Consider the following 48731-nt stretch of genomic DNA (forward strand, 5'->3'; position numbering starts at 1 on the left):
GGGTGGTGGCCGACTCCCGGCTGCTGCCGATCGGCGCCGTCAAGATCGCCGGCAGTGAGTACGACTTCGCCGAGCCCCGCCGGATCGGCGACATGGTCCTGGACACCACGTTCGGCGACATCGACTTCGGCCCGGACGGGATCACCGAGGTCGTCCTCGCCGACCCGGACTCGGACGCGAAGATCACCGTCTGGGCCGACGACAAGTTCAAGTACTGGCAGGTCTTCACGGGCGACACGCTGCACGGCGAGCGGCACCGCCGGTCGGTCGCGGTCGAGCCGATGACCTGCCCGCCGGACTCGTTCCGGTCCGGCCGGGATCTGATCACGCTGGCTCCGGGCGAGACCTGGACCACCGCGTGGGGGATCCGCGCCTGATGGAGTTCGACGAGGTGGTCCGCCGGCGCCGGATGGTCCGCGGGTACGACCCGGATCGCCCGGTCCCGCCGGAGCTGATCGACAAGATCGTCCGGCACGGGCTGCGCGCCCCGTCGGCGGGCTTCTCGCAGGGCTGGAGCTTCCTGGTCCTGACCGAGCTCGCCGACCGTGACCTGTTCTGGTCCAGCACCGCGTACGGCGCCGGCGACCCCGGCGGCTGGCTGGACCGGATGCGTACGGCCCCGCTGATCGTCGTGGCGCTGTCCAACAAGTCGGTCTACCTGGACCGGTACGCCGAGACGGACAAGGGCTGGACGGACAAGGCCGAGGCGCACTGGCCGGTGCCGTACTGGGACATCGACACCGGCTTCGCCGCGCTGCTGATGCACCTGACCGCGGTGAACGAGGAACTCGGCTCGTGCTTCTTCGGCGTACCCGCCGACCGGGTGGAGGAGTTCAAGACGGCTTTCGGGGTACCTGACGAGTTCAACCCGGTCGGCGCGCTCACCATCGGCTATCGGGGAGACGACAAGAGGTCTCCGTCACTCAAGCGCGGTCACCGCCCGGTGGACGACGTGGTGCATCATGGCCGGTGGGCTTCGGCCGCCGAGGCCTGACCGGCATCGCGGCTAGGCTGACAGACAAGACGTTTCGCAGGGGAGGGGCAGCCGCCGTGATCTTCAAAGCGGTCCGGGACGGAGCCCCGTACCCCGATCACCAGACCACGCTCAAAGAGTGGGCCGAGATTCCGCCACGGCCGATCCGGCTCGCCGAGCTGATCACCACGAAGCGCGAGCTGGCGCTGGACAAACTGCTCGCCGAGGACTCGACGTTCTACGGCGACCTGTTCCCGCACGTGGTCGAGTTCCGGGGTGCGCTCTATCTGGAGGACGGCCTGCACCGTGCGCTGCGGGCCGCGCTCCAGCAGCGCAATCAGATCCACGCCAGGGTGTTGGTGCTCTAGGCGAGCCCGGCCATCTCCTCCGGTCGCGGATTGTCGTACCCACTCCGTACCGTTAGGACATGGCCAACTCACCGGAAGTCGAAGAGCCGACGGCGGAGTACTCGGCCGTGCCCGATGTCGCCGAGCCGGAGTCCCCGGCCGTCCCGCCGGAGCACAAGCCGAGCTTCTTCGCCCGGCTGCTGATCTTCATCGGCTTCGTCTTCGCACTGATCGTCGCGTCCTGCTTCGGGCTGCGCGCGCTGAACGTGCTGCCCTCCTTCGACAACCCGTTCTCCAGCCAGACCGTCGACCGCAGTCAGCCGGTGCTGCTGCAGTCGATGCGCGATCTGCACCGTTATGTCGCGGCGGACGGCACCTTCCAGGTGATCGTCGACCTGCAGCAGAACAAGGAGAACATCCCCGACTTCCTGGTCAACCGGCGGATTCTGTTCGTCGGGTCGGGCACGGTCGAGACCTACGTCGACTTCAGCGCGCTCGCCGGTGACGCGCTCAAGGTCGACGAGGAGAAGAAGACCGTCACCCTGACCCTCCCGCCGCCGCAGCAGTCGATGGCCGCGCTGGACATGGCGAAGAGCTACGTGGTCGAAGAGGACCGCGGGCTGCTGACCAGCATCGGCGATGCGTTCCGCAGCGACACCGACAAGCAGCAGCGGGTCTATCAGGCCGCCCAGGAAAAGATCACCGAGGCGGCCAAGTCGAGCGGGCTCGACCAGCGCGCCCAGCAGAACACCCAGCTGATGCTGGAGAGCCTGTTCACCCGGCTGGGCTACACCTCGGTGACGGTCACGTTCACCACCCCGTGAGACGGGCGACGCCGCCGCCCCGGGGGTGGGGGCGGCGGCGTCAGGGGTCCCGGCCGGGTTTGCCAGCCCGGCTTGCACCCGGCCGGGAGTCAGCGGTCGCGCAGGCCGATCACTCGTTGGGCATCAGTGCCCAGAGGATCAGGTAGGCGATGAACTGCGGGCCGGGGAGCAGGCAGGACAGCAGGAACAGCAGGCGGACCGTCCCGGACGACAGCCCGGAGCGGCGAGCCAGCCCGGCACAGACGCCGGCGATCCAGCGGTCGTTGCGGGGACGGGTGAGGCTGCGAGTCTTGAAGGGGGTGGTCACTGTCATCCACTCCTTAGCGGTGGCCGGAGCACTCTGCCCCGACCACTTCGACGTTAGGTACGGACTCCCGGTCGTCCCTCATCCCGCAGGTGGAGACGGAGGACCCAGCTCCCGTAAGGGGTACCCGTACCCGAATGTCGCTCGCTGTTAACCTTTAGCCGTCTTGCGGGGTTCAGCTACGGAGGCAACTGTGACGCTGGCCCTTCTTCATGCCAGCGTTGGACCTGCCGGCACCGGGCTCACCGACGACCTCACCGCCGCGCTGCGCTCCGCCGGCGCCGCCGAGGTCGACCGGGTCGAGGCCGACGACGATCTGCCGGCCCGCCTGCGCGACGCCGCCCGCCGCGCCCGGGCCGCGAACCAGCCACTGCTGATCTGCGCCGACAACCTGGTCACCCACCACAGCCTGCTGTGGATGCTGGCCACCGACCCGGCCGGCCGCAGCACCGTGCTGCTCGCGCCGGACCCCGACGGCGGCCTGCGCGAGGACCGGGGCCGCGCGGTCCCGGCCGAGCCGGGCGCCGGCACGGTCCGCTTCCTGGGCGCGATGTGCCTGGCGCCGGCCGACCTCCCGCTGCTGGAGAAGGTCGCCGACCGCGCCGATCTGCTGCCCGCCCTGCTCGAGGCGGGCCTGGTGCCGGTCGCCATCCGGGTCCGGCTGCTGCACGCCGAGCAGGTGGGCACCGACGCCGACCTGGCCGCCGCCCGGCGGCGGCTCGCCGAGGTCGACGAGGACAAGGCCCGCCTGCGGCTCGCGGTCAAGGAGCAGGACGACTTCTTCACGACGTACGCGGTGAGCACCTGGTCCCCGCTGGTCACCCGGGCCTCGGCGCGACTGGGCCTGAGCCCGACCGGGGTGACCGCGCTGTCGGTGCTCTTCGCGGTCGCCGCGGCGCTGGCCTTCTGGCAGGCGTCCCGGCCCGCGATGATCGTCGGCGGGGTGCTGCTCTACCTGGGCTTCGTGCTGGACTGCGTGGACGGCCAGCTGGCCCGGTACACCCGGCGGTTCGACGCGTTCGGCGGCTGGCTGGACACCATGGCCGACCGGGCCAAGGAGTACGCGGTCTACGCCGGTCTGGCGGCCGGTGCGGACCGGATCGGGCTGCCGTACGCGTGGCCGTTGGCGGTGACCGCGATCGCCCTGCAGACCGCCCGGCACATGACCGACACCTGGTACGGCGCGCTGCACGACGAGGCGACCGCCCGGCCCCGCGCGCACCAGGCCACCGGTGGGGTCGGCGCCCGGCTCAGCGCGGCCTCCAACGCGGCGCAGAGCCAGCGCGGCTCGTTGATCTACTGGGCGAAGCGGATCGTGGTCTTCCCGATCGGCGAGCGCTGGGCGCTGATCGCGGTGCTCGCCGCGGCCACGAACGGCCGGATCGTGCTCGGCGCGGTGGTCGGGTTCGGGGTGCTGGCATTCCTCTACACGCTCTCGCTGCGGTCGCTGCGCGCGCTGTCGATGCGGGTGAGCGTGCTGGACACGGTCGACACCGGCCGGCACCGCGACGACGGGTGGCTGGCACGTACCGTGCTGGGGCGGGGTCGGCTGGATCATCCGCTGGTGGTGGGTGGGGTGCTCACCGCGTACGCGATCGTCGGTGTCTTCGCGGGCGAACCGCTGCGGACCGGCTTGCTGGCCGGCGGGATTCCGGCGGCCCTGGCCGCGGGGATGGCCGCCCGGGCCCGGCACGACCGCCCGCTGGACTGGCTGGTGCCGGCCGCGCTGCGAGCCGCCGAGTACGTATTCGTGGTGCTCGCCGGCCTGGTCGGCGGGGTGCCGTGGCCGCTGGTGTTCCTGCTGCTGTTCGTTCTGGCGCTGCGGCACTACGACCTGACCGCGCGGATGGAGAAGGGCGCGCCGGGCACCCTGGCCGGTGCGGCGGTGCTGGGCTGGGAGGGCCGGATGGTCCTGCTGGCCGCCGCGACCCTGGCCGGGTTCGGGATCGGCGGTTTTGTGGTGCTGGTGGCGGGTGTCGGCGGCGCCTTCTCGATCACCGCGGTGCGCGACTGGCGGGCGTCGCGCCCGAGCTGAGCCTGCGGCCCGTCAGGCGGCTCAGACCTTAGTGACCGTTTGGGATCACCCGGTTGACGGTCGGTCAGCACCGATGAACCAAATGTCGTTTCTTGCTGTGACCGTGCACACAAGTTGCTCCGGAGTTCTGATCTCCGTAATCGATTGATCACTATCAGCGAATGGCCGGTTCGGCCGATGGTAAAGCATCGACACCCCTCGCAAAGTCATTATCCGATCGCCGACCGTCGTGGGTTCGGGATCGAACAATCGATGGGGGAGGTTGGCGGTGTCCACCGTCGCGCTCAAGGACGTCACCAAGATTTGGCCAGATGGCACGCTTGCCGTGGACCGGGTGTCACTCGATGTTCGAGATGGCGAGTTCATGGTGCTTCTCGGCCCGTCGGGCTGTGGGAAGTCGACCGTGCTCCGGATGATCGCCGGCCTGGAGGACCCCACCGAGGGGGACATCCTGCTGAACGGCGAGCCGGTGCTCGACGTGCCCCCGCGCGACCGCAGCATCGCCATGGTGTTTCAGGACTTTGCGCTCTATCCGCACATGACCGTCGCTGACAACATCGGCTTCCCGCTGAAATTGTCCGGTGTCGAGCCGGGTTCGCGGCAGGATCGGGTCGGCACGGTGGCCGGGGCCCTGGGCATCGGCGAGGTGCTCGGCCGGCGACCCAGCCAGCTCTCCGGCGGCCAGCGGCAGCGGGTCGCGATGGGCCGGGCGATGGTCCGCCGACCCGGGATCTTCCTGATGGACGAGCCGCTCTCCAACCTGGACAGCGGCCTGCGCGCCGAGCTGCGCGCGGAGATCACCAGCATGACCCGCGAGCTCGGTGTCACCACCATGTACGTGACGCACGACCAGGCCGAGGCGCTGACCATGGCCGACCGCGTGGCGATCATGCGGCGCGGCGTGCTGCAGGACCTGGGCACGCCGACCGAGGTCTACCGCCGCCCGGCCACGCTCTACGTCGCCGCCTTCCTCGGCTCGCCGCGGATGAACCTGCTGGAGGCGCAGGTCTACGTCCACCTGGACCGGTACGTCGCGCTCAACTTCGGCGAGCAGACCCTCTACCTGGCCTGGTCCGACCCGCGCTCGCGGGCGGTGGCGCGCTACCACGGTGAGCGGATCGTGGTCGGGGTCCGCGCCGAGGCCCTCACGCCGGTCACCCCGGACACCCCGGGCGCGGTGCTGCACGGCCGGATCCGTTACCTGGAGCACCACGGCCACGAGTCGCTGGCCTACCTGGACATCGGCGCGACCGCGATCGTGGTGGACGAGGTCGGTGGCCCGGCCGCCGAGCAGCCCGCCGGTGGCACGCTGAAGCGGCTGGGCGGGGCGCTTCAGCGGCTCACCCGGTCGAACTCGGTGTCCGCGCAGGAGGAGCGGGGCGGCCCGGTCAGCCTGCTCAACGACCCGGGGCGGCACCACCGTAAGGCGGCCGAGCTGTCGGTGCGGCTGGCGCCGTACCCGGCGGTGACTTCCGGGCACCCGCTCACCGTGGCGGTTCAGATGGACGCACTGCACTTCTTCGACGAGCGGGGGGACCGGATCGATGTCGGCTGGCGCTGAACAGAACTCGGCAGGACGCCACTTCCGGGCGGGATCGTGGATGCCTCCTGCCACCAAGCGGCCACAGCGCGTAGGCTGCACGACGGTGGAGGACAGGATCGGCCAGACGATGCGTTCGGCTCCCGGTGTGGAGCCGAAGGTCGATGCCGCCCCCGCACCGTCCGGATCACCGGTTCTGTTGGACCGGAATTTCGGGGATGCCGACATCACCGTGCTGCGGCACGAGGTGTCCCGGCTGCTCTCCCCGATCAGCGTGCTCCGCGACCGGCTCTCCGGGTTCGTGCTCGCCGTGAACGAGGTGATCACGAATGTGGTGCTGCACGCCGGCGGGAACGGCCGGATCGTGCTGCGGATCGAGTCCGGTGCGGTGTGGTGTGTGGTCACCGACTCCGGCCCGGGCATCCCGGACGACCTGCCGGACAGTGACCTTCTCCCCGGTACGGAGGAGATCGGTGGCCGCGGCCTGTGGCTGGCGCACCAGCTGTGCGACGAGGTGACCACCGCGACCGGACCGATCGGCACCTCTATCGGACTCCGGATAGATCTGGTTCCGGTGTCCGGCCAGCGCTGAAACGGCAGCTGAAACGGCAGGTGGACCGGGCCGTGAAACGCGGGCGAAACGTGAAGCCGCCCTTCGCCTCTCGTCCTCCGCCGGGTGCGACTACATTGGGCGCGTGCTCGGACTTCCTTCCCAGGTAACCGCTTGCCTTTTCGATCTTGACGGCGTGCTGACGGACACCGCCCTTGTGCACAGTGCCGCGTGGAAACAAACGTTCGACTCGTTCCTGGAAACGCGGGCCGAGCGGCAAGATCAAGAGTTTGTGCCGTTCGACTCCAAGGTCGACTACCACCGATACGTCGACGGCCGGCAGCGTGCCGACGGGGTCCGGACCTTCCTCGCCTCCCGTGGCATCACCCTGCCCGAGGGCACCCCCGACGACGCTCCCGACGCGGAGACCGTCAACGGGGTCGGCAATCGCAAGAACCTCCTCGTGCTCCAGAAGATCAAGGAGGGCGCGGTTCAGGTCTACCCCGGATCGGTGGAGTACCTGAAGGCGGCCAAGGCCGCCGGACTGCGCCGCGCGGTCGTCTCGGCGAGCGCGAACTGCAAGGACGTCCTGGAGGCGGCCGGCATCGCCGACCTCCTGGAGGTTCGGGTGGACGGGGTCGTCGCCCGCGAGCTGGGTCTGCCCGGCAAGCCCGCGCCGGACACGTTCCTGTACGGGGCAAAACTGCTCGGTCTCGACCCGGCCGCCTGTGCCGTGTACGAGGACGCCCAGGCCGGTGTGGCCGCGGGCCGGGCCGGTGGCTTCGGCATCGTGATCGGTGTGGACCGGGTCGGTCAGGCCGACGCGCTGCGCGAGAACGGCGCCGACGTCGTGGTCACCGACCTCGCCGAGCTGCTCGACAACTAGCTTCAGACCCACCTAAGACATTCAGTCCCGAGAGGCACGACCGTGATCCGTGAACGGGCCTACCCCGTCGACCCCTGGCACATCCGGGAGACCCGGCTAGACCTGGACCTGATGGCCCAGTCAGAGTCGGTGTTCGCGCTCTCGAACGGCCATATCGGGATACGCGGGAACCTGGACGAGGGCGAGCCGCACGGCCTGCCCGGCACGTACCTGAACTCCTTCTACGAGCTGCGGCCGCTGCCGCACGCCGAGGGGGGATACGGGTTCCCCGAGTCCGGCCAGACCATGGTCAACGTCAGCAACGCCAAGCTGATGCGCCTGCTGGTCGACGACGAGCCGTTCGACGTGCGGTACGGCGAGCTCCGCTCGCACGAGCGCTGCCTCGACATGCGGGCCGGCACCCTGGAGCGGGTGGTGGAGTGGGTCTCCCCGTCCGGCCAGGGTGTACGGGTGCGCACCGTGCGCCTGGTCTCCTTCACCCAGCGCGCGATCGTCGCGTTCCTCTACGAGGTCGAGCCGCTGGACGGCGCGGCCCGGCTGATCCTGCAGTCCGAGCTGGTCGCCAACGAGCAGCTCCCGCCGACCAGCAAGGACCCGCGGGTCGCCGCGGTGCTCGACCACCCGCTGCAGGCCGAGGAGATGCTCGAGCAGCGCTCCGGCGGTCTGCTGGTGCACCGCACCAAGGCCAGTGACCTGCGGATGGCCGCGGCCATGGAACACCTGGTCGAGACGCCGGGCCGGCACGCGATCACCACCGAGGGGCACGCCGACTGGCTGCGCACCACGGTGGCCTGCCGGCTGGAGCCGGGGCAGAAGCTGCGAGTGGTCAAGCTCGCCGCGTACGGATGGTCGAGCATGCGCTCGCTGCCCGCCCTCCGCGACCAGGTCGGAGCGGCCCTGGCCAGTGCCCGCCTGGACGGCTGGGACGGTCTGGTCCAGCAGCAGCAGGAATACCTCGACGCGTTCTGGGACCACTCCGACGTGCGCGTCGAGGGTGACCCGGAGGTGCAGCAGGCGGTCCGCTTCGGGCTGTTCCACACGCTGCAGGCCGGCGCCCGGGCGGAGAAGCGCCCGATCGGCTCCAAGGGCCTGACCGGCCCGGGCTACGACGGTCACACGTTCTGGGACGCGGAGACGTTCGTGCTGCCCGCGCTCACCTACACCCAGCCCTCGGCGGCGGCGGACGTGCTGCGCTGGCGACACTCGACCCTGGACCTGGCCCGGGAGCGGGCGCAGACACTCGGCCTGCAGGGCGCCGCGTTCCCGTGGCGGACCATCCGTGGCCAGGAGTGCTCCGGGTACTGGCCGGCCGGCACCGCGGGCTTCCACATCGCCGCGGACATCGCCGACGCGGTCCGGCGCTACGTGCAGGCCACCGGTGACTACGACTTCGAGCGTGAGGTCGGCCTGGAACTGCTGGTGGAGACCGCGCGGCTGTGGCGCTCGCTGGGGCACCACGACCGGCACGGGCGGTTCCACATCGACGGCGTCACCGGTCCGGACGAGTACACCGCGATCGTGAACGACAACATCTACACCAACCTGATGGCGCAGCAGAACCTGATGACCGCGGTGGACGCCTGCAAGCGGCACCCGGACCTGGCGCGGCGCTTCGGGGTGGACGACGAGGAAGCGGCCTCCTGGCGGGACGCGGCGGCGTCCGTGCACCTCCCGTACGACAAGGAGCTCGGGGTGCACCAGCAGTGCGAGGGCTTCACCCGGCTGGAGGAGTGGGACTTCGAGAACACTCCGCCGGAGGGTTACCCGCTGCTGCTGAACTACCCGTACTTCGATCTGTACCGCAAGCAGGTGGTGAAGCAGGCCGACCTGGTGATGGCGATGTACATCCGGGGTGACGCGTTCACGCCGGAGGAGAAGGTGCGCAACTTCGCGTACTACGACGCGCGCACCGTCCGGGACTCCTCGCTGTCCGCCTGCATCCAGGCGGTGATGGCTGCCGAGACCGGCCACCTGGAGCTGGCGCACGACTATCTGGGCGAGGCCGCCCTGATGGACCTGCACGACCTGCACCAGAACGCCCGGGACGGCGTGCACGTGGCGTCCCTGGCCGGGTCGTGGATCGCGCTGGTCGCCGGGCTGGGCGGGATGCGGGACTTCAACGGTCAGCTGGCGTTCGCGCCGCGGCTGCCGAGCCGGATCAACAACCTGGACTTCTCGCTGCTCTGGCACGGGCTGCGGCTGCGGGTCAACGTCACCGCCGACGAGGTCACCTACTCGCTGCGCAACGGTGGCGGCTCGGCCCGGCTCACGCTGATGCACCACGGCAAGGAGATCGAGGTGACCCAGGTCCGTCCGGTGACCATGGCGATCCCGACGGCGGTTCCGGCCGGTCCGGCGCCGACCCAGCCGGCCGGTCGCGCTCCGGTGCGGCGCGCCACGACGCACTGATTTTTAGCGTACGAACAGAGAACGGCCCCCGACCCGGAGAGGGTGGGGGGCCGTTCTCGTTGCCCGCGTGGCTACAGCAGGGACACGTGCACGTGGTCGGTGTGATCACTCGGCCCGTGGTAGGCGTGCCAGTTGCCGGTCGCCGGGAACCAGATCTGCTTGTACCAGATCACGTAGTAGATGCCGAGCCGGTCGGCGTTGCGCACCAGGAACGCGGTGAGGTCGTTGCCGTACCGCATCATCTTGTCGTTGTGCGCCGCCGAGAACCCGGTCTTCTGCAGTGACCAGTCGCAGGCCCGGCCCTTGGGATGCTCGAACGGGCCGCCGTCGCGGTGGCAGCCGACGAACAGATTGAAGCCGGCCTTCTTCGTCTCTTTGTAGAGATGCAGAGTCCGCTTGGTGATGCACCCGTTGGTCGTCGGGTCGATCTGGTTGCAGGACTCCGCGGAGAAACCGCCGCTGGAGTTGCGCGGCGCCGGAGAGGCGATCGGGGATTTCGCGTCGACGAAACCCTCGGTGATGGTCTTGTTGATGCCGGTGCCGCCGCCGAGCAGCTCGAGCTGCCCCTCGGCCGAGTCGTGCAGTTTCGTCTGCACCGAGAGCTGCTGCTCTTCGGTCTTGACCTCGGCGTCCAGGCGGGTCTTGTCCGACGTGATCTGCTCGAGCAGGGAGTTCAGCTCGTGCAGCTTCGCGTCGTGCAGCTTGTTGATCTCCTCCAGGGTGACCGCCTTGTCCAGGAAGTCGGACGAGGAGTCGGCGCGGAGCAGGAAGCTCAGTGAGCTCAGATTGCCGATCTGGTACTGCTGGCGGGCGATCTGGTTGACCTCCGGGGTCAGCGCGTCGCGGCGCGCCTCGGCGGTCTTGATCTGGGCAGCCAGCGCCTTCTGATTCTTCTTCGAAGCCGCGACCGCGGCCTTGGCGTTCACGAACCGCCGGTTGGTGGTCTCGATCTGATCGGAGAGGTCGTCGCTCGCCTGGCCTTCGTCGGGGGTCGACGAACTGCCGCCGGGAGCGGCGTGTGCCGGCATGACCGGTGCGACGAACATCGCGGTGGCCACGAGCGGCGCCAGGGCAAGCATCAGCCACCGGCGGGGACGTGCGGTCATCAACAATCCTTCCTAGTCACCGCCGACCGAGTTAGCTGACGGGTTCGGGACGGAAGCTATCCCTACCGCATAGAGCGGATTCACCCCAACTACCTGGTTCCCCGGTTCGTCTGACGACGATTGGGCGGCGGCCTGCCGGCAACTCGGGGGCGGTGCCGTCCTGGCAGGACCGGCGGCCAGTTTACCTGAGATATCGCGTGGCATCAGGATCGGGAAAAGCAATAAAAGGGTTACCAATCAACGACTTTCTGTAATCGCATCACGAAAGGTGACCACGCCGTCGCATTCGGTACCGGAACTGTTGAATCGTCGATCGAGTGGGTATGGTCGGTCCCGGTTCCCGCGTGGGGACCGCCGCCTAATCGCACACGCAGCGAGCCGGGGATCCACGTTTCTTCCGGGGTGAATCCGCGCAATTGCGGTAGGGATTTCCTTCGTCCCGAACCCGTCAGCTAACCCGACCGGCGGCCGACGGAAGGAAATAGCCAGTGCAGCATGTGACTGCGCGGCGACGATGGGTGGCCGTGTTCGCGCTGCTGGTCGCCGCTTGCGGGATCACCGGCGCCGCCTCGCCGGCGGCCGCGGCCCCCCGCCCGCTCGCCGCGCCCGGTGAGTCCGGTGACGACGGGGAGGGTGGCTCGAAGTCCCTGCTCGACAAACTCGAAGACGCCTCCAAGGGTTACGTCACGGCGAAGGCCAAGCTGAAGACGTCCAAGGCGCAGCAGACCAAACTCTCCGCCGACCTGAAGAAGCTGGACGCGGCCCTCGGCCCGCAGCAGGCCGCGCTGAACCAGTACGCCCAGCAGGCGTACTCGATGGGCCGCCTGGGCCCGCTGAGCGCGCTGCTCACCGCGGACTCGTCGGCCGGCTTCCTGGACCGGGCGCAGCTGCTGAGCACGGTCGGCGCCCGGCAGAACCTGGCCATCGAAGACCTGCGGAACACCCGGGACGGCCAGCAGAAGGCCAAGACCTCGATCGACGCCGCGATCATCGATCAGCAGCGCCAGGTCAACGTGATGGCCAAGCGCAAGGTCCAGGCCGAGCAGGCGCTCAAGGAGGCCAACCAGGGCGCCGCCACCGACGACTCCGGTGGTGGCAGCAGCTCCGACGCGGACAAGCCCTCCGGCGATCTGGACGGCAGCTGCGTACCGGACCCGACCACCTCCGGCTGCATCTCGCCGCGGCTGCTGTTCGCGATGAAGCAGGCGCAGAAGGCGGGCTTCACCCGCTACGTGGCCTGCTTCCGGGAGCAGAACAGCGGGGAGCACCCGAAGGGCCGGGCCTGTGACTTCGCCGCCGACAAGAACGGTTTCGGCGGGGTGGCCACCGGTGCCAGCAAGACGTACGGCACGAACCTGGCGAACTACTTCATCCACAACTCCGACACACTCGGTGTGCTCTATGTCATCTGGTTCAAACGGATCTGGTTGCCGAGCAGTGGGTGGAAGTCGTACAGCGGGGCCGGCGGGACACCGTCGACGGACCACACGAACCACGTACACCTGTCAGTGACCTGACCTGAAACGCCGAGAAGCCCGGAGCCGACGGCTCCGGGCTTCTTCGTGTCCGCGGTCCTACTTGCGCATATACGCTTCGTATTCCTTCATCACGTCGTCGGTCGGGCCGTCCGCGCGGATCAGGCCGGACTCCAGCCAGATCGAGCGCTCGCAGGTGTCCCGGATCGACTGCTCGCTGTGGCTGACCAGGAAGACCGTGCCCGCGTTGGCGCGCAGCTCGCGGACCCGCTCCTCACTGCGGCGGCGGAACTTCGCGTCGCCGGTGGCCAGTGCCTCGTCGATCAGCAGCACGTCGTGCTGCTTCGCCGCGGAGATCGAGAAGCGCAGCCGGGCCGCCATGCCGGACGAGTAGGTCCGCATCGGCAGCGAGGAGAAGTCGCCGCGCTCGTTGATCCCGGAGAAGTCGATGATGCCCTGCTTCTTCGACTTCACCTCGGTCGGTGACATGCCCATGGCCAGGCAGCCCAGCTCGACGTTGCGCTCGCCGGGCAGGTCGTTCATCAGGGCCGCGTTCACGCCCAGCAGCGACGGCTGGCCGGCCGCGAAGATCGCACCACGGGCCACCGGCAACAGGCCGGCCACCGCACGGAGCAGTGTCGACTTGCCCGACCCGTTGCTGCCGATCAGGCCGATCGCCTCACCCTTGTACGCCACGAAGGTGACGCCCTTGACCGCGTGCACCTCGCGGACGTTCGCGGTCTTGGTGCGGGTGACGATCTTCTTGAAGCTGGAGAGCGGACTGCTCTGCTGGTTGCCGGCCGAGCCGTAGATCTTGTAGATCACGTGGGCGTCGTCGGCGATGACGGTGGGGACGCGCTCGGTGTCAGCCACGGCCGTAACCCTTCTCTCCGCGCCAGAAGTAGACGTAGCCGGAGACACCCACGACCAGCGACCAGACGACCGCCTCGATCCAGAGCAGCGTCGGGGAACCGGCCAGCGTGACGTTCTCCAGCAGCGAGTGCCGGAACAGCTCGATGAAGACCAGCAGCGGGTTGGACTCGACGATGGCGAGCTTCCAGCCGTCCAGCTTCTCGGTGAAGCGGGTGACCGGGTAGAGCACCGCCGAGCCGTACATCCAGAACCGCATGATGAACGGGATCAGCTGCTTGACGTCGCGCATCTTCGAGCCCAGCCGGGCGGCGGCCAGCGACAGCCCGGTATTGAAGATCATCTGAAGCAGCATCACCGGGATGATCAGCAGCCACTTCGGAGTGATCGGCTCGCCGGTGAACAGCACGATGACCAGCAGGACGCCGATCGCGGTGACGAAGTTGCGGATCTCCACGAGGGCCACCGAGAGTGGCAGGCTGGCCCGGGGGAAGTGCAGCGCCCGGATCATGCCCAGGTTGCTGGTGATCCCGTTGATGCCGTTCTGCACCACCGATTGGGTGAACTGGAAGACGAACACCCCGATGCAGAGGTACGCGATGAAGTTGGTGACGCTGCCCTTGGTGCCGATCACCACACCGAAGATCACGTAGTACACCAGCGCGTTGATGGCCGGTGTCAGCACCGTCCAGAGCGCACCCAGGTTCGTGTTGCCCAGCGAGGAGGAGGTCTTCGCCTTGGCATGCGCACCGATGAAGTGCCGGTATGCCCACAGCTTGCGCGTGTACTCCAGTAGGCCGAGCCGTCGCCCGGAAGAGCTCAGGCCGTGCCGTCGGGCGAGTTCCCGCAGGGGAACGCCGGTAGCGGCATCGGCAACCGCCGTCTCTGGCATGGAGTGGTGCTCCGATCTCGTCGGCCGGTACGAGGCGGCGGACTCCGGTGACTTGCCATCAGACACGGTGCCAGCATGCCAGGTGCCCGCCGACGTCGATGAAACGGGTTCGTATCGACGCTGCCGGGAACGGTAGCCGACCAAACGGCGGAACGCAACCGTTACGTCGTAGCGTTATAGTGACCAGGTGGCGACAGTCAAACGCGCACCTGCCGGAGCGGCGGTGCTCCGCAACGACATCACTGTGGCGATCCGTAACGCGGTCATGAGCGAGCTGGCAGAGGTCGGTTACGGCCGTCTGTCGATCGAGGCCGTGGCCCGGCGTGCCGGAGTCGGCAAGACCGCTATCTACCGGCGTTGGAGCAACAAGCTGGAGATGGTACTGGAGATCATCACGGAAGTCGCCGGGCGCAAGGTGCCACTTCCGGACACCGGCAGCTTCGCCGGCGACCTCGACCTACTCATGATGATCGTCAGCAAGGCCCTGCAGCATCGGGTCGCGTCGCAGATCATCCCGGACCTGATGGCCGAAGCGGCTCGCAACCCGCAGATCGCCGAGACCCTGCAGAAGGTGCTGCGCACCCACCAGCAGGCGGTCGGGGAGAAGCTGGTCGGCCAGGCGATCGCCCGTGGCGAGCTGCCCGAGAACACCGACCCGGACGTCGCGGTGGACCTGATCCTGGGCCCGCTGTACTGGCGGCTGGCCGTGGCCCGGCAGCCGATCGGCGACGACTACCTGGAGAAGCTCTCGGCCGCGGTCCTCGGCTCCTTGCGGGGTGACGCCAAGAAGTGAGGGGGTGCGGGAGTGACACCCGAAGCGGTGACGCGACCGGCACCCGAACACGCACCCGGTCGCACCCGATCGCAACTCAGACTTTCCTGCAGGGTGGCCGGGTCCGGGCCGAATCGAGGGACTGTCCCCGACACGACCCCCCGGAGCCGGCCCACATGCAGACCTCGAGCATCCCGCACGTCGACACCACCGTCCTGGACGCCACCGCGCTGCTGGCGATCGCGATGGGCCGGACGCCCGACACCGGACTGGGCCCGGTCCTGAAGCGGCCCCAGGTGGTGACCGGCGCGGCGGTGGTCGGCGCCTGGCGCAGCCCGGACGGCACCGTCCAGCTGCAGTTGCGCACCGACGGGACGTACGCCGGCGAGGTGGCCGGCCGGCGCAAGCGCCCCAGCGGCACCTACCGCCTGGACGGCGACTCGCTGCTGCTCCACGACGACATCTCCGGCCTGCGTACCCCGGTGGCCGTCCTGCACCAGGGCGAGCTGGAGATGGCCGGGCACCGCCTGCACCCGGCCTGACGTTCCCACCGCGCCCGCGGCCGGTAATGCTGTCACCGTGATCGATTGGTTGAACGGCATCGCGCTGACCGCCTTCGGCGTCGGCACCACCTGGGCCGAAGTACTCGGCTTCGTCACCGGACTGCTCACCGTCGGGCTGCTGGTCCGGCAGCACATCCTGAACTGGCCGCTCGGCATCCTCAACGTCCTGCTGCTGATGCTGGTGTTCGGCACCGCGGGCCTCTACGCCGACATGGGCCTGCAGGTGATCTACGTGCTCCTCGGCCTGTACGGCTGGTGGGCCTGGCTCTACGGCGGCGCCGACCGCACCCGGCTGGTGGTACGCACCACCACCCGCGCCGAGTGGCTCGCCCTGGCCGTGGCCGGCGTGGTGATCACCGGCGGACTGTGGCTGTTCCTGGACCGGCTCACCGGTTCCACCGTGCCGCTCGCCGACGCGCTCACCACCGCGCTCTCCCTGCTCGCGACGTACGGCCAGACCCGCAAACTGGTGGAGAACTGGTGGCTGTGGATCGCCGCCGATGTGATCTACATCCCGCTGTACGCCTACAAGGACCTCTGGCTGACCGCGATTCTCTACCTCGCCTTCCTCGTCCTCTGCGTGCTCGGCCTGCGGTCCTGGCAGGCGGCACGGCGGGCACAGTCCGTGGCAGTGGCGGTGGCCGGGTGAGGTACCGGCACGGCCTGGTCGTCGGCAAGTTCTACCCGCCGCACGCCGGGCACCACGCCCTGATCGAGACGGCCGCGGCCGCGTGCGAGCGGCTGACCGTGGTGGTCGCGCCGTCGTCGAAGGAGAGCCTGCCGCTGCCGCTGCGGCTGGAGTGGCTGCGCGAGGCGCACCCGGCCGTCCGGTTCGTCGGGGTGCACGACGACCACCCGATCGACTACGCCGACCCGGCGGTCTGGGAACTGCACATGGCCGTGTTCCGGGCCGCGGCCGGCCCGGAACCGGTCGACGCGGTGTTCTCCTCCGAGGCGTACGGCGCGGAGCTGGCCCGACGCTTCGGCGCCCAGCCGGTGCTCGTCGACCCGGGCCGGGAGCGGGTTTCGATCTCCGGCACCGCGATCCGGGCCGACCCGGTCGCGCACTGGCACCACCTCGGCCCCGGCGCGCGTGCCTGGCTGGCCCGCCGGGTGATCGTGGTCGGCGCCGAGTCGACCGGCACCACCACCATGGCCCGCGCCCTGGCCCGGCACTACCGGACCCGGGGCGGGGTGTGGGCGGCGACCGGGTGGGTGCCGGAGTTCGGCCGGGAACTGACCGAGCGCAAGCTCGCCGACCTGCGGCGCGGCCGGCCCGACGCCACGGTCTTCGAGGTGACCTGGGACCGGGACGACTTCGTCACGGTCGCGGTCGAGCAGTCGGCGGCCGAGGACGCGGCGGCCCGGGCCGGCTCGCCGGTGGTGTTCGGCGACACCGACGTGTTCGCCACCACGATCTGGGAGGAGCGCTACCTGGGCAGCGCCTCGGCCAAGGTGCGCGAGCTGGTCCGGGACCCCGACCTGTACCTGCTGACCGAGGACGCCGGGGTGCCGTTCGAGGACGACGGGCTGCGCGACGGGGAGCACCTGCGGCGGTGGATGACCGAGCGGTTCCGTACCGAGCTGGCCGCCCGTGCGGTGCCGTGGGTCGCGCTGTCCGGCGGGTACCGGGAGCGCCTGACGACCGCGATCGCCGCGGTGGACCGGCTGCTGACCGCCGGGTGGCGGCTGGCCGACCCGCTTGTGCCTCAGCCGCCGGGGAATCCGGCCGAACGGTAGGGGTGGACCGATCGGGGGGAAACGGGATGCGGCGCGTCGGGACCGTGCTGACGGCGGTGGCGTGCGCGCTGGTGTCCGGTGGGTGCTCGGGCGGCGGGCAGACCACGGCCGCCGCCTCGCCCAGCCCCGGTAGCACCTGGTCGCTGCTGCTCTCCGGCAGCGCGACACCCAGCCCGACGCCGTCCCGGGCGAGCTTCAGCCCGACACCGGCCGCTGTCGCGTCGCTGCCGTCACCGATTCCCAGCTGTACCAGGATCTGGCCGAGGACCGATCCGGTGCTGATCCCGATCGTGGTGACCGCCGTCGCCGGTGGTTTCCGGGTGGAGTGGCCCCGGCAGTACGACTCGAATTACCGGGTCACCGCCGTACCCCAGAAGTTGATCAGCGGTGCCCAGCCGGAGCCGGCCTGGAAGGACGTCCCGGCCGGCACCGGCTGCACGATCAGCACCACGCTCACCGGGCTGATCGCCGGCGAGCCCTACATCGTCTGGCTGGACGCGCCGAACTCCGGCTACGAGATCGACGGCACCCGGCACCTCTACAGCGGGCGCTCCCGGGTCGTCTACCCGGCGTGAGCGTCTTCCGGCTTGCCCTGGCGGGGCAGCAGGAAGGAGAGCCCGAACGCGGCGATCAGCAGCAACAGGGCCACTCCGGCCGTACGAACGGTGGTGTCTTCGAAGCCCGCGCGGACCTGTTCCGCGGCAAAGGCCGCAACCGACGGATCGGCGGCGGAACCGTCGTCCCGGCAACTCGGCGGTACGACGTCCGGGTTCGTCTCGGCGACCCGGTCGGTCAGGCAGTCCCGCAGCCCGGCGACGATCGCCGGCTGCGCGTCGGAGGGCACCCCGGCCGTGGTCAGCGTGGTCCGCAGCGCACCCGCCGCGTCGTCCACGTGCTGCCCGACCTGGCCGGGCAGCAGCGCGAAGAAGATCGTGCCGAGCACCGCGATGCCGAACGCGCCGCCCAGCTGCTGCACCGAGGTGATCGCACCGGACGCCGAGCCGCTCTCCTCGTCGTCCACGCCGGCCAGCACGATGCCGAAGAACGGCGCCATCGCCAGGCCCATCCCGATACCGAGCAGCAGCAGCGCCGGGATCATGTGCCACGGGGTGATGTCCGCGCCGGCCAGGTGCACGGTGCCGGCCAGGACCACGGTCCCGGCCAGCATCACCACCGTGCCGAGCTGCAGCAGCTTGCGGCCCAGCTTCTCGGCCAGTCCGGCGCCGGCCACGATGAAGCCGGCCACCATGCCGAGCGCCTGCGGCAGCGTGGTCAGGCCCGCCTTGAGCGGTGAGTAACCCAGCCCGATCTGCAGGTAGAACGTGAAGACCAGGCCGGTGCCGATCAGCGAGGCGAAGAACATCAGGCCGAGCGCCAGGCCGCCGGTGAACGCCCGCTTGCGGAACAGGCTCGGGGTGACCAGCGGGTCGAGGCCGCGCTTGTCCCGGCCGGCCTCGTAGACCGCGAACAGTCCGAAGGAGATCACGCCGACCGCGAGCATCACGAACGTCCAGACCGGCCAGCCCAGCTCGCGGCCCTGCACCAGCGGGAAGAGCAGCAGGAACGCGCCGCCCGCGGCGAACAGCACGCCGAGCCAGTCGAGCCGGGGTGCCCGGTCGAGGCGGGACTCGGGCAGGTATTTGATCGCGCCGAGCACCGCGAAGACGCCGAGCGGCAGGTTGATGAAGAAGATCATCCGCCAGCCGGCGCCGAAGTAGTCCGCGTCGACCAGCCAGCCGGCCAGGATCGGGCCGCCCACCGAGGAGAGGCCCATCACCGGTCCGAACGCGCCGAACGCCTTGGCCCGCTCCGCCGGGCCGAACATCTCGCGCAGCATGCCCAGGCCCTGCGGCAGCATCAGCGCGCCGAACAGGCCCTGCACCGCCCGCGCGCCGACCAGGAACCCGGCCGACGGCGCCAGCGCGCAGGCCAGCGACGCGGCGGTGAAGCCGGCCGCGCCGATCAGGAACATCCGGCGGCGGCCGTAGATGTCGCCGAGCCGCCCGCCGGTGAGCAGGCCGATGGCCATGGACAGGGTGTACGCCGCGCCCAGCCACTGGATCAGGCTGTACGACCCACCGAGCTCTTCCCGGATGACCGGTCCGGCGATCGTGGTGACCAGCGCGTCGAGCAGGTCCATCACCTCGACGGCGAGGATCACGAAGAGCGCGACCCACCGATAGCGATACGGCGCGGTCTCCGGCGCCGCCTCTGTTTGAACACTGTTCGTTGTCACGAACACTGTTCTAGTAGCGAACACCGTTCAGTGTCAACTAGATTAGTCGTTGATGAAGAACTCCCCCTGGCAACCGCTGCCCGACCGGAAGTCGACCCGGGTGCAGCTGGACCGCGAGCAGATCATCGACGTCGCGCTACGGATCTCGGATCAGGAGGGCGTCGACGCGGTGAGCATGCGGCGGGTCGCCGCGGAGTTCGGCACCGGGCCGTCCAGCCTCTACGCGCACGTGTCCAACAAGGACGAACTGCTGCGCCTGATGTTCGACCGGGTCTGCGGCGAGATCCAGTTGCCGCCGCGCGAGCCGGCCCGATGGCAGCAGCAGATCAAGGAGCTGATGCTGGGCACTCATCGGCTGCTGCTGACCCACAACGATCTGGGCCGGGTGGCGCTGGCGACGGTGCCGAACGGGCCGAACGCACTGCGCGCCTCGGAGTGGATGCTCGGCCTGATGGTCGAGGGCGGGCTGCCGGCGCACCTGGGCGCCTGGGCGCTCGACCGGATCTTCCTCTACGTGACCGTCGACGCCTACGAGACGTCCATCTGGCGGGCGCAGCTGCGCCACCTCGGCCTGCCCAAGCACGAGTCGGAGAAGCAGGTCAAGGGCGAGATGGCGGCCTTCCTCGCGGAGCTGCCGGCCGACCGCTTCCCGTACCTGAGCCGCAACTCGGCCGCGATGACCTCGGGAACCTCCCAGGAGCGCTTCGAGTTCGGTCTCGACCTGCTGATCGACGGCCTGCAGCGGCACGTCACCGGCTGAGACGGGTCCGGCTGGTTCTCGGGGGTGCGTCAGGCGACCTGACGCACCCCCGAGAACCAGCCGGGAGTCGGACCGTCAGACGGATCGGGTGGGCAGCCCGGCTTCGCGCCAGGCCTTGAAGCCGCCGGCCAGGTCGGTGGCCCGGTGCAGGCCGAGCTCCTGCAGCGCGGCCGCGGCCAGGCTGCTGGTGTACCCCTCCTGGCAGGTGATGATCACCGGGAGGTCGTAGCGGTCGGCGAACGGCAGCCGGGCGTCGCTGCGCGGGTCGAGGCGCCACTCCAGCACGTTGCGCTCGATGATCAGCGCGCCGGGGATCTCGCCGTGCTCGGCGCGCTGGGCCGCCGGGCGGATGTCGATGAGTACGGCGCCGTCGCGGACCGCGGCGTCGGTCTCGGCCGGGCCGAGCCGGTCCAGCCGGGTGCGTGCCTCGTCCAGGATCTCGGCGATGCTCTTCGCGCCGGGCGGTGCCGTGGTCACCACTGGGCGCCGGCCCGCTCGGTGGTGAGCGTCTGGAGACCGGCCGGGCCCAGGCGGTACTTGGTCATGCTGGTCAGCGCCGGTCCGTAGACGTGCACGCTGATCGCCGGGTCGGGGCCGCGGTTGACGATGCGGTGCACGTGGTGGCTGCCGAACCGGCGGCCGGCGCCCTCGCTCAGGTCGCGGGAGGTGACCCGGGGCGACTCGGCCGGGCCGCTGACGGTGTCCTCGGTGAGCGTGCCGCTGAAGATGTGGAACCCGCCGGCCGAGCCGCCGTGGTCGTGCAACTCGGTCTGCTGGCCGGGCAGCCAGGTGAGCAGCCAGACCTCATGGTCGTCGGCGACGTGCAGCCGGTGGTACCACCTGTCGACCGGGTCGAACCGGGGCGGAACCACCCAACCCTCCGGCGCATTGGCGAATTGCCGGGCGATGGCGAGATGGTCGAGTTGCAGCGCGGTGGTGGTCATTCGGTTCCTCCGGTTCAGCTATACATACCCTATCGGTGAGATAGGTTTTATCACAGAACTGGGCGGGGCGGGGCCACTTCCCGGAACCGGCTCGTCCCCCGAAAGAGGCTTCACCGCGTTTGCCTCTTTCGTGGCGGGGTGCGAAAAACTGCGATCCGCAATGGTGCGACCACGCTCCGTCGACCAAAGTGGGCATTCCGTCACCGGAATGGTGTTCTGGGTCAACCGTTCCGGCAGAGTTGCTGGTCAGCCCGTCCCTAGGTAATTGAGATGGCTATATGGTCAGTGGCGCCGCCGAGAGTCGGTTGCCGGAGGAAGACGCCCAGCTGGGCGCCCTCCGATGCCCCCCCGATGAACGAGGACGGACACGTGTTGAAGTCACGCCGCGGTCTGCTCGCCGCCGGCCTCTCCGTTGCGGTGATCGGCGCTATCGGAGTCGCCTCCACCCTGAACGCGGGTGCTGAGCAGATTCCCGACGGACCTGCCGCTGCGACCGCGCCGGCTGAAGTCGCCGAAGCCCCCGCCGCTGCCGATCCCGCTTTGAAACCGCCGACCATCCTCCCCTGGGGGGAGGAGCCGCAGCTCGTCAAACGAGGCCAGGACGGCGCCACCAGCCGCGCGCTCAAGGCCGCCGGGCTCAGCGCCGCGGCGCCAGGCGAGACCGACGTGAGCGACGCCGATGAGTACGCGCCTAAGGGCCGCAGCTCGAAGTCCCGCTCCTTGCAGACGACCAGGACCACAGTGGTGCCGCCGAAGCCGCTCCAGCTCGATCCACCGCCGACCGCGACCGCCTCGCCGTCCAGTTCGGGCTCGACCGTCCACTTCCTTTACAACGTCGGCTGGCAGGCCGCCGTCTCCGACGGGGCGTACGCGAACCTGACGATCAACAAACCGGTGCTGGCCCAGGCGGACTACCACACCCTGGCCGAGCTGGCGGTGCAGTCCGCGGACGGCACCCAGATCGTCGAGGTCGGGTGGAACGTGGACCGCGTGGTCAACGGCGACGACGACCCGCACCTGTTCGTCTACCACTGGGTCAACGGCCAGACCAGCTGCTACAACGGCTGTGGCTACGTGCAGTACAGCAACACCATCACGCCGGGCGACACGCTGAGCGTCGACATCCAGAAGAAGTTCGGCATCCAGTTCTACGGCGGCGCCTGGTGGATCGCCTACGACACCGAGTGGGTCGGCTACTTCCCGGCCAACCTCTGGACCGTCGACTTCGCCAAGACCGGCATGGTCCAGATCTTCGGCGAGGTGGCCGCGTCCTCCGCCCAGCCGTGCACCCAGATGGGCAACGGTCTGGCCGGCTTGGAGACCACGGCGGCCCGGATCGGCAGCGTGGCCTACATCAACGGCCCGACCCCTGACGTGGCGGTGCGCAGCACCAGCAGCCTCTATCAGGTGTCCAGGCAGAGCACCCGGACGTTCCGCTACGGCGGGGCCGGCGCCTGCTGATCTCCCGTACCTCGCAAGGTTGATGCCCGGTCCCCCAAAGGGGCCGGGCATTGACGTTTTCCGGTTTCCTGCCCCCACCGTGAACCGGATCGCGTGTGACGATGTACATCCGGGTGGCCGGGCGGAACCCGAGGGGAGCTGGCGCCGATGAAGCGACGGGTGAGCCCCGACGAGCAACTGATGACCGCGCTCTACACGGAGCACTACGCAGTGCTCATCAATTTTGTCTCGCGATACGTCTCCGATCGGCACAAAGCCGAGGACATGGTCCAGGAGACGCTGTTACGGGCGTGGAAGCACATCGACCGGCTCGACCCGGAACCCGGGCGGACCAGGTCGTACCTGCTCACCATCGCGCGCAACGTGGTGACCAACGCGTGGCGGGCGGAACAGCGCCGGCCCAAGCTGGTTTCTGACGAGACAGCGGTCAACTCCGTGCCGTCGGCAGACAATGTAGATCAAATGGTGGAGGGCTGGCTGGTCGCGGAAGCGCTGGAACGGCTCTCCCCGGAGCATCGGGCGGTGATTCAGGCCATGTATTACGAGGGGCAGAGCGTGGCCGACGCGGCGCGGAAACTGTCGGTGCCGGAGGGCACGGTCAAGTCCCGCGCTTACTACGCGGTACGTGCGCTCCGCACCGTCTTCGAGGAGATGGGGATGCTGCGATGAGCGGGCACAGCCCCATCCGCGACATCGGTCGGGCGGGGGTGCGGCATGAGTGACCTCGACGAGCACGACAGCCTGCACCGGCTGCTCGGCGGCTACCTGCTCGGTGGCCTGGACGAGACGGACACCGACCGGCTCGACGCGCACCTGCACGACTGCGCCGACTGCCGGGCCGAGCTGGATCGGCTGGCACCGGTGCCGGAGATGCTGCAACACCTGCCGGATGCCCGGCACACCGGTGGTGGCCTGCCACCGCTCACCGTCGCGCCGACCGCGCGACCCACCTCGCAGAACGTCGAGAACCTGCTCAGCCGGATGCGGGCGGAGAAGACCCGGGAGACCCGGGTGTCGCGGACCCGATGGCTGGTCGCCGCGTCGGTGGCGGTGATCGCGGCCGGCGCGATCGGCTACGGCATCGTCTCCACCAGCCAGGGGACACCGAACCCGCCCACGGCACAGCAGAGCACCCAGCTGATCACCGCGGACTTCCAGGCCGCGGCCGGCAGCGGGATGGGCGGCCAGGCGGTGCTCACCCCGAAGGCCTGGGGTGTGGAGATCGGGCTGAACATGACGAAGATGGAGGGCAAGGCGCCCTTCTTCTGCATGGTCAAACGCACCGACGGCACCATGGAACAGGCCGCGGCCTGGGGCGAGACGGCCGAGCACAACGCGAAGGTGAGCGGCGCCAGCTCGATCAAGGCGACCGACGTGCAGTCCATCGTGATCACGGACAGCGGCGGAAAAGTACTGGGCACCGCGACCGTTGCCTGAGCAGAATCGGGGGCATGTCGATCTCCCTTCGGATGCCCCCGAAACTGCGTACCGGTGACCGCGTTGCCGTGCTCTCCCCGGCCTTCGCCGCTCCCGCGCTGTTCCCGGAGCGGCACGAGCAGGCGCTGCGCCGGGTGCGCGAGGTGCTCGGGCTGGAGCCGGTGGAGTTCCCGACCACCCGGCAACTCGGTGCGTCCGCGGCCGACCGTGCCGCCGACCTGACCGCGGCGTGGGCCGACCCGTCGATCCGCGCGGTGTTCGCCACCATCGGCGGCGACGACCAGATCACCGTGCTGCCGCACCTCGACCCCGAGGTGTTCCGCGCCGACCCGAAGCCGTTCTTCGGGTTCTCGGACAACACCAGCCTGCTCAACTGGCTGTGGTGTCACGGCCTCGCCGGCTTCCACGGCGGGTCGACGATGATGCACGTGGCGCGCGGGCCCGGGATCCAGCCGGTGCACCTGGCCTCGCTGCGCGCCGCGCTCTTCGACGGCGGGGATCTGGCGATCGAGCCGGTCGCCGAGTTCAGCGAGGAGGAGCTGGACTGGGCCGGCGAGGGCTCGCTGACCGACGCGCCGGCACCGGTGCCCAGCCCCGGCTGGACGTGGCACCGGCCGGACCGGGTGGTGACCGGTCCGACCTGGGGTGGTTGCCTGGAGGTCGTGCACTCGCACCTGGCGGCGGACCGGTGGATCCGGCCGGTCGACGAGTACGCCGGGAGTGTGCTGCTGCTGGAGACGTCCGAGGAGATGCCGGCGGCCGGGAAGGTCTTCCGGATCCTGCGCGACTTCGGGGAGCGCGGGCTGTTGCGCCAGTTCCCGGCGGTGCTGGTCGCCACCGCGAAGGCCACCGTCTTCACCGATCCGCGCCCGGTCGCCGAGCGGCAGCGGTACCGCGACGAGCAGCGGGAGGCGGTGCTGCGGGCGTTCGCCGACTACCACCCCGAGGCGATGATCGTTTTCGGGGTGGACTTCGGGCACACCGATCCGCAGTGGGTGCTTCCTTACGGCGGGCAGGTCACCGTGGACGGGCCGGCTCGGACGGTGACGGCGCACTTCTAGCCGGTGTGCAGGCCGGGTCGCAGAACGAGTGGTTCGGGGTCGGCTTGGTGAGGCGGGCCGGGATGGTCAGATACGCGGTCACCGAGCCGGCCACCATCAGCCCGGCGCAGATCAGCATGGCGTGCTGGTACACCGGGTGGAGCTGGGCGGATTCGGTCAGGGAACCCGAGCCGAGCCCGGCCAGCAACGGCAGCACCGCGACCGAGAGCAGGCCGGCCGCCCGGGCCACCGCGTTGTTGACGCCGGAGGCGATGCCGGCCCGGGAGTCCTCCAGGGCGCCCAGCGCGGTGGCGGTCAGCGGGGCGACCAGCAGGGCCAGGCCCAGGCCGAAGAGCACGACGGCGGGCAGCACCCGGGTGAGATAGGGCGCGTCCGGGCCGATCGTGGACATCAGTGCCAGGGCCGCGGCGCAGAGCAGTGGGCCGGCGGTCATCGGGATGCGCGGGCCGATCCGCTGGCCGAGCGCGCCGCCCCGGGCCGAGAGCAACAGCATGATCACCGTGATCGGGAGCATGGACAGGCCCGCGGCCAGCACCGGATAGCCCGCCACCACCTGCAGGTTCACCACGACCAGGAAGAACACTCCGCCGTTGGCGGCGTAGACCAGGAAGGTCACCAGGTTGGCGCCGGTGAAGGCGCGGTTGCGGAAGATCGACGGCGGGACCATCGGGTACGGCGAGCGGCGTTCGGCGATCACGAACGCGGTCAGCCCGAGCACGCCGACGACCAGCGGGATCAGGACCACCGGGTGGCTCGCGCCGTGTGCCGGCCAGGCGGTGAATCCGTAGGTCAGGCCGCCCAGCCCGGCCGCGCCGGTGAGCAGCCCGAGCACGTCGAAGCGCCGGGCCGCCGCGGGGTCGCGGGACTCCGGCACGTGCCGTGCGGCGACCCAGAGGACCAGCGCCGCGACCGGCACGTTGATCAGGAAGAGGAACCGCCAGCTGCCGAACTCCAGCAGCCAGCCGCCGAGGAACGGCCCGAGCGCGCCGCCGATGCCGCCCAGCCCGGACCACGCGCCGATCGCCCGGGCCCGGTCGCCGGGCGCGAACGACGCCTCCAGGATGGCGAGTGCACCCGGGGTGAGCAGCGCGCCGCCGATGCCCTGCAGGACCCGTGCCGCGACGAGCATCTCGACTTTCGGGGCCAGGCCGCAGAGCAGGGACGCGACGGCGAACCAGGCGACGCCCGCCATGAACACCCGCTTGCGGCCGAACCGGTCGCCGAGCGAGCCGCCGACCAGGATCAGCGAGGCGAGCGAGAGCGCGTAACCGTTGATCGTCCACTGCAGACCGGCCGCGGAGGCGCCCAGGTCGCGGCCGAGCTCGGGCAGCGCGAGGTTGACCACGGTGGCGTCGATGAAGGCCAGGCTGGACCCGAGCACGGTAGCCAGCAAGACCCAGCGTCCAGCGGCAGTGCCGTACCGAACCGGTTCCATGCGGTGACCCTACGCCGGGGGCGGGCCGGCGCGGGTGTCACGCGATGTGCCGGACGGTGATCTCTTGGCGGCGGGTGACCGGGGTGGGCTGCGGCAGCGAGTGCCGGGCGGCGGCCAGGGCGGCCCGGGACGCGGCGGCCGAGCGGATCGCCCCGGCGGCCGACCGGTGCAGCAGGTCGCCGAGCCGGGTCATCAGCTCGTCCCGGGCGAACGGTTTGGCCAGGTAGTCGTCCGCTCCGGCGTGCAGGGCGGCGGTCATCCGGTCGTGGTGCACGTCCGCGCTGATCACCATGATCGGCAGCGTTTCCAGGGTCGGGTCGCTGCGGATCCGGCGGCACAGGTCGAGACCGGTGTCGCCCGGCATCCGGATGTCCAGCAGCGCGGCGTCGATACCGCCCTTGGCCAGCGCGTCCAGGGCGCCGGGGGCGTCGGGGGCGGTCACCACGGCGTACCCGCGCCGGCCCAGGGCGATGGCGAGCAGGTCGCGGTGGTCGGCCTCGTCGTCGGCGATCAGGACTGTGAACACGCGGACCTCCAGGACGGCGACAACGTGCCTATCCCTGTTCGGCAACTCGGTAGCACCCCTGAGGGCCTACCGGGTTGAATCGGCGGATGATCAGAGCGGCGCGGGAAGCGGACATTCCGGAATTGCAGCGGATCGAGGTCGAAGCTGGACGGAGGTTCGCGGCGGTGGGAATGGACGCGGTCGCCGACGATGAACCGTTTCCCGCGGCTGAGCTGCTCGAATACCAGCGGGACGGGCGCGCCTGGGTGGTGGCGGACGCGACGGATCGGCCGGTGGCGTACGCGATAGCACTGTGGGTCGACGGCCTCGCGCATCTCGAACAGGTCTCCGTGCACCCGGACCACGCCGGCCGAAGGCTCGGCGCGAGTCTCGTCGAGCAGGTCGCCGCCTGGGCCCGGGAGAACGGCTCGCCGACGCTCTCCCTGACCACGTTCGCCGAGGTGCCGTGGAACGGTCCGTACTACCGGAAACTCGGCTTCCATCCGGTGTCCGACAGTGATCTGTCACCGGGTCTGCGGGCGATCCGCGCCGAGGAAGCCGCGCACGGTCTCGACGAGTGGCCACGCCTGGTCATGCGCCGAGTGCTGTGAGCAAGCCTAAGGTGGTGGAATGCGTTCTGCCGTCTTTCACGAGCCCGGTCCCGCCTCCGACGTCCTGGAATTCGCCGAGCGCGGGCTGCCGCTCGCCGGCGCCGGGGAGGTGCGGGTCCGGATCGTGCTGTCGGCGGTGAACCCGACCGATACCGGCACGCGAGCCGGTCGCGGCGTGCCGGACGGGGTGGGCCCACCCCGGGTGCCGAACCAGGACGGCGCGGGCGTGGTCGACGCGCTCGGGGAGGGCGTCACCGATTTTGAGGCGGGCGACCGGGTCTGGGTGTGGGACGCCGGTTACGGCCGCGCGGACGGCACCGCCCAGGAATACGTGGTGCTCCCTCGCCGCCAGGTGGTCCGGATGTACGACAACGTCCCGTTCGAGGTCGGCGCGGACCTGGGCATCCCGGCGCTGACCGCGCACCGGTGCCTGACCCTGGCCGGCGGCGGACCGGCCCGGCTGGCGCCCGGCGCGCTGACCGGCCGGACGGTGCTCGTCGCGGGTGGCGCGGGCGCGGTCGGCAACGCCGCGATCCAGCTGGCCAAGTGGGCCGGCGCGACCGTGCTGACCACGGTGAGCAGCAAGGCCAAGGCGGCGCTGGCGGCCGCGGCCGGCGCGGACGCGGTGATCAATTACCGCGAGGAGGACGTGGCCGCCCGGATCCGCGAGCTGAGCCCGACCGGGCCGCACCTGATCGTCGAGGTCAACACCGAGAACATCGGTCTGGACCTGGAGGTGATCGCGCCGGGTGGCCACATCGCGATCTACGTGGGCGGCAAGCTCAGCGTGCCGAGCTTCCCGGCGATGCTGAAGAACGCCACCCTGGCGTTCGTGCTGACCTACACGACCACGCCGGCCGAGAAGGACGACGCGGTGGCCGCGGTCGCCGAGGCGGTGAACGCGGGCGCGTTCCGGGTCGGCGAGGAGCACGGCCTGCCGATCATCCGGTTCCCGTTCGACCAGGTCGCCGAGGCGCACGAGGCGGTCGAGAAGAACGTCGTGGGCAAGGTCGTCATCGACGTGTCGTCGCTGCGCTGAGCAGCGCGTCGGCCACCCGTTCCACTCCGCGGCCGTCGACCGCGGACCAGCCGGCGGCGGCCAGCGCGGTGCGTCGCGCCGGGTCGGTGAGCAGGTCGCGCAGCAGGCCGGCGGCGTTGTCGTCGAAGGCGCCGAGCCGGCCCAGCCCGGCGGCGTACCCGCGGGCGATGGCCCGGTCGTACCCGAGGATCTGGTTGTCGACCACCCAGACCAGCGCGGCGGCCCGGCCCAGGCAGAGCAACTCCCAGGTCGAGGTGCCGCTGGCGCTGACCACCAGGTCGGCGCCGGCCAGCAGCTTGGGCAGGTGGTCGGTGGGCGCGATGATCTCGAACCGCTGTCCCGGGCCGGGTGCGACCGCGAGCAGTTCGGCGCGCAATCCGTCGTCAGCCGCCACGACCGTGGCGTCGAAGGGCACGCCGGCGTCCGCGAGCAGCCGCGCGACCTGCGGCGCGGCACGATAGGCGTCGGTTCCACCGAAAAAAGCGACAACCTTGGGGGTACGCAGGGTCTGATGCACCGGCGCCGTCACCGGCCGCAGCTGGCGCACCGTCGAGCGCAGCAGCGCGTAGTCCAGCCCGGTCAGCCGCAGCCCGGCGTCGACCGTCAGCGCGGTGTCCAGGTTCTGGTCCACGTAGATGTCGGCGCTCTGCCCGCGCGTGTCACCGTCCACGATGGCCAGCACCGGGACGCCGGCCGCGCGGACCGCGACGGTGTGCTGCGGCGGCAGCACGTAGGAGTCCACCACCAGGGCGTCCAGGCCCAGCCGGCGCACCGCGGCGACCAGCCCGACCTCGTCGAACGGCGCCGGGTGCCAGGGCAGCCCGCGCTGCTCCAGCTGCGCCTCGGCCCAGGTCACGCCGCCCAGGTCGCTGAGGAAGTGCACGTCGGCGCCGCGCGCGGTGAGCTCCTCGGCCAGCGCGACGCACCGGACGAGATGCCCGACGCCGGTCCGCGCCCCAGCATCACACCGAATCCCGATCGTGGTCACGCTGAGCCTGCTGCGGCATGCTCTTCCGGCCCTCGCCTGCGGCGTTTGTCGGCCGGTGGCGGTGGCTGCCGCTCGGTGCAGTCGATCATGCTTGAGACAGCTCCTTCTGGTTCACGTGTGAATTCAACTCCACCAGCTCCGGGTGCTCGGCGAGCCAGTCGGCGATGCCCTCGACGCTGATCGGGATGTCGCCGAAGCGGTCGACGATCGCCTCGATGAGCTTCCAATCGTCCTCGGTGTCCAGGGTCAGCCGCAGGTGCGACCGGTCCGGCAGCACGGTCACCCCGATCAGGTCGAACTCGTCCGGGTTCGAGTAGATGTACGACGTCACGTGCGTCCGGTGGTGCTCGGTGGCCCGCTTGTCGATGGCCCGCAGCGTCGCGGCCCGGACCACCTCGACGTCCAGCCCGCGCGGCAGCGTCCGGGTGATCGACGTGGTCAGGTAGTCCACACCGGACGCCTCGAAGATCCGCGCCACCCGCCGGACCAGCGCCGGGTCGAGCAGCGGGCAGTCCGCGGTGAACCGCAGCACGGTGTCCGCGTCCCGCCCGTCCAGCACGCCGAGGAACCGGGTCAGCACGTCGTCCACCGGCCCGCGGTAACAGGCCACCCCGATCCGGGCGCACTCCGCCTCGACCGCGTCGTCGGCGGCCTCGGTGGTGGTCGCCACGACCAGGTCGTCGAGGACACCGCTGGCCCGGGCGGCGCGGACCACCCGGTGCAGCACGGAGCGGTCGCCGAGCCGGCGCAGGACCTTGCCGGGGAGCCGGGTGGAGCCCATCCGGGCCTGAATGATGCCGAGGGTGGTCACGGTGCGTCCTCAGTTCCGTTGCGAAGTCGTTTGCGGGCCTTACGTGCCAGGGCCAGGCCGACCTTGGCGGCGCGGTAGCCGAGGCCACCGCTGAACGCGGCGATCTGCATCCGGGCGCGGCCCAGGTCGGCGTCCCGCTTGGCGAGTTCGTGCTCGAAGAACCCGCTGCGGGCCTCGGCGTTGTCGAGTCGCCGGCGCAGCGCCCGGAGCTGCTCCTCGTGTTCGCGCAGGCCGTCCGCCGCGGGTTCGGCCGCGTCCGGATCGGCCGGGTCCGGCACCTCGTCCCGGCCGGCCGCGCCGGCCAGCACCGCGGTCAGCCGGGTCACCTCGGTGACCGCCTGCCACGGGTGGGTGTAACCGCCGGTGGCCAGGATCCGGGCGAACCGGGTCAGCGCGTCCGGGCAGTCCGGTGCGCCCGGGTCGAGCAGCGCGAACCGGTCCCCGTCCACCAGCACGTTGCCGGCCGCGGCCGACGGCAGCGCGACCATCCAGCCGGTGAGCAGCCGGCGCAGTTCCGGAAGTTCGTGCCGCAGCGCCGCGGTGAGCAGCAGCTCCTCCAGCAGCCGGCCGGGTGGCAGCGGCTGGTCGGGCGGTGCGGGCCGGTCGTCCAGGACCCGGACGGTGCGCCGCAGCCAGGCCCCGTCCGGCGTGCTGACCAGCTCGGCCACCGCCCGCTCGCCGGCGTGCAGCACCGCGGGCAGGGTGACCGATCCGGTGCCGGCCGGTGCGCGGTGGGCGACAGCCAGCCAAGCGGGTGCCAGTTCGGCGCCGAGGCCGCGACGCACTGCCGCACCGGCGAGCCGGCGCGGGTCGCTGAGGACCCGATCGCTGGCGTACGCGGTGGCCACCGCACCGGCGGCCAGGGCACCGAGTGCGTCCACCGGTCCGTACCGGAGGGTTTCCGGGGTGACCAGCAGAGTCGGGCGGCCCGGCAGCGGCCAGGCGGCCGCGAGTCCGGCGACCGGCAGGCCTTCGGCGCCCAGCGCGGCGGCCAGCCGGTCCGGTCGTCCCGGCGCGTCGCCGAACTCGCCGAGCGGACGCCAGGCGTCGCCGGTCCGGGCCGCAGTGGGTGTGCCCGGGTCGACCAGGCGGTGCACGCCCAGCTCGTTCTCCACGGTGAGCAGCAGCGTGCCGCCCGGCCGCAGGACACGTTTGAGGGCGCGGACCGCGTCCAGCCAGTCGAGCTGCGGTCCCTCCGGTGAGCAGAGCCGGGTGGTGCCGTCCAGGGCGAGGACCGCGTCGTACCGGTCGGTGTCGGTGATTTTGGGCAGCGTGCCGCAGAGGATCCGGACGCCGGTGACGGCGCGGTGCTCCTGGGCCAGGGCGTCCGGATGTGATCGGAGCAGGCAGGTCACCTCGCGACCGGGTGCCAGGGCGGCGACCAGCTCCGGGTCGTGCGGGCCGGCCAGCAGGATCCGGCTGCCGGTCGGCACCCGCCCGGCCAGATGCCGCAGCAGCGGGCCGCCGGCCGAGGGGAGTTCCTCGGCGTACTCGGGCATCTCGCCACCGATGAGCTGGATCATGCCGCCTCCCGGGCGGTGCTCGCGGCCCGGTGGGCCGCGGTCCAGCCGAGCAGCGCGCGCAGCTCGGCCGGCGAGGCCAGGTAGCCGTCGCCGAGTTCGGCCATCGCGGTGGCCCGGGCAGTCGCCGGATCCGGCGCGACGCCCTGGAGTTCCGGCCATTCGCGGCGGACCCGTTCGGCGGTCGCCAGGTCCTCCGAGGCCAGCCGCATCGGGTCGCCGTAGACGGCCGGCTCGCAGCCGGCGGCCGCGCCGTACATCACCGCGCTGCTCAGCCGGTTGGAGGCCACCCGGCGGTGACTGCGCAGCTCAGCGAGCTGGTTGTGCAGGAACCGGGGGTCGGTCTGCATCCGCATGTAACCCCGGTAGCCGTGGCAGATCACCCGGCCGGCCTGCTCGTAGAACGCCCGCACCCGGTCGTCCCGGTACTCCTGCCAGTACAGGCAGAAGGTGATCGGGCCGGCCTCGGTGGCGACGATCTCGTCGACCAGCCGCTGGTGGTCACCGGAGACGTGCTGACCCTCCCAGCCGTGGAACGGGTACCAGATGGTGCCGTCCCGCTTCGTGCTCTCGGCCGGGATGGACCGCATCAGGTAGAGGAACGGCGAGCCGATCACTGTCGCCAGTGGACGGCCCATCGACCAGGCGCGCCGCCGGGTCCGCTCGGACCAGACGAAGATCGGCAGGCCGGGCGCGTACGGAGTACCGCCGCCCAGCCCGTCAGCCACGTTCCAGCCGTGCTGCAGATACCCGTCGATCCGGGGCGGATCCGCCGGGTCGAGCCCGCAGTACTCGGCCAGAACATGGGCGTGGCCGTAGAAATGGTTCCCGTGGTGCACGGGTCAGCTCCCGAGGATGCCGCGCAGGGTCTCGATGACGCGATCCTGGTCGGCGTCGCTGAGGTCGACGAAGAGCGGAAGGGAGATCTCCTCGGCGTAGAAGGACTCGGCGACCGGGCACATGCCACGGCGGTAACCGAGCTCCTCGAACACCGGGTGCCAGTAGACCGGGATGTAGTTGACCTGCACGCCGATCCCGGCCGCCTGCATCCGCTCGAACACCTCGCGGCGCCGGCCGTCCAGGATCCGGACCGGGTAGAGGTGCCGCATCGGGTCGACGTCGTCCGGGGTGACCGGCAGTTTCAGCCCGGGAATGCCGGCGAGCAGCTCGTCGTAGCGGGCCGTGAGCTGCTGCCGCCGGGCCTTGAACGCGGCCAGCCGGCGCAGCTGGGCGCTGCCCAGCGCGCAGAGCACGTCCGGCAGGCGGTAGTTCAGCCCGAACTCGTGCACCTCGTAGAACCAGCGGCCCTCGTCCGGCCGGCGCAGCAGCTCCGGCTTCTTCACCATGCCGACGGTGCGGAAGGTGCGGACCCGGTCCAGCAGCTCCGGGCGGATCGAGGCGACCGCGCCGCCCTCGGCGGTGGTCAGGTTCTTGGTCGGGAAGAACGAGAACGTGGTCAGGTCCGCGATCGAACCGACCGGCCGCCCCCGGTAGACCGACCCGATGGCGTGCGCCGCGTCCGCGACCAGCACCGCGCCGGTCGTGTCGGCGAGCTTGCGCAGCCGGTCGTAGTCGGCCGGCACGCCGGCGTAGTCCACCGCGGCGATCGCCCTGGTCCGCGCGGTGAGCGCGGCCTCGGCGGCGGCCGGGTCCAGGTTCGCGGTGTCCTCGTCGACGTCCGCGAACACCACTGTCGCGCCGAGCATCGCGGCGCCGGACGCGGTGGCCACGAACGTCATCGGCGTGGTGACCACCTCGTCGCCCGGGCCGACCCCGGCCGCGGCGTACGCGGCGTGCAGCGCGGTGGTCCCGTTGGTGACCGTCACGCAGGGCGCGCCGGCCACCCGTTCCAGGTCCGCCTCGAACTCGGCGACCCGGGGGCCGGTGGTCAGCCAGTCGCTGCTCAGCGCGGCGACCACCGCGTCCACGTCGGACTGCTCGATGGACTGACGTCCGTAGGGCAGCATCAGGTCACTTCTCCGAGACGAGATCACGCATCTCGTCGACCGACAGCCACAGGTCGTTGTTGTCGGAGCGGTAGTTGAAGCCGTCGGCCACCTGCTCGCCGCCCTCGGGGGACTCGTAACCCCAGCTGGCCGCGACCGGCTGGACCACGTAGCGGTCCTTGAAGCGCAGCGTGCGGCGGCTGTCGTCGGCGGCGATCATCTCCTCGTGCAGCTTCTCGCCCGGGCGCATGCCGATCTCGTGGGTCGGCGAGCCCGGCGCGACCGCCTCGACCAGGTCGAGGATGCGCATGCTCGGGATCCGCGGCACGTACAGCTCGCCGCCGCGCATCACGTCGAACGAGCTGACCACGAACTCGACGGCCTGGTCCAGGGTGATCCAGAAGCGGGTCATCCGCTTGTCGGTGATCGGCAGGCTCTGGTTCTCGGCCGCCAGCTTGCGGAAGAACGGCACCACCGAGCCCCGGCTGCCCATCACGTTGCCGTAGCGGACCACGGCCAGCCGGGTGGGGTGGGTGGCGGCGTAGTGGTTGCCGGCGATCACGATCTTGTCGGCGGCGAGCTTGGTCGCGCCGTACAGGTTGATCGGGCTGGACGCCTTGTCGGTGGAGAGCGCGACGACCTTCTTGACCTCGGCCTGGATCGCCGCGTCGATCACGTTCTGGGTGCCGTTGATGTTCGTCGCGACGAACTCCGACGGGTTGTACTCGGCGGTGTCGACCTGCTTGAGGGCGGCGGCGTGCACCACGTGGTCGATGCCGTGCATGGCCCGGTCCAGACGGGCGCGGTCCCGGATGTCGCCGAGGAAGAACCGCAGTCGCGGGTCGGCCCCGAACATCTGCCGGACCTCGTACTGCTTCAGCTCGTCCCGGGAGAACACCACGATGCGGGCCGGGTCGAGATGGGTGAGGGCGTACTTGAGGAACGCCTTGCCGAACGATCCGGTGGCACCGGTGACAAGGATCGAGGATCCGCTGATTTCAGACACGTGTTTTCTCCGAGGTACGGGGGCGGTGAGCCGCTACGGGGCGGAAGCATAACCACGTGTCCAGGCAATTCCGCGAGTCGTGCAGAACAGCCAATGGCAATTCATTTTCAGTTCAACCGGCATTGGTCGAAGCGACCGCGCGCCTACGGGAAGGTGGACTCCTCCACCCACCACCCCTGGGAGTAACACCGTGACTGAGCTGCAGAGACTGCGCGACGCGTTCCGAACCGCGCTGGACCTTCCGGCGGACGCGCCCGTGGATGACCTGCGCTACCAGGACAATGAGAAGTGGGACTCCCTGGCGCACATGTCCCTTGTCGCGACGATCGAAGATGAATTCGCGGTAATGATCGATACGGACGACGTCATCAATATGTCCAGCTTTACCGAGGCCGTGCGAATCCTTGGTAAATACGGAGTGGACGTCAAGTGAGCGTCGCCCTGATCACCGGGGCGTCGCGCGGAATCGGCCGGGCTGCCGCACACCGCCTCGCCGAGCAGGGGTACGACCTGATCCTGCACGGGCACGGCGCTGCCGGAGTCGCCGAGACCGCCGAGTCCCTGGCCGGCAAGTACGGCGTGACCGTCGTCGCCGGCTCCGGTGACATCGCCGACCCGCAGACCAGCAAGGCGCTGGTCCGGCTCGCGTTCGAGAACTTCAAACGGCTGGACGCGCTGGTCGTCAACGCCGGCACGCACGCGGCCGGGATGCTCGGCATGACCGGCGACGACGTGATCGCGCGGCTGTTCGCGGTGAACGCGGCCGGTGCGGCGTACACCCTGCAGAACGCGGTGCGGCTGCTCGCGCGCGGGGAGAACCCGGCCGTGGTGCTGACCGCCTCGGTCACCGGCACGCAGGGCGCCGCCGGTCAGGCCGTCTACGCCGCGTCGAAAGCCGCGGTGGAGGGGCTGACCCGGTCGGCCGCCAAGGAACTCGGCCCGCGCGGGATCCGGGTCAACGCGGTCGCGCCCGGCTTCATCGCCACCGACATGCTGGACAGCCTGGACGAGGCCGGTCGCGCCGCCCGGATCGCGGACACCGCGCTGGGCCGGCTCGGCACCGCCGAGGACGTGGCCGACGTGATCACCTTCTTGCTCTCCACCCAGGCGCGGTTCGTGACCGGCCAGATCGTCGGGGTCGACGGAGGACTGACGCTGTGAACCTGCTCCACCCGGACGCCCGCGTGATCGACGCCGGGACCGGCGAGGAACTCACCGCCGAGCTGATCGACGCGGCCGCGGCCGCGCTGGCCGGTGAGCGGCTGCTCTTCCTGCCGATGTCGTCCACTGTCGGATCGGTGGCGCGGTACCTCGCGGCGCTGCGGCTGGACGTACCGGTCGTGCTGCTCGACCCGGACGCCGACCACACCGAGCTGATCGCGCGCTACACCACCGACGAGGTGCACCCGGATCTCGCGCTGCTGCTGACCACCAGCGGGTCGACCGGCAACCCCAAGCTGGTCCGGTTGTCCCGGGCGGCCGTGCTGGCCAACGCCGAGCAGGTGGCCGAGAGCCTCGGCGTGACCGGCGACGACGTGGCGATCACCACGCTGCCGCTGTTCTATTCGTACGGCATGTCGGTGCTGCACTCGCACCTGCTGCGCGGGGCGACGGTGGTGCTCGAACGGACCGGGATCATGCAGCGGGACTTCTGGGCGGCGGTGAACGAGCACCGGGTCACCTCGATGGCGTTCGTGCCGTACCAGTTCGAGATGCTGCGGCGACTGCGCTTCGACCCGGCCACGTACCCGTCCCTGCGTACGATCACGCAAGCCGGCGGCCGGTTGCGGACCGACCTCGTTGCCGAATTCGCGGCCCGGATGGACGCCGCAGGCGGCCGGATGTTCGTGATGTACGGACAGACCGAGGCCGCGCCCCGGATGGCCACCCTGCCACCGGAACAGATCACCGCGAAGCTCGGTTCGGTCGGCCTGCCGATGCCCGGCGCCACCTTCACCATCGAGGACGACGAGGTCGTCTACCGCGGCCCGAACGTGATGATGGGCTACGCCGAGACCGCCGCTGACCTGGTCAAGGGCGACGAGCAGGGCGGCGTGCTGCGCACCGGTGACCTGGGCCGGCTCGACGACGAGGGCTTCCTGTTCCTCACCGGGCGGCTCAAGCGGATGGGCAAGGTCTTCGGCGTCCGGATCAACCTGGACGACGTGGAGCGCGAGTTCCCGGTGACCGCGGTGGCCGGCGACGACAAGCTGCACGTCTTCGCCGAGGGGATCGGTGCGGACGAGGCCCGCGCACTGCGTACGAAGATCGCCGAGTGGCTGGGCAGTCACTTCACCGGGATCGACGTGCGCGTCATCGAGGCGCTGCCGCTGCTGCCCAACGGCAAGACCGACTATCGCGCCCTGGAGGCGTCGCTGTGAGTGTCTTCACCCTCGCTCAGAAGGACAAGGAAGCCGCGCTGTTGCCGCAGCTCGCCGCTCTGACCGAGTTCCATCGCGCGCACTGCGAACCCTACGACCGGATCCTCAGCGCTTCCGGCTTCACCGCCGCCTCGGAAATCTCCGATTTGCCATGGTTGCCGGTCCGGCTCTTCAAGACGCTGGAGCTCAAGAGCATCCCGGACGACGAGGTCTTCAAGATCCTGACGTCCAGCGGCACCACCGGCGACGTCAGCAAGATCTACCTGGACAAGGCGGCCGCGGCCGAACAGCAGCGCCGTCTGGCCGCCACCGTGCAGACCGTGCTCGGCCCGAAACGGCTGCCGATGCTGCTCGTCGACACGAAGGCGATGCTCAAGGACCGCCGCTCGTTCAGCGCCCGGGGCGCCGGCGTGCTCGGCATGTCGACGTTCGGCCGCGATCACGTCTGGGCGCTCGACCTGGACGGTCAGGTCGACCTGCAGGCGATCCGGGACTTCCTGACCAAGCACGGCGACGCGCCGTTCCTGATCTTCGGGTTCACCTTCCTGGTCTGGCTGCACCTCTACGAGGTGGCCCGGGACCACGGACTCGACCTGAGCAACGGCATCCTGATCCACTCCGGTGGCTGGAAGAAGCTCGTCGACCAGGCGGTCTCCCCGGACGAGTTCCGCAAGCGGCTGGCCGGGGTCGGGCTGACCCGGATCCACAACTACTACGGCATGGTCGAGCAGATCGGCACGATCTTCCTGGAGGGCCCGGATGGCGGCGCGCTGTACTGCCCGGACTTCGCGGACGTGGTGGTCCGTGACCCGGAGACGTGGGCGGAGCTCCCGCCCGGGAAACCGGGTCTCCTCGAGGTGGTGAGCACGCTGCCCACCTCGTACCCGGGGCACGTGCTGCTCACCGAGGACCTCGGCGTGGTGCACGGCATCGACGACGGCGCGTGGCCGGGCAAGCGCTTCTCGGTGCTGGGGCGGCTGCCCCGGGCCGAGGCGCGCGGCTGCTCGGACACCTATAAAGAGGCCGCGGCATGACCGCCTGCACCGAGCGGCACAACCCGGCGCCGAACAGCGGCCTCGCAGGCGAGGGCCAGAAGGGCATGCCCCAGTGAACTCAGCGACTGTGCAGTTCCGGTTCGGGGCCGAGGGTGACCTGACCGCGCCGTCCGAGGACCGGCTGGCCGTCGGCGACGAGCGGGTCCTCGACTTCCTCGCGAAGCTGGCCCGCAAGCTGCTCACCCCGGCGCTCGCCCGGCGGCACCCGGAGCTGGGCTCGCTCGGCTTCTTCCTGCGGCCGGCCGAGCTGCGCCGGGCGGTGGCGAAGATGGAACGCGACGACGCGCTGGTCTTCCCGCGCGGCAACGTCTTCCACCTGCCACCGGCCAACGTGGACACCATCTTCGTCTACTCCTGGGCGCTCTCCGCGCTGGCCGGCAACCACAACGTGGTCCGGATCTCCAGCCGGGCGGCCGGCGCGGCCGAGGCGATCTTCGAGGCGCTGAACGAGGTGGACGCCGACCCGGTGATCGCCCGTACCCAGCGGATGGTCACCTACGGCCGGGACGACGCGATCACCGGCGCGCTCAGCCGCTGGTGCGACCTGCGGGTGATCTGGGGTGGCGACGCCGCGGTCGACGCGATCCGCAAGCACCCGCTGCGGCCGTCCGGCCGGGACCTGACCTTCCCGGACCGGACGTCCTGGGCGGTGCTCTCGATGCCCGGCTGGCGGGCCGCCGACCCGGCCGCTCGCAAGGCCGCCGTGGTCGGGTTCGCCAACGACGCGTACTGGTTCGACCAGGCCGCCTGCTCCTCGCCGCGGACCGTGTTCCTGATCGGTGACGGCGACCCCGCGGACGTGCGGACGGAGTTCCTCGACCTGCTGCTGACCGTCGTCGACCAGCGCGGCTGGACGGTGGACGCGGCGATGGCGGTGGAGAAGCGGGTCAACGCGTACGGGCTGGCGGCGACCGGCGCGGCGACCGCCGTGGAGTTCCCGGACAACCGGATCACCGCGCTCACCCTGACCGGAAGCGATCAGGTGCCACGGCACTGGATCGGCGCCGGCGCCTTCCCGTTCGCCCAGGTCGGCTCGCTGACCGAGCTGGTGCCGGCGATGACCCGGCAGGACCAGACGGTGAGCCACTTCGGGTTCACCCCGGCCGAGCTGCGCGCGTTCGCGATCGCGCTGGGCGGCCGCGGGGTGGACCGGATCGTGCCGTTCGGCTCGGCGCTGACCTTCGGCGCCGTCTGGGACGGGTACGACCTGCCCGCCGAGTTCACCCGCCTGACCACCGTGACGACCTGATCCACGGGAGATGACGACTACCACCGCGGCGCCTCCGGTGCGCCGCGATCTTCGCGTGCTGTTGTCCCTGTTGCCGTGGACGGTCCCGGTGCTGGCCGCGCCCTACGCGCTGCACGCCAGCGGCACGCCGGACCGGGAGATCGTGCTTTACGGCGCGTACTTCCTGCTGGTCGTGGTGCTGCCGGGGACGCTGGTGTTCCGGGCGCTGTTCGGCAGCCGGGGCAACTGGCCGGAGGATCTCGGACTGGGCGCGGCCACCGGGCTGGTGGTGACGCTGGCCGGCTGGGCGCTGGGCGCCGCGCTGAACCTGCAGGACCACCTGATCGCCTGGCCGCTGCTGGTCGTGCTGCCGTTCGCGGTGGTGCCCGGGCTGTGGCGGCACTGGCGGTGCGGGCCGGGGGAGCGGCTGCCGCTGCGCTGGTCGTGGGCGATGGCGGCGGTGCTGGTGGGTGTCGCCGGATGGGCCGCGACGGCCTTCCAGACCCCGCTGCCGCCGGTCACCCTGGAGTACTACCCGGACCTGTACTACCACCTGGCACTGGTGCACGAGATGATGCGCTCGATGCCGTTCCAGGTGCCCCAGCTGGCCGGCGACCCGCTGCGGTACCACTACCTCTCGGACGCCGACATCGCCACCGCCAGCATGGTCACCGGCATCGCGCCGACCACGGTGTTGCTGCGGCTCTGGCTGATTCCGATCGTCTCGGTCGCGGTCTTCGTGTTCGCCGTGCTGGCCCGGAACCTGACCGGCCGCTGGTGGGCCGGACCGCTGGCCGCCGCGGGCGCGTTCCTCGGCCAGGCGATGTCGCTGGGCTCGGCGGTGCCGACCTTCTTCGCCACCGCGCCGGTCACCGTGAACAGCCCCTCGCAGACCTTCGCGATGCCGCTCATCGGCCTGTTCGCGGTGCTCGCGACGGACCGGCTGCGCGGGCGGGGGCTCGGCTGGGGCTGGGCGTTCCTGCCGCTGCTCGCGGTGGCCTGTGCGGGCGCCAAGTCCAGCGTGTTGCCGCCGCTCGCGGCCGGGCTGGCGCTCAGCGGGTTCGTCACCCTCTGCCGCCGGAAACTGCCCTGGGCGGCGGCCGGTCTGCTGGCCGCGGCCGGGTTCGGGATGGCGGTCGGGCTCAAACTCTTCGCCGGCGGTGGCGCCGGAGTGCTGGAACCGCAGGCGCTCAGCGTGCTGGGCTGGCTCGAGCCGTACCGGGACACGCTCGGGGTGGCCGACGGGGTGGTCCGCAACGGGTGGGTGCCGCTCGGGGTGGAGAACGCCGACGTGGCCGGCCGGTGGTTCGTCGCGTGGGTGGTGCTCTGGGCGCTGCTGCTCCAGGCTCCGCGGCTGTTCGGGCTGGTCCGGCCGCGCGGTGTGACCCGTACCGACCCGGCGTTCCCGCTGATCGCGGGGATTGTGCTGGCCGGCACGGGTGCGGCGTGGGTGATGTGGCACCCGTCGGCGAGCAACCTCTACTTCTTCGCGGCGGCCCAGCCGTTCGGGGCGGCGCTGATCGTCTGGGCACTGGCCGACCGGGTACGCGGCTGGCGGGTGCCGGTGGCCGGGCTGGTCGCCGGTGCGCTCTGCGAGCTGCTGCTGCCGTCGGTGAGCGCGCCGGTGCGGGAGACGGTCGGTAACTGGGCGTGGACGCTGGGCGTACCGATGATGCGTGCCGCAGCGGTGACCGCCACAGCGATCTTGCTGGTCGTCCTGATCTGGCGCCGGCGCGGCGCGCGAGCCGTGCCGGCCGCCCTGCTCGCGGCGATGATCGGCGCCTCGTTGGCCGGCGGCATCGGGTGGACCGTCGAGACCGTCGCCGACCCGCCGGTCAAGCCGCCGAACCCGCGGGTGGTGGTGCGCGCGGCCGAGATGTCCGCGGCGTTCTGGCTGGACGAGCACGCCGGCCGGGACGACGTGGTGGCGACGAACGTGCACTGCATGCCGATGCGGGTCAAGGTCTGCAACGCCCGCGCGTTCTGGGTGGCCGGGCTGGGCGGGCGGCGCATCCTCGTGGAGAGCTGGGCGTACAGCGACAAGACGGTGGCGGACAACGGGAAGAACGGGCTCAAGTACTTCTACCAACCGGCACCGGAACCCGCCGTCTACCAGCTCAACCAGCGGGTCTTCACGCAGGCCGACCCGGCCGACCTGAGCCGGCTGCGCGACGAATACGGGGTGCGCTGGCTCTTCGCCGACACCCGGGCCGGTGTGGTCTCCCCGGCGCTGCCGGCCGTCGCGGACTTGCGCTATTCCCAGGGCCCGGTGACCGTGTACGAGTTGAGGTAGGGCTAGCCCTACCGTTGAGATGGTGGCCCGCAGGGTCGAACGGAGGGGCTCCGGTGTCTAGCGTCGAAGACATGACAACGACGTACGCCGGAGTCCCGGCCACCAGCACCCCCGCCCCGGCCCGGCGCCTGCTGCGTCAGCTCGGCATCGACACCCAGTATGTGCTGCTCGGCTTCCCGCTCGGGCTGATCACGCTGGTCCTCTGCGTCACCGGGTTCGCCACCGGCGTCGGCACCGCGATCGTCTGGATCGGCCTTCCGCTGCTGGCCGGCTCGCTGGCCATGTCCCGCGGCTTCGCCCACGTGGAGCGGGTGCGGATCGGCCCGGTGCTGCGCCGGAAGATCCCACATCCGCATTACCGCTCGGCCCGCTCCACCAGCTGGGTCGGCAAGATGTTCGCCCCGCTCGCCGACGGCCAGTCCTGGCTCGACCTGGTGCACGGCATCTTCCGCTTCATCCCGAGCACGATCTCGTTCAGCTTCGTCCTGGTCTGGTGGGCGGTGGCCGTGGCCGGCCTCACCACCCCGTTCTACGACTGGGCGATCCCGCACCCGCCGGAAAACGTGGAGCTGCCCGAGGCGCTCGGCCTCGGTGACGCCACGATCACCCGGCTGGCGCTGAACGTGGCCATCGGCCTGTTCTTCGCGATCACCCTGTTCCCGGTGGTCCGTGGCGCCGCGTTGCTCGAAGCGCAGTTCGCCCGGGGTCTGCTCAGCGGCGTCGACGAGCTGCGCCAGCAGGTTGCCACCGCGAATGCCGCCCGCGACGTCGCCCAGGAGCAGAAGGCCGCCGCCGTCTCGGCCGAGGCGACCGCGCTGCGCAAACTGGAACGCGACATCCACGACGGCCCGCAGCAGCGGCTGGTCCGCCTCGCCATGGACCTGGGCCGGGCCGAGCAGCAGTTCAGCACCGACCCGGAAGCGGCCCGGGCCACCGTCGCCGAGGCGATCAGCCAGACCCGGGAAACCCTCGACGAGCTGCGCGCCCTGTCCCGCGGCATCGCCCCGCCGATCCTGGTCGACCGCGGGCTGCAGGCGGCGCTGACCGCACTGGCCGGCCGCTGCACCGTCCCGGTCGACCTGGACACCCCGGTGATCGGCCGGCTGGACGCGGCCGTCGAGTCCACGGCATATTTCGTGGTCGCCGAGGCCCTGACCAACGTGGCCAAGCACAGCAACGCCAGTGAGGTGCAGGTCAGCGTGGAGCGCAACGCCGTCGGCCTGCTGGTCACCGTGTCCGACGACGGGGTGGGCGGCGCGAGCCTGGCCAAGGGCCACGGGCTGGCCGGGCTGGACGACCGGGTCCGGGCCGCGGGCGGCGTCCTGGCCGTGGACAGCCCGGAGGGCCAGGGCACCCGGCTCACGGCCGCCCTCCCTCTCTAGACCATTGTCATTCCCGGCCACCCCAGCGCTCCGGCGCAGGGTGGCCGTCAGCCCGCGCCCTTTCCCGTACGCCCGTGACAGCCGCCAGCGCCAGCCCACTCAGCTTGGCTGGTTGTGGGGGGTGTCTCGGGAGTGCGGAGGCACCTCTGAGCGCCAGCCCGCTCGGCTCAGCTGGTTGTGAGGGGTGTCTCGGGAGTGCGGAGGCACCTCTCACGGCCAGCCGGGGGCCTCGGGCTGGTCTTGACGGCCGTTGACGCTGGGTGGGAAGACCCGTCAGACCGCAGTGCGCGCGGCGAACGCCCGAAATGTGCAACCTCGCGTGGATCCCCGCGCCCCACGGACCCGTACTCGACCACCCATCAGGATCAGCCACCCACCTGGTAGGACGGTCGTGATCAGCCGCAGCAACGACCGGCGCAGCGAACGGCAACCGTCGACTGCGCCGCCTGGCGACCAACCCCGGCCATCAGAAACCCGTCACGTGGCGGGCTGCGCAGGTCCCGACCCCAGCTGGCACTCACGGTCCCCTCAGCCTTCTCGAGGCAGCCGCCAGCGCCAGCCGGTCACGGTGGCCTCGGCGCCTTGAGACAGCCGCCAGCGCAGGGTCCTCGACTGGGGTGGACGGCGGGAGCGGCGCTCGGCGTGAGCCGGGGACCGTGGGCTGCGGAGTGGGTGGCTGGGGCATGCGCGGGGATGACTCGGGGCCGGGGTGGGGGGAGTTGGGCGGGTGCTCTGGTCGTACCGGAAAGGCGCGGTCTTGGGGGGGAGCGGCCGTGAGCGGAAAGCGGCCTGAAATCCGATGTCGCAGGTTGCGGGCGGGCCGTAGCCTCGCCAACCATGAGGAAGATCATCAATAGCTTGCCCGCGGTTCTCGCCGCGGGTACGGCGGTACTCGTCGGGATCGCCGGGACCGCGGTGCCCGCGGCCGCTGCTACCGGCACGCCTGGTTCGGCCGGACTCGGTGACCGGCTGTATCCGTTGCTCGGCAACGGTGGGTACGACGTGCGCAACTACTACCTGAGCCTGAAGTACCCGGCGAAGCAGCCGACCCAGACGGTCACCGGCAACGTGACGATCACGGCGACCGCGACCAAGGACCTGTCCCGGTTCGACCTCGACTTCGGCGGCAAGAGCGTCGGGGCGGTGTCGGTGAACGGCAAGGCCGCGGCGTTCCGGCGGTCCGGTGACGAGCTGGTGATCACGCCGGCGACCTACCTGCGCAAGGGCAAGACGTTCAAGGTCGTGGTCAGTGGTTTCACCGCCGCGCCGACCTCGGCCAGCGCCGGCGAGCCGGAAGGTTTTGTGGCGACCCCGGACGGCACGGTGCTCGCCGGGCAGCCCGACACCTCGCACGAGCTGTTCCCCAGCAACGATCACCCGCGGGACAAGGCGACCTACACGATCCGGCTGACCGCCCCGGCGGGCTGGATCGGGGTGGCGAACGGCAAGCGCCTCAGCCGGACCACGTCCGGCGGCTACGTCTCGACGGTCTACCGCGAGTCGAAGCCGATGGCCAGCGAGCTGGTCCAGGTCGCGGTCGGTGACTTCGTCGTGCAGAACCGCAAGGCGGTCGGCGGCGTGGCGGTGCGTGACGTGGTCCCGCGCCGGCTGGCGAAGAACCTGCTGGCCAAGGCACAGGTGGAACGCTCGCAGATCGCCTGGATGACGAAGAAGGTCGGCGCGTACCCGTTCGAGAACTACGGGACCCTGGTCATCGACGCCGATCTCGGCTTCGCGCTGGAGACGCAAACCCTTTCCTTGTACGACACCAGCCTGTTCGCGTACCCCGCCTACATCCGCAACCCGATCATGGCGCACGAGCTGGCGCACCAGTGGTTCGGCGACAGCGTGGCACCCACGGCGTGGAGTGACGTGTGGCAGAACGAGGGCCACGCGACCTGGTACGAGCTGCTCTACGCGGCCGACACCAAGACGTTCAAGAAGTACACCGGTTTCAGCAGCCGGGAGGCGTACTTCAAGGCGGTCTACAAGCTGGGCAACCAGTGGCGTGCCCAGTACGGCCCGGTGGCCAAGCCGAAGAGCTCGAAGTCGGTGTGGGACGTCTTCAACCCGAACGTGTACGACGGTGGCGCCCTGGCCCTCTACGCCCTGCAGCAGAAGATCGGCGTCAAGAAGTTCGAGAAGGTGGAGCGGGCCTGGGTGCGCCAGTACCGCGGCAAGTCCGCCTCGACCAAGGACTTCATCGCGCTCGCGTCGAAGGTCTCCGGCCAGAACCTGCGCCCGTTCCTGAACCGCTGGCTGTACGGCAAGACCGTCCCGGCCATGCCCGGTCACAAGGACTGGAAGACCGCGTCGTCGTCGGCGGTCTCGGTCGCGTCCGCCCCGGGTGAATACCTGGTGAGCAGCCGCCCGCACCACTGAGCGCGCGGGATCTCTGACAGCATGGCGTCATGCGTGTGGTTATTGCCGACGACGCCGTGCTGTTGCGCGAGGGTCTGATCCGGCTCGTCGAAGAGAACGGTCACACGGTGGTGGCCGCTGTCGGCGACGGGCCGTCCCTCGTCCAGGCGGTCAAGGACCACCGCCCGGACGTCTCCATCGTGGATGTCCGGATGCCGCCGTCGCACACCGACGAGGGGCTGCGGGCCGCTGTCGAGGCGCGGGCCGCGGTCCCCGGCACCCCGATCCTGGTGCTGTCGCAGTACGTCGAGGTGTCGTACGCCGACGATCTGCTGGCCGACCGTCGTGGTGCGGTCGGGTACCTGCTCAAGGACCGGGTGGCGCTGGTCGCCGACTTCCTCGACGGGCTGCGCCGGGTGGCCGAGGGCGGCACCGTGCTCGACCCCGAGGTGGTCGGCCAGCTGCTGGTCCGGCGCCGCCGGGACGACCCGCTGCGCAGCCTGACCCCGCGCGAGCGGGAGGTGCTGGGCTTCATGGCCGAGGGCATGTCGAACACCGCGGTGGCCCGCAAGATGGTGGTCACCGAGGGTGCGGTGGAGAAGCACGTCCGGAACATCTTCACGAAGCTGAACCTGCACCAGGACGAGGAGCAGCACCGCCGGGTGCTGGCGGTGCTGACCTACCTGCAGACGTAGGGCTAGCCCTACCACGGTTCGGGGGTCCGCCGGATCGAGAACGATCAGCCGGATCCCTAGCGTTCTCAGGCATGGAGCACAGGGGGAAAGTCAAGGGAATCGCGGCTCGGGCCGCGCTCTGGAGCGCACGGCATCGGACGCTCGCCATCCTCGGCTGGATCGTTTTCGTCGCCGGCACCATCGTCCTCAGCGGGCAGCTCGGCACGCGCACGGCGACCTTCGCCGAGCAGGGCAACGGAGACTCCGGCCGGGCCGAGAAGATCGTCGAGGGGGCGGGCTTCCCGGAGCGTCCGGCGGGCGAGCTGGTGCTGATCCAGAACCGGGCCGGCACCGATCGGGCCGCCGCGTCCGCCGAGGTCACCCGGACGCTGAAGACGGTCAGCGACGTCACCGACGTGCAGCCGGCGATCCAGTCGCCGGACGGCCGGTCGACGCTGATCGCCTTCAGCATCAAGGGCGACTCGGAGACCGCGAAGGAGCGGGTCGGCCCAGCCCTGGACGCGGTGTCAAAAATCCAGACCAAACACCCTGATTTGTACGTTGTGGAAGCCGGCGACGCCAGCGGCGACAAACTGATCGGTGACGAGCTGGACGCCGGGCTGTCCCGCCTGTCGATGCTGTCCATCCCGGTCACGCTCGGGATCCTGCTCGTGGCGTTCGGCGCGGTGGTGGCCGCGCTCCTGCCGGTCGGCCTGGCGGTTACCGCGGTGGTCGCGGCGATCGGGCTGATGGCGGCCGGCAGCCGGTTCGCGCCGACCGTCGACGCCACGTCCCACGTGATGCTGCTGGTCGGGCTCGCGGTCGGTGTCGACTACTGCCTGTTCTACATCCGCCGGGAGCGCGACGAGCGCCGAGCCGGCGCCGATCCGGAACGCGCCCTGATGATCGCCGCGCAGACCTCCGGCCGGTCGATCTGGATCTCCGGCCTGACCGTGATCGTGGCGATGGCCGGCATGTTCCTCACCCACGACACCACGTTCGTCAGTTTCGGTCTCGGCACCATCCTGGTCGTCGCCACCGCGGTGCTCGGCTCGCTCACCGCGCTGCCGGCCATGCTCTCCGCGCTCGGTGACCGGGTCGACGCCATCAAGATCCCGGGTCTGTACCGGAAGCGCAGCGACGGCCGGTTCTGGCACGGTCTGCTGCGGGTGGTGCTGGCCCGGCCGCTGATCTCGGCGCTGGTCGCGGTCGGTCTGCTCGGCGCGCTCGCCTCGCCGGTGCTGGACCTGCGGACCCGGGGTGAGGTCATCCAGGACGTGTCACCGGATTCGCCGGTGATCAAGGGGTTCCAGGCGATCAGCGCGGCGTTCCCGAGCAAGACCACCCCGGCCGAGGTCGTGGTGCAGGCGCCGACCGTCAAGGGGGAGCGGTTCGACAAGGCGCTCGGCGAGTTCCGGGCGGCGGTCGAGCGCAGCGGCGGCACGCTGGTCGAACCGGTCGACGTGCGGGTCAACCCGGCCGGCACGGTCGCGGTGGTCTCGGTCGGGCTGGCCGGGCAGGGCGACGACCCGGCCGCGCTGGCCGCGCTGAAACTGCTGCGCGGCGAGGTCGTGCCGGCCACCCTGGGTGCGATCACCGGGGCGACCGTGCTGGTCAGCGGGGACACCGCGGGCAGTGTCGACTTCAACCACCAGCTGGACAAGAGCCTGCCCTGGGTGTTCGGGTTCGTGCTCGGGCTGGCGTTCCTGCTCCTGCTGGTGTCGTTCCGGTCGGTGACCGTGGCGATCACCGGGGTGCTGCTCAACCTGCTCTCGGTCGCCGCCGCCTACGGCATGCTGGTCTACGTCTTCCAGTACGGCCACTTCGAGAAGCAGCTGGGCTTCACCGCCTCGGACGGCATCATCAACTGGATCCCGCTCTTCCTCTTCGTGATCCTTTTCGGCCTGTCGATGGACTACCACGTGTTCGTGCTCAGCCGGATCCGCGAGGGCCACGACCGGGGCCTGCCGACCCGGGAAGCGGTCCGCGAGGGCGTCGGCCGGACCGCCGGTGTGATCACCAGCGCGGCGGTGGTGATGGTCGCGGTCTTCGCCCTGTTCGCGACGCTCCCGCTGACCTCGACCAAGGAACTGGGCGTTGGCCTGGCGGCCGCGGTCCTGCTGGACGCCACGATCATCCGGGCGGTGCTGCTGCCGGCCGTGATGGCCATGCTCGGCCGGGCGAACTGGTGGCTGCCGAGCTGGCTGCGCTGGCTCCCGCAGGTGGCCCACGACCTGCCCACCCCGCCCGAGCCGGCAGCAGTCGAGCAGAGGCCCCTCACCCCGGTCGGCTAAGGCCGCGGTCACGCGTT

General features: G+C 70.6%; 47 protein-coding genes and 2 riboswitches (1 of these 49 running past the window's edge). Of the genes, 32 read left to right on the top strand and 15 right to left on the bottom strand.

Features of this window, described 5'->3' with window-relative positions; genetic code table 11:
* The 4 genes in view from Apa02nite_RS19330 to Apa02nite_RS19345 are tightly spaced (at most 59 nt apart) and all read left to right on the top strand, a layout consistent with a single transcriptional unit that may run on beyond the window.
* Positions 1-377, top strand: the final stretch of a protein-coding gene (locus tag Apa02nite_RS19330; RefSeq protein ID WP_067693227.1) for an aldose 1-epimerase family protein. 541 nt of this gene lie to the left of the window's left edge; the window shows 377 of its 918 coding nt (coding positions 542-918); the start codon falls outside the window, past its left edge; the stop codon is at positions 375-377.
* Positions 377-994 carry a nitroreductase family protein gene (locus tag Apa02nite_RS19335; protein WP_203826213.1) on the top strand — a complete coding sequence of 206 codons (618 nt, stop codon included), beginning with the start codon at positions 377-379 and terminating at the stop codon, positions 992-994. The genes Apa02nite_RS19330 and Apa02nite_RS19335 overlap by 1 nt, the downstream gene beginning before the upstream one ends.
* A gap of 56 nt (positions 995-1050) precedes the next feature.
* Positions 1051-1341, top strand: coding sequence for a type II toxin-antitoxin system VapB family antitoxin (locus Apa02nite_RS19340; RefSeq protein WP_067693230.1), 291 nt, complete (start codon positions 1051-1053; stop codon positions 1339-1341).
* 59 nt (positions 1342-1400) lie between these two features.
* A complete protein-coding gene (locus Apa02nite_RS19345) occupies positions 1401-2144 on the top strand; it encodes a DUF4230 domain-containing protein (RefSeq protein WP_203826214.1) in 744 nt (247 codons plus the stop codon).
* Positions 2145-2253: 109 nt separating this feature from the next.
* On the opposite strand, the gene Apa02nite_RS19350 is transcribed toward Apa02nite_RS19345, so the two are convergent.
* Complete coding sequence (locus Apa02nite_RS19350; RefSeq protein WP_157441475.1) at positions 2254-2457, bottom strand: PspC domain-containing protein; 204 nt, start codon at positions 2455-2457, stop codon at positions 2254-2256.
* Between the two features lie 184 nt (positions 2458-2641).
* Here Apa02nite_RS19350 and Apa02nite_RS19355 point away from each other — a divergent pair, with 184 nt between their 5' ends.
* The 5 genes from Apa02nite_RS19355 to Apa02nite_RS19375 all read left to right on the top strand — a co-directional run bounded on the left by Apa02nite_RS19355 (position 2642) and on the right by Apa02nite_RS19375 (position 9868).
* Positions 2642-4483 carry a DUF5941 domain-containing protein gene (locus Apa02nite_RS19355; protein ID WP_203826215.1) on the top strand — a complete coding sequence of 614 codons (1842 nt, stop codon included), beginning with the start codon at positions 2642-2644 and terminating at the stop codon, positions 4481-4483.
* Between the two features lie 268 nt (positions 4484-4751).
* The gene (locus Apa02nite_RS19360) at positions 4752-6044 is read left to right on the top strand and encodes an ABC transporter ATP-binding protein (protein WP_203826216.1); all 1293 of its coding nucleotides are present in this window, start codon (positions 4752-4754) and stop codon (positions 6042-6044) included.
* An 85-nt stretch (positions 6045-6129) separates the two neighbouring features.
* Complete coding sequence (locus Apa02nite_RS19365; RefSeq protein ID WP_067693245.1) at positions 6130-6615, top strand: ATP-binding protein; 486 nt, start codon at positions 6130-6132, stop codon at positions 6613-6615.
* 103 nt (positions 6616-6718) lie between these two features.
* Complete coding sequence (locus Apa02nite_RS19370; protein ID WP_203826217.1) at positions 6719-7459, top strand: beta-phosphoglucomutase family hydrolase; 741 nt, start codon at positions 6719-6721, stop codon at positions 7457-7459.
* 42 nt (positions 7460-7501) lie between these two features.
* On the top strand, positions 7502-9868 hold the full coding sequence (locus Apa02nite_RS19375) for a glycoside hydrolase family 65 protein (RefSeq protein WP_203826218.1): 2367 nt from the start codon (positions 7502-7504) through the stop codon (positions 9866-9868).
* A gap of 71 nt (positions 9869-9939) precedes the next feature.
* Here Apa02nite_RS19375 and Apa02nite_RS19380 read toward each other — a convergent pair whose 3' ends face one another.
* Positions 9940-10974: a coiled-coil domain-containing protein gene (locus tag Apa02nite_RS19380; RefSeq protein ID WP_203826219.1), complete on the bottom strand. Its 1035-nt coding sequence runs from the start codon at positions 10972-10974 to the stop codon at positions 9940-9942.
* 5 nt (positions 10975-10979) lie between these two features.
* Positions 10980-11111: riboswitch (cyclic di-AMP (ydaO/yuaA leader) on the bottom strand.
* A gap of 208 nt (positions 11112-11319) precedes the next feature.
* Positions 11320-11457, top strand: a riboswitch (cyclic di-AMP (ydaO/yuaA leader).
* Between the two features lie 5 nt (positions 11458-11462).
* On the opposite strand from Apa02nite_RS19380, the gene Apa02nite_RS19385 reads away from it, so the two are divergent.
* Entirely contained in the window at positions 11463-12491 is a 1029-nt protein-coding gene (locus Apa02nite_RS19385) for a coiled-coil domain-containing protein (protein ID WP_203826220.1), read from the top strand.
* Between the two features lie 57 nt (positions 12492-12548).
* Here Apa02nite_RS19385 and Apa02nite_RS19390 read toward each other — a convergent pair whose 3' ends face one another.
* Both Apa02nite_RS19390 and Apa02nite_RS19395 read right to left on the bottom strand, forming a co-directional pair.
* Positions 12549-13322 (bottom strand): ABC transporter ATP-binding protein, encoded by a 774-nt coding sequence (locus Apa02nite_RS19390; protein WP_203826221.1) that lies wholly within the window; start codon positions 13320-13322, stop codon positions 12549-12551.
* Entirely contained in the window at positions 13315-14211 is an 897-nt protein-coding gene (locus Apa02nite_RS19395; RefSeq protein ID WP_203826222.1) for an ABC transporter permease, read from the bottom strand. Before Apa02nite_RS19395 ends, Apa02nite_RS19390 begins: the two co-directional genes overlap by 8 nt.
* 187 nt (positions 14212-14398) lie before the next feature.
* Here Apa02nite_RS19395 and Apa02nite_RS19400 point away from each other — a divergent pair, with 187 nt between their 5' ends.
* From Apa02nite_RS19400 to Apa02nite_RS19420, 5 genes are all read left to right on the top strand, one after another.
* A complete protein-coding gene (locus Apa02nite_RS19400) occupies positions 14399-15004 on the top strand; it encodes a TetR/AcrR family transcriptional regulator (RefSeq protein ID WP_232344233.1) in 606 nt (201 codons plus the stop codon).
* A 155-nt stretch (positions 15005-15159) separates the two neighbouring features.
* Complete coding sequence (locus Apa02nite_RS19405; protein WP_203826223.1) at positions 15160-15525, top strand: hypothetical protein; 366 nt, start codon at positions 15160-15162, stop codon at positions 15523-15525.
* A 37-nt stretch (positions 15526-15562) separates the two neighbouring features.
* Positions 15563-16195: a nicotinamide riboside transporter PnuC gene (gene pnuC / locus Apa02nite_RS19410; RefSeq protein ID WP_067693274.1), complete on the top strand. Its 633-nt coding sequence runs from the start codon at positions 15563-15565 to the stop codon at positions 16193-16195.
* On the top strand, positions 16192-17286 hold the full coding sequence (locus tag Apa02nite_RS19415) for an AAA family ATPase (RefSeq protein WP_203826224.1): 1095 nt from the start codon (positions 16192-16194) through the stop codon (positions 17284-17286). Before pnuC ends, Apa02nite_RS19415 begins: the two co-directional genes overlap by 4 nt.
* 26 nt (positions 17287-17312) lie before the next feature.
* Positions 17313-17861 (top strand): hypothetical protein, encoded by a 549-nt coding sequence (locus Apa02nite_RS19420; RefSeq protein WP_203826225.1) that lies wholly within the window; start codon positions 17313-17315, stop codon positions 17859-17861.
* Here the strand turns inward: Apa02nite_RS19420 and Apa02nite_RS19425 are convergent.
* Positions 17849-19522, bottom strand: coding sequence for an MFS transporter (locus tag Apa02nite_RS19425; protein WP_203826226.1), 1674 nt, complete (start codon positions 19520-19522; stop codon positions 17849-17851). The two genes, Apa02nite_RS19420 and Apa02nite_RS19425, sit on opposite strands and share 13 nt — an antisense overlap.
* Positions 19523-19574: 52 nt before the next feature.
* Here Apa02nite_RS19425 and Apa02nite_RS19430 point away from each other — a divergent pair, with 52 nt between their 5' ends.
* Positions 19575-20282 (top strand): TetR/AcrR family transcriptional regulator, encoded by a 708-nt coding sequence (locus Apa02nite_RS19430; protein WP_203826227.1) that lies wholly within the window; start codon positions 19575-19577, stop codon positions 20280-20282.
* 75 nt (positions 20283-20357) lie between these two features.
* Here the strand turns inward: Apa02nite_RS19430 and Apa02nite_RS19435 are convergent, their stop codons facing one another.
* Complete coding sequence (locus Apa02nite_RS19435; protein WP_203826228.1) at positions 20358-20759, bottom strand: rhodanese-like domain-containing protein; 402 nt, start codon at positions 20757-20759, stop codon at positions 20358-20360.
* Complete coding sequence (locus Apa02nite_RS19440) at positions 20756-21226, bottom strand: cysteine dioxygenase (RefSeq protein ID WP_203826229.1); 471 nt, start codon at positions 21224-21226, stop codon at positions 20756-20758. The genes Apa02nite_RS19435 and Apa02nite_RS19440 overlap by 4 nt, the downstream gene beginning before the upstream one ends.
* A 369-nt stretch (positions 21227-21595) precedes the next feature.
* On the opposite strand from Apa02nite_RS19440, the gene Apa02nite_RS19445 reads away from it, so the two are divergent.
* From Apa02nite_RS19445 to Apa02nite_RS19460, 4 genes are all read left to right on the top strand, one after another.
* A complete protein-coding gene (locus tag Apa02nite_RS19445; RefSeq protein ID WP_239164405.1) occupies positions 21596-22687 on the top strand; it encodes a neprosin family prolyl endopeptidase in 1092 nt (363 codons plus the stop codon).
* Positions 22688-22834: 147 nt separating this feature from the next.
* Positions 22835-23356 (top strand): sigma-70 family RNA polymerase sigma factor, encoded by a 522-nt coding sequence (locus tag Apa02nite_RS19450; RefSeq protein WP_067693297.1) that lies wholly within the window; start codon positions 22835-22837, stop codon positions 23354-23356.
* Between the two features lie 45 nt (positions 23357-23401).
* Complete coding sequence (locus Apa02nite_RS19455; RefSeq protein ID WP_203826231.1) at positions 23402-24124, top strand: zf-HC2 domain-containing protein; 723 nt, start codon at positions 23402-23404, stop codon at positions 24122-24124.
* A 14-nt stretch (positions 24125-24138) separates the two neighbouring features.
* A complete protein-coding gene (locus Apa02nite_RS19460) occupies positions 24139-25185 on the top strand; it encodes a S66 family peptidase (RefSeq protein ID WP_203826232.1) in 1047 nt (348 codons plus the stop codon).
* On the opposite strand, the gene Apa02nite_RS19465 is transcribed toward Apa02nite_RS19460, so the two are convergent.
* Positions 25142-26620, bottom strand: coding sequence for a DHA2 family efflux MFS transporter permease subunit (locus Apa02nite_RS19465; RefSeq protein ID WP_203826233.1), 1479 nt, complete (start codon positions 26618-26620; stop codon positions 25142-25144). The two genes, Apa02nite_RS19460 and Apa02nite_RS19465, sit on opposite strands and share 44 nt — an antisense overlap.
* Before the next feature lie 37 nt (positions 26621-26657).
* A complete protein-coding gene (locus Apa02nite_RS19470; RefSeq protein ID WP_203826234.1) occupies positions 26658-27146 on the bottom strand; it encodes a response regulator transcription factor in 489 nt (162 codons plus the stop codon).
* 86 nt (positions 27147-27232) lie between these two features.
* Between Apa02nite_RS19470 and Apa02nite_RS19475 the strand changes: the two genes are divergently transcribed.
* Both Apa02nite_RS19475 and Apa02nite_RS19480 read left to right on the top strand, forming a co-directional pair.
* Complete coding sequence (locus Apa02nite_RS19475; protein ID WP_203826235.1) at positions 27233-27736, top strand: GNAT family N-acetyltransferase; 504 nt, start codon at positions 27233-27235, stop codon at positions 27734-27736.
* Positions 27737-27755: 19 nt separating this feature from the next.
* Positions 27756-28775, top strand: coding sequence for an NADPH:quinone reductase (locus Apa02nite_RS19480; protein ID WP_067693314.1), 1020 nt, complete (start codon positions 27756-27758; stop codon positions 28773-28775).
* Here the strand turns inward: Apa02nite_RS19480 and Apa02nite_RS19485 are convergent.
* The 6 genes from Apa02nite_RS19485 to pseB form a co-directional block, all read right to left on the bottom strand.
* The gene (locus Apa02nite_RS19485; protein WP_203826236.1) at positions 28750-29763 is read right to left on the bottom strand and encodes a PseG/SpsG family protein; all 1014 of its coding nucleotides are present in this window, start codon (positions 29761-29763) and stop codon (positions 28750-28752) included. The genes Apa02nite_RS19480 and Apa02nite_RS19485 overlap by 26 nt on opposite strands.
* 85 nt (positions 29764-29848) lie before the next feature.
* A complete protein-coding gene (locus Apa02nite_RS19490) occupies positions 29849-30574 on the bottom strand; it encodes a cytidylyltransferase domain-containing protein (protein WP_203826237.1) in 726 nt (241 codons plus the stop codon).
* A complete protein-coding gene (locus tag Apa02nite_RS19495; RefSeq protein ID WP_203826238.1) occupies positions 30571-32097 on the bottom strand; it encodes a hypothetical protein in 1527 nt (508 codons plus the stop codon). The genes Apa02nite_RS19490 and Apa02nite_RS19495 overlap by 4 nt, the downstream gene beginning before the upstream one ends.
* Positions 32094-32933, bottom strand: coding sequence for a hypothetical protein (locus Apa02nite_RS19500; protein WP_067693323.1), 840 nt, complete (start codon positions 32931-32933; stop codon positions 32094-32096). The genes Apa02nite_RS19495 and Apa02nite_RS19500 overlap by 4 nt, the downstream gene beginning before the upstream one ends.
* A gap of 3 nt (positions 32934-32936) precedes the next feature.
* A complete protein-coding gene (locus Apa02nite_RS19505; RefSeq protein WP_203826239.1) occupies positions 32937-34061 on the bottom strand; it encodes a DegT/DnrJ/EryC1/StrS family aminotransferase in 1125 nt (374 codons plus the stop codon).
* Between the two features lie 4 nt (positions 34062-34065).
* Entirely contained in the window at positions 34066-35046 is a 981-nt protein-coding gene (gene pseB / locus Apa02nite_RS19510; protein ID WP_067693330.1) for a UDP-N-acetylglucosamine 4,6-dehydratase (inverting), read from the bottom strand.
* Between the two features lie 190 nt (positions 35047-35236).
* On the opposite strand from pseB, the gene Apa02nite_RS19515 reads away from it, so the two are divergent.
* The 10 genes from Apa02nite_RS19515 to Apa02nite_RS19560 all read left to right on the top strand — a co-directional run bounded on the left by Apa02nite_RS19515 (position 35237) and on the right by Apa02nite_RS19560 (position 48714).
* Positions 35237-35479: an acyl carrier protein gene (locus Apa02nite_RS19515; protein WP_203826240.1), complete on the top strand. Its 243-nt coding sequence runs from the start codon at positions 35237-35239 to the stop codon at positions 35477-35479.
* Positions 35476-36207: an SDR family NAD(P)-dependent oxidoreductase gene (locus Apa02nite_RS19520; protein WP_067693336.1), complete on the top strand. Its 732-nt coding sequence runs from the start codon at positions 35476-35478 to the stop codon at positions 36205-36207. The genes Apa02nite_RS19515 and Apa02nite_RS19520 overlap by 4 nt, the downstream gene beginning before the upstream one ends.
* The gene (locus Apa02nite_RS19525; RefSeq protein ID WP_203826241.1) at positions 36204-37427 is read left to right on the top strand and encodes an AMP-binding protein; all 1224 of its coding nucleotides are present in this window, start codon (positions 36204-36206) and stop codon (positions 37425-37427) included. Before Apa02nite_RS19520 ends, Apa02nite_RS19525 begins: the two co-directional genes overlap by 4 nt.
* Positions 37424-38461: a LuxE/PaaK family acyltransferase gene (locus tag Apa02nite_RS19530; RefSeq protein ID WP_203826242.1), complete on the top strand. Its 1038-nt coding sequence runs from the start codon at positions 37424-37426 to the stop codon at positions 38459-38461. Before Apa02nite_RS19525 ends, Apa02nite_RS19530 begins: the two co-directional genes overlap by 4 nt.
* A 73-nt stretch (positions 38462-38534) precedes the next feature.
* Positions 38535-39731, top strand: coding sequence for an acyl-CoA reductase (locus tag Apa02nite_RS19535; RefSeq protein WP_203826243.1), 1197 nt, complete (start codon positions 38535-38537; stop codon positions 39729-39731).
* A gap of 10 nt (positions 39732-39741) precedes the next feature.
* Positions 39742-42003, top strand: coding sequence for a hypothetical protein (locus Apa02nite_RS19540; protein WP_203826244.1), 2262 nt, complete (start codon positions 39742-39744; stop codon positions 42001-42003).
* Positions 42004-42074: 71 nt separating this feature from the next.
* Positions 42075-43385, top strand: coding sequence for a sensor histidine kinase (locus Apa02nite_RS19545; RefSeq protein ID WP_203826245.1), 1311 nt, complete (start codon positions 42075-42077; stop codon positions 43383-43385).
* Between the two features lie 858 nt (positions 43386-44243).
* Entirely contained in the window at positions 44244-45767 is a 1524-nt protein-coding gene (locus Apa02nite_RS19550) for a M1 family metallopeptidase (RefSeq protein WP_239164406.1), read from the top strand.
* Positions 45768-45796: 29 nt separating this feature from the next.
* Positions 45797-46441, top strand: coding sequence for a response regulator (locus Apa02nite_RS19555; protein WP_067693365.1), 645 nt, complete (start codon positions 45797-45799; stop codon positions 46439-46441).
* 71 nt (positions 46442-46512) lie between these two features.
* Positions 46513-48714, top strand: a complete 2202-nt coding sequence (locus tag Apa02nite_RS19560) for an MMPL family transporter (RefSeq protein WP_203826247.1) — start codon at positions 46513-46515, stop codon at positions 48712-48714.
* The last annotated feature ends 17 nt before the right edge of the window (positions 48715-48731 follow it).

It is taken from the genome of Actinoplanes palleronii, from assembly GCF_016862315.1.
GTDB lineage: Bacteria > Actinomycetota > Actinomycetes > Mycobacteriales > Micromonosporaceae > Actinoplanes > Actinoplanes palleronii.

Bases quoted from the DNA above. Each gene is read 5' to 3' on its own strand.
- Apa02nite_RS19495 (WP_203826238.1), bottom strand. From the start codon at position 32,097: ATGATCCAGCTCATCGGTGGCGAGATGCCCGAGTACGCCGAGGAACTC.
- Apa02nite_RS19350 (WP_157441475.1), bottom strand. From the start codon at position 2,457: ATGACAGTGACCACCCCCTTCAAGACTCGCAGCCTCACCCGTCCCCGC.
- Apa02nite_RS19465 (WP_203826233.1), bottom strand. From the start codon at position 26,620: ATGGAACCGGTTCGGTACGGCACTGCCGCTGGACGCTGGGTCTTGCTG.
- Apa02nite_RS19345 (WP_203826214.1), top strand. From the start codon at position 1,401: ATGGCCAACTCACCGGAAGTCGAAGAGCCGACGGCGGAGTACTCGGCC.
- Apa02nite_RS19450 (WP_067693297.1), top strand. From the start codon at position 22,835: ATGAAGCGACGGGTGAGCCCCGACGAGCAACTGATGACCGCGCTCTAC.
- Apa02nite_RS19505 (WP_203826239.1), bottom strand. From the start codon at position 34,061: ATGCTGCCCTACGGACGTCAGTCCATCGAGCAGTCCGACGTGGACGCG.
- Apa02nite_RS19335 (WP_203826213.1), top strand. From the start codon at position 377: ATGGAGTTCGACGAGGTGGTCCGCCGGCGCCGGATGGTCCGCGGGTAC.
- Apa02nite_RS19420 (WP_203826225.1), top strand. From the start codon at position 17,313: ATGCGGCGCGTCGGGACCGTGCTGACGGCGGTGGCGTGCGCGCTGGTG.
- Apa02nite_RS19405 (WP_203826223.1), top strand. From the start codon at position 15,160: ATGCAGACCTCGAGCATCCCGCACGTCGACACCACCGTCCTGGACGCC.
- Apa02nite_RS19460 (WP_203826232.1), top strand. From the start codon at position 24,139: ATGTCGATCTCCCTTCGGATGCCCCCGAAACTGCGTACCGGTGACCGC.
- Apa02nite_RS19560 (WP_203826247.1), top strand. From the start codon at position 46,513: ATGGAGCACAGGGGGAAAGTCAAGGGAATCGCGGCTCGGGCCGCGCTC.
- Apa02nite_RS19455 (WP_203826231.1), top strand. From the start codon at position 23,402: ATGAGTGACCTCGACGAGCACGACAGCCTGCACCGGCTGCTCGGCGGC.
- Apa02nite_RS19395 (WP_203826222.1), bottom strand. From the start codon at position 14,211: ATGCCAGAGACGGCGGTTGCCGATGCCGCTACCGGCGTTCCCCTGCGG.
- Apa02nite_RS19545 (WP_203826245.1), top strand. From the start codon at position 42,075: ATGACAACGACGTACGCCGGAGTCCCGGCCACCAGCACCCCCGCCCCG.
- Apa02nite_RS19380 (WP_203826219.1), bottom strand. From the start codon at position 10,974: ATGACCGCACGTCCCCGCCGGTGGCTGATGCTTGCCCTGGCGCCGCTC.
- Apa02nite_RS19430 (WP_203826227.1), top strand. From the start codon at position 19,575: ATGAAGAACTCCCCCTGGCAACCGCTGCCCGACCGGAAGTCGACCCGG.
- Apa02nite_RS19555 (WP_067693365.1), top strand. From the start codon at position 45,797: ATGCGTGTGGTTATTGCCGACGACGCCGTGCTGTTGCGCGAGGGTCTG.
- Apa02nite_RS19540 (WP_203826244.1), top strand. From the start codon at position 39,742: ATGACGACTACCACCGCGGCGCCTCCGGTGCGCCGCGATCTTCGCGTG.
- Apa02nite_RS19440 (WP_203826229.1), bottom strand. From the start codon at position 21,226: ATGACCACCACCGCGCTGCAACTCGACCATCTCGCCATCGCCCGGCAA.
- Apa02nite_RS19480 (WP_067693314.1), top strand. From the start codon at position 27,756: ATGCGTTCTGCCGTCTTTCACGAGCCCGGTCCCGCCTCCGACGTCCTG.
- Apa02nite_RS19475 (WP_203826235.1), top strand. From the start codon at position 27,233: ATGATCAGAGCGGCGCGGGAAGCGGACATTCCGGAATTGCAGCGGATC.